Here is a 54,293-nt window from a genome sequence, read left to right as displayed (position 1 = left end):
CCGTGAGGCATGGGGAAACCCGGCGGCGTGTTCGTGAAAGAACGTCCGGGTAGTGTGTCGCCCGTCTTTCGAGAGCAGGACAGGTAGGAAAAACGTCGAAATGTGCGGGTACGCCTCCAACCACGGGGCTTCCTCGTGGAGTTGAGCGAGTAGTTCACGCTCGGCCCATGGGGCAATCGGGGCAGCCACTTCGGCGAAGGTGTACTTCTCGGTCTCCCACAGCGCCCGGGGAGTCTCCGTGTTGCCCATCCAGTACCCACGGTCGTCGTCCCAGGCGAACAGCGCGACGTCGCCGTTGTCCATGTCGAACCGGCGTGCGTCGTAGCCCTCCGGCTGGCGGTACCACGGGCTGTCCATCGTCGCGCCGATATTCGCCTCCAGCGCGGCGTAGAGATCCGAGCGCACACGGCCGGCCGTCCAGCGTTCGTCCGAACGCCGGAATCGGAGGGGAGTCGCCACATCGAGTGATCGACCGGCGGGGAGTTACGTGTTTCGCGTCAACTGGCTGTTATCGTTCACGGCCAGTCGTGTGTTCGACCAGCCCTTCAAGCGCCGACTGAATGTGGCCGTTCGACCCAATCACCTGTGCATCCATCGGCGTCGTCTCGTGGCGGCTGACGGTCCCGCCAGCCTCCGCGACAAGCAGTTCTCCCGCGGCGAAGTCCCAGACGTTACTCGATCCCACGACGTAGCCGTCTGCGTTGCCAGTCGCGACCTGGCAGAGGTTCAGCGCCGTACTCGCCGTCCGTCGGAATTTGACCCCGCGTTCGAGCAGCGGCACGACCATCGCCAGATCACGTGCTCGACGGGCAGAACTCCGTTCGCTCAGCCGACTCTGGACGAGTGCGCCATCAAGCGTGTCGTGATCGCTGACGTGGATCGGTTCGCCATCGAGGCTGTGATCCGTGCTACAGTACGCGCCATCACCCGCGACGGCGTAGAACGTCCGGCCGAGGGCCGTCTCGGGTGAGTGAATCACGCCGATCGTGGGGTCGCCATCGACGTGGAAGGCGATCGAGACACAGTAGTAGGGAAAGCCAGTCGCGAAGTTGGCCGTCCCGTCAATCGGGTCGACGATCCACTCGCGGCCGTCACCGGTCGTGTTAGGCTGGTCGTCTTCCTCACCGATGATCCGATCGTCCGGAAACCGATCGTTAATCGTCTCGACGATGACTGCTTGACAGCCCCGATCGACGTCAGTCACGAGGTCGTTTCCGCTCTCCTTGGCGACAGTCCCCTCGGCCGACCGGAAGTCCGTCCCGACTCGATCGTCGATGATGGAACCCGCTTTCAGGGCGGACTCGTGGGCAACCGTTAGCTCCAGTGGGGCGTCCATACTTGTCGATTGGCCGGATGGGAGTTAAGCCCTGGCGCTCCGTGAGCGGTTCGACGGCAGCCACTCCGCCAGCTGTCCCATCTCCGTGTCACGCAACTCGATCGCACTCGCGACGATATTCGCTTCGAGATGTGTGATACTGCTCGCTTTTGGGATTGGCAAGGGCGCTGGCGGGGGTTCGAGCAACCGAAGCGAGGTAGCGCTTGCGCCAACGATTCGTCGATATTGCGCTCCTCTGAGGCGAGATAACACGATGCGTGATCGTTGTCTATCCCACGACGAAATTGCTGCTCGAAGAGCTTCAGACACGCTACGACGACGGGTTCCCTCACCGTCGTTAGTCGACCTCGTCACGAGTCTGCATCAGCACCATCCGGCGTTCACTCGTGATGGCGATCTCAGGACAGTCGCGCTCGAAGATTGAGCAATCTATCACTCGCCGATGGTCTTTCAGCCCAAGGCGAAGCTCTATCACGCCGGTATCCTGGCCGAACGCGGGGCTGAACCGCATCGATTGGACCCGACCGAGGATGACTGGCAACTTCGTACGCCGCTCTCAGCATACCGCTGATCGATCGGTACCACCCGTGAGAAGAGATCTCCCAGTGGAGTACCGCGCGATCCCGAACACTGAGGTAGATTCCGGTCGTTGTGGTGAGTATGACCTTCAGCATCTGCGTCCGCGAGCGATACACGGACGACGAGGGCGAGGAACACACGCGGTTCGGCGTCGCCGTGACGACGCGACTGGCGGGTGTCGGCACGCTGTGCCCCTTTGCCAGCGAGAACGGTGCCGTCGCCACTCAAAGCGTCGTCAACGTCGAACTCGGCCGAAAGGGAATCGACTATCTCGACGACGGGCTGGCCGTCGAAGACGCACTGGAAGCGCTCTTGAATGCCGACGACGAGGCGCCACAGCGACAACTCCACGGCGTCGATGCGGACGGGGAATTTGCCTTCTCCGGTGAGGACTGCAAGCCGTGGTACGGCGACGTCGTCGGGGAGAACTACACCGTCGCCGGAAATCTGCTCACCGGCGAGTCGGTGATCGAAGCGGTGGCAGCGACCTACGAGTCGACTGCCCCGTCGATCGACCCAGCAGCGGACGCCGAGGGGCCGTTGGCGAGTCGATTGATCGACGCACTGGCAGCGGGCCACGCCGAGGGTGGTGACAAACGCGAGGAGTTGCCCGTCCAGAGCGCGGCCTTGCTCGTCAGGTCGACCGAAGAGAAACCGAACGATCCATACTACAACGACCTGCGAGTCGACGCGGCCGAGACGCCGATCGAAGACCTGCGGGAGACGTTCGAGCAGGCCCAGCGTGGGTACGAAATGGCGATGGAACGATATAGCGAAGGCGAAGAGGGCGAGACGAACGAGTGAGGGAGTTAGTCAGCTTCGAATGAGCCGATTCACTTGCAGTGATCCGTAGCTATTTTCTGCGGGCGCAAACGAGCTTAAACCACGTCAAGACGGTCTTTCTCACCCCGTTGTGCGGCCGATGACTTGTCTACTTCAAACCCCGTCGAGGGCACATTCGCCGCTCACGGATTTGTTCGCGACAGCAAGCGGGCGCTGAGGGCGCTCGTTCGGCTGTCGAACGGATACGCTTTCAGGGTGTGAAGCGCCCGAATTCGGGAAGTCTGAAAATCCGGAATTGATAGGAATACAATACATTTTGCGGACCGTGATGAACACAGGGCGCGAGTCTTGCACGACGGTCTGCCCGAATAGCGGGCGAGGAGAATCGGTCGATATAGGGCAAAGAATGAGCGCGCTGTGCGCCGAGAGATGGATCACTCGCGGCGTCCCCCGATGATCTCGTAGATATCGGGCTGTTGGACGCTCGATCTCCGGTATCTGTCTCGTTAGTCCCGCTCGTCCAACGCTCTATGACCCACCATCTATATCTCGTCTAAAAATAGAACCGCTGTGCTGACTACAGAGAGACGATTCAGCCGCTTGCTGGCGGTTCTCTGAGCCGAACCAGTTAATTACCCTGTCGACAGTGCCGTCTGGTGTGCCCTCTCCCACGATGTCTGCCGACGGGCCGAAGACGGTCGAGTGTCGACTTCCCGATGACCGGACGCTGGCCTACACGGTCGCTGGCGAGACGGCTGGCCCGACTGTCGTCGCCAATCACGGCATCCCAGGTTCGCGACTGTTCGCTCGGTTGCTCGACGACGCTGCCAGCAATGCAGGGGTTCGGCTGCTCGTTCCCGACAGACCGGGATACGGCCGCTCGGACGCACCACCGGGGGATCGAGGACTGATGGACTGGCGACGCGACTACGAAACGCTGCTTGCTCACGAGTCGGTGGAAACGGCGACAGTCTTAGGATTTTCCGGCGGTGGACCGTTTGCACTCGCCGCCGCAACCAGCGACCGGACGGGCCGGATCGCACTCCTCAGCGCGACGGTCCCTGGGAGCGGCGGTGCGCTCACAACGCTGGCTCGCGTACCGTTCTTGCTCCGCGGGTTCTTCCGACTCGGGGGCTGGCGAGCCCGCCGATCTGGTCCTGAGGTCATCGTCGACCAACTCACCGACCGTGACCTGTCACCCGAAACTGTCGAGACAATCGCGGCCGACTACCACGAGGCACTCCGAGAAAGTGCCCGTGCTCCGGTCCGGGAACTGCGATCGGCGGCGACGACACAGACGCCTGACCTGCCCGACACCGAACTCCGTGTCTGGCACGGAACGGCCGACGAAAACGCGCCATTCGACCCGGTTCGTACTCTCGTTACCGAAGTCGGCGGCGAATGTACTGCAGTTGATGCCGACCACCTCGGGACGCTACTCGAATGCCGGCGTGACGCCCTCGCGTGGCTCTCCCAGGAGTCGTAAGTGATACTGCCAGACAGCATTGGCTGGGGCAGGTCGGTCTGAGTCGATCACGCGATTACTAACAGCAAATTGGTATGGCGATAGTATCTGTGCAAGATAGAGGGCGCGAGTCTTGCACTGATAGATGGATCAGATCGCGGTCGCCAAATCACTCAGTACAGGAGATGCCTGATAGAAATCGAATCGGGTGTTACAAACCGCCTGTGACGAGGATGACCCCGAGAATGAGGAGTGCGGGTCCACCAACATATCGAGTCAGTTTGACCAGCCCAGGAGTGGGATCAGCATTCACTGCCCCACTATTTCTCCAGCGTGCAACAGTCTCAGGCCAGACGACCATCGTGATCCCAAATAGAAGGGCAAATACGCCAACTACAACGTACTGTAGTCGCATACCCGAGTTCACTTTTCGAAACGATATGAAGTTACCGCAGATACATAAGCACCAATCTATCCAATATGCAGACCTACCTAACGGATATTTCACCCCAGATAGCGGGAAATAAATGATGGCGGTTTGCTGAACTCACACCCGATATTCAGCACGCCAGTTATAACAGAAAACAACAATATAGGAGCGGAGACGTTCCGGCAACTGTGAGAGATTCCCTTCAATCATCGATTGATGTTCGGCCACAGGACCAGTATGGCTAGACGCGAGGTCCCGTGCCAGCCACTCGCCCGTCGAACGAAGGCCTGGGCAGTTCGTTCACACGGCACCCAAACCCGTCGCTATCATACGATTAGATCCGCAAAAATCGGCCACGGGCGCTAAGGGATGTGAACCACGCGACCACGGTCGTCTCGCTACGCTTGACGCTGCGTGTTCTCTACTCAAATCCCTCAGAATCTCGAATTCGTCGCTCGCGATTTGCGAGCGACAGAAGTACGGGCGCGGCATACTTCTCATTTTTCCGGCGTGGACTGTGTGACCATCCTCTCTGAAGTGTCAGACCACTAGACAGACCCGACAAACTAGACCATTAGCTATGAATAGATGAGTGGTGATAATCCACTATATGGTTGCAAACGCAATTCTTGTCATCGGCAGCGGGTTGTTCATCGGCGTCCTCGGTATTCTAATCCGGTACGCTGGAATGATGCACCTGATCGCAGGCCATGATCCTGACCAAGTCACCGACGAGGAGGGGTTAGCGAACTTTATCGGGATATATACGCTGATCGTTGCGGTGCTCACAGTCTGTGTAGGCATCTTGGAACTCTGGGAGCCGACCGCCGATTCGGCGTGGTACTGGCTGGTATTCGTGATCGCCGTTTTCGCCATTACAGTCCGAATGATTCGCGGAGCCCCCGGCTACGAGTCTGCTTGGGAACACAACCAGATAAACTAATAGCTCTGCTCCACGGTTCGTCACACACGGTTCAAGATCAGAATACCCCCACAGGTATATTTCCGTCCCGGAACATTGCCCGAGATAGATGTTTGACGTCTCCGACGACACGGTGAGCGAACGGATTGCCTTCGCAATGCTGCTCGGAGTCATGTTCGGCGCGGCACTCGGAACGACGGTTTTACCAGAATTGAGGCGAGAATATCCCTTTCCACACAGAGCGAGCAGGGAGGGGGATACAAACAATTAAGCAGATATGTAAGAAATATATAATTACCAATGGAGTATAGTCACCGCTATCCCATACATCCGACACAAGACTATCGAGAGGCGACAGCGTACGTATTGAGCGTGTTAGCGACGCTACCAGCGCTCGCTGTAATCGGCCTCGTTGACGTGCATTACCTGTACTGGTTGGTTCGGTAGTGGTTGGAGGGTTCGGGGGCCGATTATAGCGTTCGTGTTCGCAACGCTGGCCTCAAACAGTATCGAGGGGATTGCGCTCAGCAAGCTGGTGAACCGAATCGTGCTCGGACCTGCTGTAGTGGTGGCGTTGGTGCCAGAACCCCTCCAATTTGCTGATGGAATCCCCCCAACCTACTGGCCGGTGAAGGCTGTTGAGGCTGGCATCATTGGCGATCCATTTTGGGCATTGTTTCTCCTCGGTGGACTCATTGTGCACCTTCTCGGGATCGCTGTTCTCGGTCGGTGGTTTGCCAGCCGGGCCGACTAATACAGAAACAACTCACTGATACCAATTAGCAGAGTAGACCTCGTGAGTGAAATCTCGCATCAATCAGCGATTGATTTTCTCTCTACCAACTAGTTTGGTTGTACGCGAATCTAGGTGATAACCACTCCCTCGTTCGCCCATCGAACGAAAGCAAAATTAGCTCCGCTCGACCGATTATCGCTGCGCTGTCGGTCGATAATCGCGCGCCTCAAATGTATGGGCGCTGAGGGATTTGAAGCACGCGAAGACGGTCGTATCGCTACGCTCGACGCTGTGTCTTCTCTCCTTCAAATCCCTCAGATGGCACATTTGCTGCTCGCGGATTGCTCGCAGCAAAATGCTACGGGCGCTGAGGGCGCTCGTTCGACTGTCGAACGGATCCCATTTCAGAGCGTGAGACGGTCGAAATCGAGTGTCTCAGTGACGACAATCACTCAGAATTGTGTCATATATCTCGCGCTGCAAGATACAACGCGCGTATGCACCGGGTGGAGTGTCGGTTTACCTCGTCACCGCGTCAAGTACTTCCGAGACATAGAACGTTATGTCGTCATCTCGAAGTCGCTCGATAGACATCCAGCAAGCGAGAAGTTCGATTCCAAGTTCCGGTTCGACAAAGGTGAACGAGTCCTCCTCATAGGGCCAATCCTCGACGATAGAGCCTTCGTAGACCCGCCAGAGCTCGTGAGCCGGCTCTCTATCGTACGAGAAGACCTGTTCGAACGTCCCCAAGTCCATTGGCTCGGTGAACGTAACGCCCAGTTCTTCGTCGAACTCACGAACCACCGCATCACTGCTGTGTTCACCAAACTCGACGCCGCCCCCCAGTAATCGGTAGTACGGCTCCCCGGTGTCGGGTGACTGTTCCTCGAAGACGAGGAGCTCGTCATTCCGGCGTACCGCGCCGAGGGCTACTGCCCGAATGTCTGCGGTCATCTCAACTACATATTTTACTACCGTCAAGCGAGTAAATGTTCCGAACTTTCTCCCCGGCACGAAATACAGCCTCTATATCTTGCACTGCCGTTCTGACAGATTCTGAATGTGTATTGTCAATCGACGATTAATTTCCCGCATGAAGACCTATTTGGTTGGACGCGAATTCCCGTGACACTCTCGCGCCCGTTCGACCATCGAACGAAAGCATAGACAGTTCGTTCACACGGCATATAGACCCGTCGCTGTCTTGCGATTGGAACTGCAAAAACCGGCTACGGGCGCTGAGGGATTTGAACCCCAGTCGCTCCCGTTCGCTCGCTACGCTCGCTCACCTCCCACTCCCTGCTTCAAATCCCTCAGAATCACGAATTCGTCGCTCGCGATTTGCGAGCGACAGAAGTACGGGCGCTGAGGGATTTGAACCCACGACAGCTTGGTCCGAAGCCAAGTACTCTGTCCAGGCTGAGCTAAGCGCCCTTTCGGTTACATTCGGATGGAGGGGATCCACTGTAAAAAATGTCTCTATCTAGTTCGACGGTATGTTTTTCCATAACGCACCCCCATACTTAGGTATGCCAATCGACGACGATGGCCGACTGAGAGAACTACTCGATACCACAACCACTATCGCCGTCGTCGGGTGTTCCTCGACGCCCGGTAAAGACGCCCACGACATTCCGAAATACCTGCTCGATGCGGGCTACGACGTGATCCCGGTCAATCCCTTCGCCGAGGAGATTTTCGACCGCAAGGCCTACGATTCCCTCGCCGACGTCCCCGACAAGATCGATGTTGTGAACGTCTTCCGGCCGAGCGACGAAGTACCCGAAATCGTCGATGCCGCACTCGATCACGAGGACGAACCAGCGATCTGGCTTCAACTCGGGATTACCCACGACGACGCTGTCGCGCGGGCCGAAGACGCCGGCCGGCGCGTCGTCCAAGACCACTGTCTGAAAGTCGAACACCAGCGGCTGCTCGCCTGAGGCGACTTACTGCTCGACTGTCTCGTCGTCGCTTTCGGCTCCTCCCTCAGCGTCGGCCACCGCAGCAGTGTCCTCGATATGAGTGTCCGCGACGATCGCGTCGACATCGAGTCCTTGTTCCTCGGCTAGCGCTTCCAGCAACGCCCGCTGTTCGGCGAGGTCACGTTCCATCTCGTTAACCTGTTCGCTCGTGGTTTCGAGTTCCTCCCGGAGTGACTGGATCTGTCCGCGGAGATCGTTCATCTTCTCGTAGAGATCTTCTGCCATGCCGGTGACTTTCTGAAGCTTCTTTGCGGTATCGCCAAATCCCATGACCATGCGTTGTGACTCCCAGGTTGTGCGCTTTTCGGTCCGCGGAACGTCGCCATTAAGGTCACGTCGGTCCCAGGCACTCCCATGGATCGAACCCGTCTGGCCCCGCTCGTGGGTGTGTTGGCCTGTTTGGCCTTCCTTTCGGCACTGGCAATCCCGTTCCAGTCTTCGGGGGCCGGCCTCTATTACGATACGGGGGTAGTGAACCCATTGCTCGGCGGGTTACTTGTCCTGATCGCCGTGATCGTCTTTGCTGCGGGCCACGAAGAACGAACCGATCCCGCCCTCGCCGCTGGTATCACGCTGGCAATTGGGCTGTTGGCCTCCGGGATGGCGATTGCCTGGGCGCTGACAGCAAGAACTGACGTGCTGTCGATCACACGCTTTCACCGTCACGCCCTCGTCGCGACGGCTGGCGCGATTCCGATCGTCGCGGCCTGGTACGCACGAGAACTTCGGATCTGGTGACGATCCCTGTCGTGGTCGAGGCAGAATCACGAGCCGAAAGGCCCTTATGGGCAACCGAAGTACGTTCAAACCGGACTAGGCCGGGCGGTTAGGCCCCGCTCGTCACCCGCGCTATGGTCTTTAGCGGGGGCCGAACCCCGGGGGCGTCCGGACAGACGGACGCGGGCCCCGTTAGCCAACGTCGAAGCCTCGTCCTACGGGGGTAGCGGTCGACACCAAATCGCCTGCAGGGGCGTGCCGGTGTCGGTAACCGAGGGCACTCCGCCAGGCGCGGAAGCGAGCAGCGGACCCTCGGACACCTGCCGCTCGCAGGGTCGCGGGGTGGAGGAGGCACGCGGGATTCCCCACGTCCGAACGCCGGGCCATCTCGGCTGTCCGATTCCATTCATATACCACTTTTTACGGGGAGGGGTATCCTCGTTCGCAGCCTCGCTGCTCACTGCGGGTACCCCTCCCCGCAAAAACGTGGGGCAAAACGACCCGGCGACTCGTCGCTTCGCGTCTCGTCGCCGGTGAACCGCGCCTCACTTCGTTCAGCGCGGATGCTCTGTAGCCGGTTGTACCAATACTAGTGCAGCAGGTGGTTGGCACAAATGCAAGTGGACTGTTCGCGCAAGATAGTACCGTAGCCGTCCGCGAACTCGTCTGGCGTTCAGTCGTCGACCGGCTCGACGATTCCGTCGGCGTTTTCGAGTTCCAGTCCGCCACCGATCGTGCGATTCGGGTACGGGATATTGATCCCTACGTCGTCGAATCGCTCTTTGACAGATTGGACGTATTCCCCGCGGGTCTTGACGAAGTCGCCGCGGCTCGGATTCGCGATCCAGATCCGCGACTGCAGGCCGACCGAGGAGTCTCCAAGTTCGATGAGACGCACCGACGGCGCGGGATCGTCGAGGATTTCGTCGTGGGCCTCGGCTTCCTCGACGATGATCTCCGTCGCTTTGTCGATATCGTCGTCGTATCCGATGCCGAACGTGAACTTCAGGCGGAGTTGCTCTTTGGCGACCGGATTCTTGATGACGCCGTCGGTCAGGTGAGAGTTGGGCACCGTCAGGAGTTCATTGTCGAAGGTCCGAACGCGAGTCACGCGGAGGCTGATGTCCTCGACGACGCCGCTACGATCGTCCCACTCGATCCAGTCGCCGATGCGGAACGGTTGATCCGTGAAGATGAACACGCCGGCGACGAAGTTCGCGATCACGTCCTGCATAGCGAACCCGATAGCAAGCGTCGCGGCCGCGGCGATGGTCGCCAGCGCAGTGAGGATATTCCCGAAACCCGCAAAGGCAAAGGCGACCGCGATGGCGACGAACACGACGATAGCACCGGTGAGCTTCTTGATCGGCGTTCGCGCGTGAGCGTCGAGATCCCGAGCTTTCAGCACGCGATTGACCAGCGGGACGATAGTCATTCGGCCGAGGAAATACACACCGACTGAGACCAGGATAAACGTGATTACAGCCCCGGTCACATCCGCGTAGGGCACGTTTGCGTTCTCCAGCAACCGCGCGATGAATCCGGACTCGACCTGGAGTGGTACGGGCCCGGGAGGAATCATCCCCTGATCACCGCCGTGTGGCCACGTGTCTCGACGACGGACCCACCACCCTGTTCAGTTAGCTCTGTCGCCAGTGCTTCGACGTCACCGTCCGCGCGTGCAGCCCGGAGAAACTTGACTTTCACCAACTCACGGTCTGTGAGTTGATCGGCGAGTTCGTCGGCGACGGCATCGACGCCGTGTTTACCGACCCAGAGAGTCACGTCGAGTTTGTGCATTGCGTCGCTCGGATTCAGATCACTCATATCAAATGGGTTTGGACCGGACGCGCTTCAAGGTTAGCCACTACGAGCACTGTCGCCCGTTCACTGGCCCCTGTCACTCGTCGGCGTATGGGTACCGAGTCTGGCCACCGCAGTCACACGTCACGACAACATGGCCAGATTGTGTTCGAACCCGTGCGTTCCGTCCGGGACGCAGATAGGTATCACAGCGATCACAGACAAACCGCTCGAACGATGGGGGCAGGGAAAGCCGGTGGCGTTCCGCGACCCGACGTGCCCGACGAACGCACTCCTGTGCGCGGTCGGAGTGGCCTGCTCGTGCCGCCTCGCGGGCCTGCTCGGCGAGAACCTCGATCCGCTCGGCAGCGATAGTCCCGTCGTCGCTCATCACCCTCACGTAGCCCAGTCGCCGGGTTAGGGGTGTCGGTCGACGCTGGGCGTATCACAACGCATTAATCGGTCCTCGGCCAAGTCAACTCCAGCATGGCACTGCCGTCTGTCGGCGCGTTCACGGACACCTATTTGCCGACGGTCAACGGCGTCAGCTACACTGTCCAGGCCTGGCGGGACCGCTGGCAAACCCGCGGTGGCGACATGGCGATCGTTTACCCGGACGCCGAGGACTACGAGCCGGAGGATCGAGAGTATCCCGTCCGGAGCCTTCCGTTTCCGTTTTACGAGGGGTTTCGTATGGGCGTCCCGCGCGTCCCGGAGGCGATCGGGGACGTGGACCTCGTTCATGCCCACACCCCGTTCGGGCTTGGTGTGAGCGCGATGCGGGTCGCTCGCTCGCGGGACCTCCCGCTGATCGCGTCCTATCACACACCGACCAGTGAGTACGCAGCGTACGTCTCGCTGGGCGAACGCGTCGAGCAGACGGTCCGACGGACGGCGACAAGTTACGAGCGGTGGTTCTTCAATCGTGCCGACATCGCGGTCGCACCGAGCGAGCGCGCCCGTGATCACATCGTCGAGACGGTCGATGTCTCGACACCGGTCGAGGTTGTGCCGAACGGTATCGACGTAGAGCGATTCCAGCCGGTCGCCGGCGATGACTTTCGTGCACAGTACGATCTGCCGACTGACCGCCCCCTCGTCGGGTACACAGGTCGTCACGGGTACGAAAAGTGTCTCTCGGACATCGTCGCGGCCACCGACGGGATGGACGTGACCGTCGTCTTTGGCGGTGACGGCCCTGCTCGTGAGGATGTCGAAGCACGGGCACAGGCAGCCGACGTCGACGTTCGCTTTCTTGGCTTTCTGCCGCGTGAGGAGTTGCCAGCCTTCTACTCCGCATTGGATGTTTTCGCGTTCCCGAGTCCCGTCGAGACGCAGGGACTTGTCGCGCTGGAAGCCAACGCCTGTGGGACACCAGTCGCCGGCGTCGACAGCGGTGCCCTGGCGGATACCATCGAAGACGGCGTCAACGGCTACTCTTACCCCCAGGGTGACACCACGGGCTTTCAGGCGGCGATAAATCGCGTGCTCGCCGAACGGGATACGCTCGCCGAGCAATGTCTCGGTCGACGCGAGACGATCAGCATCGATCACGCCGTGGATCGACTCACGGACGTCTACGAACGCATCCTCGCGGAATACTAGGGACCGCAACGAGATTTTTCGTTCTCAGGCCAGCGCACTCCCGGCCCGGATGATCGTCCGCTCGCCAAATGCCGGACCGACCAACTGGAGTCCGACTGGTAGTCCGTCGTCGGTCTCGCCGGCTGGCACGGATATCGCCGGGAGGTTCGCGAGGTTGACCGGCGTCGTGTTGGCGTCTGCGAGGTACATCTTGAGGGGATCGTCCAGACTCTCGCCGCGCTCCATCGGGGGGACTGGCATGGTCGGACTGGCCAGGACGTCGGCGTCTTCGAGTGCCGAATCGAAGTCCTGTTTCACCCAGGCGCGAGCGTCCTGGGCCTTCTTGTAGTACTTGTCGTGATAGCCCGCCGAAAGTGCATACGTCCCAAGGAGGATGCGCCGCTTGACCTCTTCGCCGAAGCCTTCCTCGCGGGCCCTGGCGAAGGTCTCGTTCCAGTTGCCGTCGTAGCCACCCGAACGGCCGTAGCGAACGCCGTCGAACCGGGCGAGGTTCGACGAGGCCTCGCTCATCGCGATCACGTAGTAGGCCTCGACAGCGTGCTCGACCGACGGGAGGTCGACCTCGTGATAGCTCGCGCCCTTCGATTCCAGTTCGTCGATCCCATCCCAGAACGTCTCGACGACGTCTTCGTCGGCACCGGCAAGCAGTTCCGTGGGGATCCCGATCTCTAGCCCATCGACATCGCCGTCGGCTGCGTCGGCGAAGGTGTACGCCCGGATATCGTCGTCTGGCGTCCGACCACTGATCTCGTCGGTCGCGTCACGGGTCGTCGCGTCATTGGGGTCCTGACCGGCGATCACTTCGAGGAGTTCGGCCGCGTCTTCGACTGTTGGCGCGATCGGGCCGATCTGTTCTAAGGAGTTGGCGTAGGCGATCAGTCCGTACCGGGAGACCAGTCCGTAGGTCGGCTTGATCCCGACGACGCCACAGAAGGCGGCTGGACACCGGACCGACCCGCCGGTGTCGCTTCCCAGCGCGAGATCAGCCTCGCCCGCGGCGACCGCCGCCGCCGAGCCACCCGAAGAGCCACCGGGGACGTGCCCTTCGGCAGCGGGGTTCTCCGTCGGCCCGAAGTTCGACGTCTCCGTTGTCGTCCCCATCCCGAACTCGTCCATGTTGGTCTTGCCGGGGATCGTCGCGCCGGCCGCCTTGAGGCGCTCGACGACCGTTGCATCGTAGGGCGGCACATAGTCTTCGAGCATCGCAGAGCCCGCCGTCGTCCGGACGCCGTCCGTCGAGATATTGTCCTTGACGGCGACGGTACGACCGGCCAGCGGGCCGTCGTCGGCTCCGTCGATCGGCTCCTTGGTGATATAGGCGTTGTAGCTCATGAGACGTTTGGCCCCTTGAAGAACCCGTCTTCGCTGTCAGGAGCGTTTTCCAGGGCTTGTTCGCGGTCGAGACTCTCGGTGACCTCGTCGGGGCGCATGACGTTGGTCAGTTCCGCGTCCGGTTCCACTTCGGGCACCTCATCGAGCGTCTCGAAATACGAGAGAATGTCCGCGAACTGCTCAGTGAACCGCTCGCGTTCCTCGGGATCTAGATTCACCCGCGCGAGATCCGCGATGTGTTCGACCTCGTCGGGATCGACGGCCGATTCGCTCATATCCTCGCCTGGGTGGGACCGCCACTAAGGGTTTCGAAACATCGGGTCCCGAATAGGACGCCGTATTTCCGGTGATGGCTGCCGGTTTTGGTCGACCAAAGAATTTAAGTTCTCCCAAAGAAAACACAAAGACGAGCGAAACAGTTCTTCGGGCCTCCGGCCCGTGACGTACTCGACCAATGTCAGATACGACCCTCAGAAGTTACGAGCGAGCGAGTCAGCAAGAGACTAGTGAGGACGAACAGGAAACCGAACACGTCTGTCCAGAGTGTGGCGGCAGCCTCCGGTCGGACTCCGAACGCGGAGAGACGGTTTGCAGTGAGTGTGGACTGGTGGTAGAGGAAGACGAGATCGATCCGGGGCCTGAGTGGCGGGCCTTCGACTCCAAAGAGAAAGACGAAAAGAGCCGGGTCGGTGCGCCCACCACCAACATGATGCACGACAAGGGCCTCTCGACCAACATCGGCTGGCAGGACAAAGACGCCTACGGCAACTCCCTCTCTTCGCGCCAGCGCGAGAAAATGCAGCGCCTCCGGACCTGGAACGAGCGCTTCCGCACGCGAGATAGCAAAGAGCGAAATCTCAAGCAGGCCTTAGGCGAGATCGATCGTATGGCTTCGGCACTGGGTCTGCCCGAAAACGTCCGTGAGACCGCTTCGGTGATCTATCGCCGCGCACTCGACGAGGATCTCCTTCCCGGCCGCTCGATCGAGGGCGTTGCCACCTCCTCGCTGTACGCTGCCGCGCGCCAGGCGGGCAATCCGCGGAGCCTCGACGAAATCAACAACGTCTCCCGAGTCGAGAAAGACGAAACGGCCCGAACCTATCGGTACGTCGTCCGCGAACTCGGGTTGGAAGTCAAGCCGGCTGACCCGACGAGTTACGTCCCTCGATTCGCCTCGGACCTCGATCTCACCGAAGAGGCCGAGCGACACGCCCGTGACCTGCTGGAGAACGCAAAGCAGGAAGGCGTCCACTCCGGGAAGAGTCCGGTCGGCCTGGCCGCCGCGGCCATCTACGCCGCCTCGCTGCTGGCAAACGAGAAGGTGACCCAGAACGAAGTCAGTGAGGTCGCAAACATTTCCGAAGTCACCATCCGCAACCGCTATCACGAGTTGCTCGAAGCCAAAGAAGGCATCAAGGCGAGTTAATCGCGCCCTCTATTTCACGCTCTTCTGGCGTCCGTTTCGGCAGGTTCAACTCGATTGCCCTCTCGGCCGTGCGTATGGAGACAACCCGCCATTTCGTCGCGACAGTCTACGTCGTCCACGACGGCCAGACAGCCCTCCACGAACACGACAAACTCGACATGTGGCTCCCACCGGGTGGCCACATCGATCGCGACGAATTGCCACATGTCGCCGCGCGCCGGGAAGTCAGGGAGGAACTCGGCCTCGACCCGGAGCTGATCGCGCCCCAAGGTGACCTCGACTCAGCGACGGCCGAGAGTATCCCTCAGCCACAGCACTTCCTGCTCGAAGACATCAATGTCCACGACGGCGAGGTCGGCCACCAGCACATCGACTTCATCTTCTATGGCGCCGTCGATAGTCGTGCCATCGATCCCGCAGATGGCGAAGCACCGGCCGAGGCCTGGGAATGGTTTTCGGCGACTGACCTGGAGGCAGCAAGCGACAGGCTGGCGAATGACGTCGTCGAGATCGGAAAGCGGGCGATCGAAGCGGTCGAAAATCGGTAGGAAACGCAATAGCGATCAGTTCTCGGCTGCGGGCACGTCAATCTCACCGGCGTCCAGTTCGGCTTCCACTTCACGGGCGGCCTCGGCGAGGTTCGCCATCTTCTCGTAGGCGACCTCGCGGGGGAGGAGCTTCACGCCACAGTCCGGCGAGACCGTCAGGCGCTCGGGCGGCACGATCTCCAGGCCTTTCTTGATGTTTTCCTTGATCTCCGCCACGGACTCGACCTCGGTGTCGTGGACATCGAGCACGCCCAGCGCGAGGTCTTTCGTGAATTCGGGGTCTTTGAACACGTCGATCTGCTCGAAGTCGCCGTTGGCGAGTTCGAGATCGAACTCTTCGACGGGGTACTCCAGCATTTCGGGGTAGATCCGGGAGTAATCGCCATAACAGACGTGCAGACCGAGTCGGACATCCTCGGGCACGTCTTTGGCGATCCGTTCGAGGGCCTCCCCGACGATGGCGTGATCGTCGGGTGTCGTCGCCAGGGCGGGCTCGTCGATCTGGATGTAGCGCGCGCCAGCATCGACCAGCGCCTCGATCTCCTCGTTGACGAGATCAGCCAGCGCGTAGGTCAACGCTTCTTCGGAGTCATAGACTTCGTTGAAACTCCAGGAAGCCAGTGTGTAGGGTCCCGTGATAGGAACCTTGACGGGGGCGTCGGCGACGTCTGCGGTGAACTCGTATTCATCAACGAGCCAGGACTCGGTGTACTCGACGTCGTCGACGACGCTAGGTTTATCGAAGTAGTTGTGCCCCCAGACCTTCACGCGGCCGTTAAAGTCGTACCCCTCGATGCGCTTGGCGAAGAACTCCACCATCTCGTTGCGCCGCATCTCGCCGTCGGTGATCACGTCGAGATCCGCCCGTTCGTGTTCGTCGGTGATGATCCGGGCGGCGTCGTCTTTCGACTCTTCCCACTCATCCGCATCGAAGTCGGCGTCCTCGTCTTCGAAGAGTTCGCGGGCGCGGTCGTGCCACTTTGGCTTCGGGTACGAACCGACGACGGTCGTCAGCAGGAAGTGGTCGTTCTCGTGATCGGCCGGCCGGAATTGCTCGCGTGTGTTGCTCATAGGGACACCTCCTCGGTTGCCGCCGAGGCAAGCGCATCGAGTTTGGCCTCGGCCTTGTTGACTGGCAGGTAGAACAGTTCGGTGTTGGGCGTCGCGTAGACGGTCTCGAAGTCGTTGACCGTCTCCTCACTGAACCACTCGATACGCTCTCGGATCTCCGCGGGCGTCTCCAACAGCGTGTTCTGGCCGTCGACGAGGCCGAGTGCCACATCGTCTTTTGTCCCGTACTCGTTGACGTTGTAGATCGTCTGTTCGTGATCGCTGACCAGGTCGTACCCCAGGGCGTCGACGTCGGCATCGAGTAGATGCGCGTGTACCTTCTCTTCGAGTGCGCCCCAGTAGGTGTGGACGACGACCTCGGCGTCGATTGCGTCCGCGACAGTGTCGATGGCCTTGCTCGCACGCTCGTCGTCGCCATCACCCGGCGCGTCGGTCACGAGCGACGGTTCGAGCAGGAACAGCGTCTCGACGTCGGGGAACTGCTCGAGTTCCCCCGCGAGGAATTGCGCGACGCCGTCGAGCAGCGCCGCGTCGTCACCGTAGTGCTCGTCGGAGGCAAGGTCCGCAAGCGAGTACGGACCAGGCAGGACCGCTTGGAGTCCCGAATCGACGAGTTCGGCCGCCGCATCGAGTTCGCTCGCGACATCGCCGTCCGGCGTCAATTCGCCCTCGATCACCGGATCGCGATAGAAGTTGTTGTTGTCGTAATACCGCACGATTCCGCGGGTATCGACGTTGTCGTGGACCGCGAGCGGGTGGGCAAGCATGTCGTCCCACCGTAACTGCCCCTCGACGACCCGGTCGAGACCAGCTGTCTGCTGGCGCTCGATCACTTCCTCGCGGGCGTGATCGTATGCCTCGGTGATCGCGTTGCCTTCGTTGCCGCTGATAAGGTCGCTCTTCTGGTGGCCTTTGCGATCTGCTAGGTCGTCTTTTGCCCGGTCCGGCAAGGGATACAACCCTGGTGTGGTCGCAACTATCTCTGTCATTATATCCGGTTACGGAATGAGGGCCTTTAATATTTCTTCTTCGGATGAATTCGCCTAGGTTATAACACCACTGGTGAGGAGTTCGTGTCGGACAAAAATAAACCGTAACTTTCATTATGGATATCGCCGAGCGTTTGTCTATCCGTGGTAAACGCGACCGTCGATCAATCGTATCAGACGTACTGTCCGAAGTGTGGGGCTGAGGGGACGCATGCCGAAGGTGTTGACAGCTACGCGTACGAGTGTACCAACCAAGCGTGTGGGCACACCTGGGCGGTGAGTTCGAACTCACGCATCGTCGCGGGGGACGTAAACGATTAAGTCGGGACAGTGTCGCTACCAGCCCCTCGCCGGTAGACGATTCCCAGTCCGTGAGCATGGGGGACACGTTCGTCACTCACCATACGACCAAAGTGACTAAGGCGGTCTGGAAGCCATCTGAGTGCATGCATCGTGCCCTCTCGTGGACGTTTTCGGCAGTAATCGGTAGTGCCGTCGGGGGCGCAACGTACGCGTGGTTGGTCGCCGATCCGATGTTCGCAGTCATGCTCGGACTCTTCTGGGCACTCGGGATTGCTCTCTCACTCCGATATCTCGCCCGCTATACGTCACCGGGTGACGACTGGCAGACGGCTCGCTGGTCGGGCGCGGCGGGCGGATTGATGGCGGGGGCTGCGACCCTCGGTATCAGTCCGACCCTCCCGATCACATCGGATATTCGGCTCGCGCTGGGGCTGTTCGTGCTTGGCGTCTTCCTGACAGCGCTCAACATTGGGCTCGCGCTGGGGCTCGAACCGACGACGAGACAGAGTTAAACGTCCATCGGGCAGTCGGTGTGAGGGGCGACCAACTTTAGCGGACCCGTGAGTATTTCATTGGTTGGGCATTACACGAAACTATCATGAGCCACCACGGCAGTTCGGCCGTCAGCGAGAGCGTCGAGATGTATCTCAAGGAGATATATCTGCTCTCCAGGGACGGCCAGCCGGCTCGGACCGGTGCAATCGCTGACCGACTAGCTGTCTCCCCGCCCAGCGTTACACAGATGCTCTCGCGCCTCCAGGACGACGGACTCCTCGAATACGAAAAGCGACGCGGAGCCACCCTTACCGACGCAGGTGAGCGTCAAGCAGCGGACTTACTAGCCAAACACTGCCTCATCGAGCGATTCCTCGTCGATGGACTGGACGTGACTGAGGGGTTTCACGAGGAAGCGTGCGAACTCGAACACGCACTAAGTGACGATGTTGCCGCTCGGTTGACCCGGTACGTCGACCGCCGTGAGGAATGCCCGGACTGTTATGATGCCGAGGCAAAGCACTGTACGCATCTGGACGCCAGTTCAGACTGATCGACTTCGAGTATACACCTATATGTCCGGCTTCGAGACTTATTCGACGCCAACGATAGCTCCTCAGATCAACAACTGCTATCAGAGTGAGCCCGACGACGACGCATCTTATCGAATGGTATGCCACGCCATCTCCACGCAGTTGGTCGATCGTACATACGAGAATCAGTTATGATAATGCGGCCAACAACCTTTTTACCATGATGCACTGTGTTGTTCGTGTGGCACCATATGGTGCCCACTCTCCCCCACCCCCCCACCCCACCCACTTTACTTTCGATCCGTTCACTCAATAATAGCAGCGTCCCCATAGAAGTACAGACACAAATCAGTCAGTAGTGGCAAACCAACACCGTCAGCAGACGGTATTCGCGTCAATAACTGCGGTCGACCGGTTCGTACGTTTTGCTCTCACCGTCGAGGATGACCGGGACGTAATAGAGGTCGAGATCGCCGTTGTTCCAGGCGATCATCGTATGCTTGAGCCACTCGTCGTCCTTACGGGTCTGGTGTTCAGCCCGCCAGTGGGCCCCACGGAATTCAGTCCGGGCGAGTGCACCCAGCGCGATCGTCTCGGCGAGATCGATGATATTTCGCGTCTCCAAGGTGTGGATGAGGTCAGTGTTGAACGTCCGGGATGGATCCTCGACTGCCACGTCTTGGTAGTCCCGCCGGGCATCCTGCAAGTCTTCGAGTGCCGTCTCGATCCCCTCCTCGGTCCGGAAGACGTTGACGTATTCGGTCATCGTCTGCTGGACGTCCGCGCGGATGTCGGCGTGGTTCGTCCCGTCGTCTTCGAGAAGGCGCTCGATGCGTTCCCGTTCAGCTTCGACCTCCTGATCGACGATAGCCGTCGGGTCAGCCGTTTGGCCGCCATCGGCGACCGCGTCCTCGTCCGTGGCAGGTTCGATCGCCCCAGGTTCGACCGCCGGGCTCACGTCACCGGCCTCACTGCGGGCCGATGGCCCAGTCGGGATCTCTGCCGTCTTCATATCCCGGCCGGCGGCGTGATAGCCCGCGCGCTTGCCAAAGACGAACAGTTCCGGCAGGGCGTTCCCACCGAGACGATTGGCGCCGTGAACTGAGACACAGGCGCACTCACCGGCCGCATAGAGCCCCTCGATACAGGTCTCGCCGTTCTCGTCGGTCTCGATACCACCCATCTGGTAGTGCTGGCCGGGTTTGACCGGCATGGGCTCCTCTAAGCCGTCGACGCCCTCGAAGTCCGCTGCGAGATGGAGAATGTTCTCCAATCGGTCCATGATGCGCTCTTCACCGAGGTGGCGCATATCGAGGTGGACGTATTCGTCTTCGATTCCCCGCCCTTCGTTGATCTCAGTGAGTTCCGCCCGAGAGACCACGTCACGGGAGGCGAGTTCGCCCTCGTTGTTGGCGTACCCGCGCTCGAACATGAATCGCTCACCCTCGGCATTGTAGAGGATGCCACCCTCGCCACGGACAGCCTCGGAGATGAGGACGCCGGTCGAGGGAAGCGACGTGGGATGGAACTGGACGAACTCCATGTCTTCTAAGGGCACGCCAGCCCGGTAGGCCATCGCCTGGCCGTCGCCGGTGTTGGCGACCGCGTTGGTCGTATGATCGAACACCTGGCCGAGTCCGCCGGTCGCCAGGATGACACTGTCCCGAGCACGGAATCCCTCGACTGCGCCGTTCTTGATGTCGTAGGCGGCGACGCCGTGACAGGTCCGGTCTTCGGGATCGTCCTCGTCGGTGACCGCGAGGTCAGTGACGTACCACTCCTCGTAGACCTCGATCCCGCGCTTGACCACCTGTTCGTACATCGTGTGCAGCAGGTGGTGGCCCGTCTCCGCACCGGCGTAGGTCGTCCGCGGATAGGAAAGCCCGCCGAAGGGGCGCTGAGAGACCGTCCCGTCTTCTTCGCGGGAAAAGGGCATCCCCCAGTGTTCGAGTTGGATGACGTCCTCCCGGGCGTCCTTTGTCAGGGTCTCGATCGCCGGGGCATCCCCCAGGAAGTCCGAGCCCTTCATCGTGTCATAGGCGTGGTCTTCCCAGGAGTCTTCCTCCTGAAGGGCCGCGTTGATCCCGCCCTCGGCCGCGCCCGTGTGGCTGCGGACTGGATGAAGCTTCGTCACGATAGCTACGTCGGCCCCCTCCTCTTTGGCCGCGATCGCTGCTCGTAACCCCGCGCCGCCCGCACCGACGACGATGACGTCGTGTTCGTGCATTGTAATCACCAGAATTTGATGTCTTCCTTGATCGCTTCGCGCTTCAGTTCCTGAATGTGCTCGGTCAGCGGGATGTCCTTCGGACAGACCTCCGTACAGGAGAATTGGGTCTGACACCGCCAGACGCCGTGTTCCTGTTTGACAGTCTCCAGACGTTGCTTCCGACGATCTTCGCCTTCGCGTTTGTCCATGACGAACCGATAGGCCTTGTTGATCGCCGCTGGACCGAGATACTGGTTGTCACCAGCAGCGACGTTACACGAGGACGTACACGCCCCACACTGGATACACCGCGTCGAGAGCTTGATCTTCTCGCGGTTCTCTCGGGTCTGGCGTTGTTCCTCTAGATCCTCTTCAGGTTCCTCGTCCGGATCGAAGTACGGCTCGACGGCGTCCATCTGCTCGTAGAAATGCTGCATGTCCACGACGAGATCCTTGACGACCTCCTGGTGGGGCAACGGTTCGATCTGGACCGGGGCCTCGAGATCGGAAATCTGGGTCTGACACCCGAGCCGCTGGGCGCCGTTGACGAACAGCGCGTCCGACCCACAGACACCCTGCCGGCAGGAGTGACGGAAGGTCAGACTCGAATCGAACTCGTCGCGCGCATAGATCAACGCGTCAAGTACCGTCATTCCCTCTTCGATGGGGACATGGAAGGCGTCGAACCGTGGCGTCGTCTTGCCCTCGACCTCGGGATCGTACCGGTAGACCCGGATCTCGACGGTTTCGATCTCTTCGGCCGCCGCGTCCGCGGCTGCCTCCTCGCGGGCGATCGCCTGTTCGCCCTTTTCGCGCATCCGCCTGTCCTGGTGGGATTCCGTGCCGGGTTCAGGCACGGACGGTTCCGGCTCGGTGTCAGCGGGAGGCGGCGTCTCTGTCTCGGCTTCGACCTCCGCTTCTGTGTCCGTCTCTGGGTCAGTGTCGGCACTCATAGGCTAATCCCCGCCATTGCGATTGCCACGCGGACTCCCTGGACGATCAATAGCAGACCGGCCAGCGAGAGACCAAACTTGGCGACGCGCTTTTGGGTCCCCGAGATGCCCTGGTTGAGCAGTGCGTTGTACACTCCGTTGACGCCGTGGAACGTCGCGGTGACGAGGAAGACAATCATCGTCAGGAAATACCCGACCTGACTCATCCGGGCTTGGGTCCCCGCAAGCGTGATCTCGGCGGCGTGGTTGACGAAGTGCAGCAGGAAGAAATGAAAGGCAAGCGTTCCGATCAAGACGACGGCTGTAATCCGCTGGAGGAACCAGCCCCAGCCGCCCGATTCGAACGAAGAGTAGTATTCTGCCATCGATCACACCCCCGCGAGGAACGTTGGGACGCTGGCGACCGCGATTGCGCCCGTGATGATCAGCGATGCGTAGAAGCTCTGGTCCTGGCGCTCTAGTCCGAGGCCCAGATCGATAAACAGGAGTCGAATGCCGTTGAGCATGTGAAAGACTGCGACGGCAAGCAACCCGACTTCGAGCAGTCGCACGACCAGCAAGTCTTCCAGTCCCACAAGCGTCGTCGTGTACAGATCCTGGGGTGCGGCGGCCGGATCAGCGCCGATAGCGGTACTCAACACAGCGATATGCGTAAACAGATAGCCGACGAGCACCCAGCCGGTGAACTTGTGGAGCACCCACGCCCACATCCCGGCGGAGAACTCTCGCCAGCGGCCGACGTCCTCGACGGCCCCGCGGTCGTACGTTTGTGCCATACGCACAAGCGACGGACCGGACCATGATAGTTGTTGTCCCCAGGAAACGCTTCGCCGGTTCTGAGACACAGACGGCGTTCGGGTTCGGTCAGTTCTTCACTGAAGATCAGCCATCGCGTCGAAAACAGATACTCCTGAAATCGATTATTCGACGACCGTCAAGTCCTCGACGGAAACCGTGTCAGTGTCGACGATGTCCCGCGAGGAGCGGCCGACTGACACCGTATAGTCGCCGTCCTCAACCGTCCAGGCCGACTCCTCGGTGTCGTAATAGGCGAAGTCACGCTCCTCGATTTCGAGCGTGACCGTCTTGGACTCGCCGGCGGCGAGTTCGACCGATTCGAAGGCAGCCAGCTCTTTGGGCGGGCGTTCGACCGACGGGTCGTCCTGGCCGAGATACGCCTGAACGACCTCGTGACCGTCGCGATCGCCGACGTTCTCGACGGTTACCTCCACCGTCGCTTCGGGGCCGTCACCTGCCTCGACGGTCACGTCGTCGTACTCGAAGTCGGTGTAGCTCAGGCCATGCCCGAACGGGAACAGCGGTTCGATGTCCTCAGCGTCGAAGTGCCGATAGCCCACGAACACACCCTCGGAGTACTCCGCCTCCAGTTCGATGCCAGGGTACTGGCCCTCCGTGCTTGCGGGGTAATGATCGGTCCGGCGGGCGAAGGTGACCGGCAGGCGGCCGCTCGGGTCGACATCGCCGAAGAGGACCGAGGCGGTGACGTGGCCGTCTTCCTGACCGGGATACCAGGTCTCGACGATCGCGTCGACGTCACCGGCCCAGGGCATCCGGACCGGTCCGGCCGTCCGCGCGACGACGACCGTCTTCTCGGCTGCATCGGCGACAGCAGCGACCAGTTGATCCTGTTCGTTGGGCAGCCATAGCGAGCGGTCCTCGCTCTCTGAAGCGTTGTCCTGAACCACGACGACAGCGACGTCCGCAGACTCGGCAACGCGAGCCGCCGCGTCGATCGATGGGCCCTCGTCGTCGCCCGACAGTGCGTCGTCGATCGCATCCGGAACGGGGAGACCGAAGGGACCCTCATCCTCGTCGTGGGGGTCCTCGATCCGTTCGACGCCGCGCTCGAAGGAGACGGTTGTCTCGCCATCTGTGCGTTCACGGATGCCATCGAGCGGGCTGATGGCATCGGTGGGATCGACTTCAGAACTCCCGCCGCCACCGATCTTGGCCTTGTCGGCGTTCGGCCCGATGACAGCAATGGATGCAGGCTCTTCATCCAGCGGGAGGACGCCGTCGTTCTGGAGGAGGACCGTCCCACGCTCGGCGACGCGACGAGCAACCGTCTCGTGGGCAGGGTCGTTAACCGACCCCTCGGGTTGTTCGTCGTCAAACATGCCAAAGCGTTCCATCTGGGAGAGCGTGCGAGCGATCTTCTCATCGAGGGCAGTTTCGGGGACTTTGCCACCCTTGACGGCTTCCCGGAGTGGGTCCTCGAAAACGCTCCCCTCGAAGAGGTTCGGATTCGCCCCGTCAGGCAGCCACGGTTTGGCCGCGAGTGCAGCGAGTTTGTCTTTCGGCGCGGCATCAGGCAACGCACCGATCGCCCGGTGGATGCGACTCTCGTTCTCCTGCCATTCGTGGACCGGGACGCCGGGCATATCGAGGTCGAGCCCGCCACGGGCAGCACCGACGGCGTCGGTCGTTGCCCACCAGTCCGAGACGACGAAGCCATCGAAGCCCCACTCGTCTTTGAGGACATCCGTGAGAAGCCGCTCGTGTTCGGTCGCATAGGTGCCGTTGATTCGGTTGTACGACGCCATCACCGACGCCACGTCGGCTTCTTTCACGGCCGCCTCGAAGGCCGGAAGATAGATCTCTCGGAGCGTTCGCTCGTCGACCTCGGCGCTGACGGCGTGTCGCTGGTGTTCCTGATTGTTGGCCACGTAGTGTTTCGCCGTCGCCATCGCGCCGGCCGACTGGACGCTCTCGATGGTCCCAACGGCGAGTCGACTCGACAGGTGTGGATCCTCGCTGTAGTATTCGAAAGAGCGACCGCACTGCGGGGCCCGGATGATATTGAACCCGGGAGCCAGCAGGACGTCCTGATCGGCGCCCAAGACTTCCGTCCCGAGGGCCTCGCCCTGCTCGCGTGCGAGGTCACTGTCCCAGGCGGCTGCCAGCGCGATCGAGGCGGGGAACGCCGTCGCGGTGACTGCCCGAACACCCATCGGGCCGTCGACCAGCGACAGCGACGGAACCCCAACGCGGTCGTTGCCCGGCAGATACCCTGTCGCCAGTTCGGCCGGGTCGTGATCGCCGTGAACGAGGTCGATCTTCTCCTGAAGGGTGAGTTTCTCGATCAGTGCATCGATTCGGTCGTTGGAAGAATCTGGGTTAGTCATGGATTAGCTATGGGTAGACGTCAGGCTGGATCACGTGAATCGCGTGACCGTCCTCGAAACGCGACAGTCACCTGGTGCTCGGGCTGACATCCTGTTGTACATTCACCTACGACCCCCAGGCATTTAGTAATTAGTGAAATCGTTCTTCCGAGATTTACACCAGTGCGCAGCCACCCACTACGGTGGGAACGGCTGTCTGTAGATGACTTCGAAGCCGGTAGTGCAGTCGCTATCGGGTTGTATGCTGTGAGTAATTTTGCGAGGGAAGACCGCTCCAGCTCACGGCGCGGCGCGCCGTTCGCATCGAGGTCGCTTCGCGACCTCGCCGATCTTCCTGCACTGGTTGCGAGGGGCCGCGTGGGCCCAGCAGTGCGAGGGATGCAACCGAACGCATGGACCACCGGAAGACTCACTCTGCTCGCGGTTACACCGCTCGCTCCGAGGACTCACTGTCGTTCGTCCTCGCTGCTCACGGCTCGCTATGCTCTCCGTTCGCTCTGGTCGAGGACTCACTGTCGTTCGTCCTCGCTACTCACGAGGACCCTACGGGAGCGGATCTTGCGTCCGCCGCCGTTTCCAGGCGTGGCTTCCCAGTCAACTTCAGCAGTAATTTTGCGAGGGAAGATGGCCCCCGAGAGGGACGATCTTCCTGCACTGTTGCGAGGGGCCGCATGGGCCCAGCAGTGCGAGGGATGCGATTTGAACGCATGGACCCCTACGGGAGCGGATCTTGAGTCCGCCGCCGTTTCCAGGCTTGGCTACCCTCGCACGCATTCGGGAACACTTCGTTCGGGCGGTTAAATCACGCGGTTTCGATCTGTCCGACACGTCCGAACGGTCGCACTTCCCCGGACGCTGAACTTACCCGTTTTCGGCCCCTCCCGACAATCAATGGACCGTCATACGCGCGACCCATCCGTGGGTCCGCCCGCGAGCGGATCGCCGACCGGCTGGCACCCGGCGGAGGGCCAGTGGGAGCACGCGACGCTCCGGCGTGCGGTCGTCCACGGCGTTGCCCTCTACAACGACGGGGGCTATCACGATTCACACGACTGTTTCGAGGACGAATGGTACAACTACGGGAGCGGGACGACCGAGAGTGCCTTCCTCCACGGGATGGTCCAGGTCGCGGCGGGCGCGTACAAGCACTACGACTTCGAGAACGATGCAGGAATGTGCAGTCTCTTCGAGACGGCACTCCAGTACCTTCGGGACATCCCCCACGACTACTACGGCGTCGACGTACTCGACGTCAGGACCGTCGTCACGAACGCGATCGACGACCCCGCGGAACTCGACGGCTGGCGGATCGGCCTCGACGGCGGCTACCCAAAAGGCGGCGAGGCGGCCTACGCGTTCGCGGCCGGACTGGACTGACCGCCGACGATCCGCTCTTCGCCCGGGTCCGGAAGCTCTTTGGCCCACACCTCGCCAGTCCCGACCATGCCGATCTACGATCGCGGCGAGGCGACCGATCCCCGGATCGTCGATCGCTTCGACGCCGGTGTCGGCTGGATCGCCCACCCTGACGAACGGGGGGAGCGAGCGAGTCACGCCGTCAGAGGCGACGACGGCGTCTGGCTGTTCGATCCACTGGATGCACCTGGAGTGGACGACCTGATCGCGGATCTCGGCGAGGTGGTCGGCGTCGCCGTCCTCTCGAACTGGCACACCCGCGACGCCGACGTCTTCGCCGATCGCTACGATGTGTCCGTGTTCCTCCCGGAGTGGATGGATCGCGTCCCCGGGACCGTCAACGCGCCGATCGAACGCTACGAACGCGAACCCGGAAAGTCGGGGTTCATCGTCGAGCGCGTCGATCCGCTTCCGGGTTGGCGCGAGGGGGTCGCCTACCGGGAGTCTGACGGGACGCTGTACACGCCGGACCTACTCTCGACTCACTGGACGGTCGGGGGCGAGCGGGTCACACTGACGTTACCCTGTCGGGCGTTTCCCCCGCGGGAGCTCCTCGGTGAGATGGAGCCTGACCGGATCTTGGTCGGCCACGGCGAAGGGGTTCTCGACGGGGCGACAGGCGCCCTCACCGATACGCTCGACGGTGCCCGCCAGCGACTGCCGCGAGCGATCGTTACGCAGGGGCCGGCGCTCGCCGTCGGGGTCGCAGCCGCGATGTGGTGAGTCACCGCCTGCATCGGAAACACTGCAAGACGTGCCGGAAGTTCGATTCTCGCGGAAAGCGGCAGGCCTTTGTGGACCACGAGCGAGGGTCGGAACATGGCTGACAGTTACGACACCGTTTCAGTCCCCGAGGAGGGACAGCCCATCGACGTCATCGACGAGGAAGCGGACGAACTCGACATTCCGGAGAATCCGATCATCCCGATCATCCACGGCGATGGGATCGGGAAGGACGTCGGCCCGGCCGCCCAGAAAGTGTTGAATGCCGCCGCTGAAGCGACCGGGCGCGACATCGCCTGGATGCGCGTCTTTGCTGGCGAATCCGGCCGTGAGAAGTACGACGAGAACCTGCCCGACGATACCGTCAATGCGATCGACGAGTTCCGCGTCGCGATCAAGGGCCCGCTGACGACGCCCGTCGGCGCCGGCTTCCGCTCGCTGAACGTCGCGTTGCGCCAGACGCTTGATTTCTATGCGAACGTCCGCCCGACCTACTACCTCGACGGCGTTCCCTCACCGATGAAAGCGCCCGAAGAGATGGACATGGTGACCTTCCGGGAAAACACCGAGGACGTCTACGCCGGCATCGAGTGGGAAGCCGGCACCGAGGAGGTCGAGCAGGTCCGGGAGTTCGTCGAAGACGAAATGGGCTACGACGACATGATGCACGACGGCCCGATCGGCATCGGCGTCAAGCCGATCACCGAGTTCGGGAGCAAGCGCCTCGTGCGGAAGGCCATCGACTACGCCATCGAGCACGACCGCGAGAAGGTAACGCTGGTCCACAAGGGCAACATCATGAAGTTCACCGAAGGGCAGTTCGGCGAGTGGGGCATGGAAGTCGCCGAGGAGGAGTACCCCGACGAGGAAGTCTTCGCCGCGCCCGACTCGCTGTGGGAGACCCAAGAGGAGGTCGACATCCCAGACGAGGCCGTCATGGTCGAAGAGCGACTGGCCGACGCGATGCTCCAGTGGATGCAACTGCGCACCGACGAGTTCGACGTGCTCGCGATGCCGAACCTCAACGGTGACTACCTGAGCGACGCCGCGGGTGCCCAGATCGGCGGGCTCGGGATCGCACCCGGTGCAAACTTCGGCGACGCTCGCGTCCTGGCTGAGCCGGTCCACGGCAGTGCACCGAAACGCGCCGGCCAGAACATGGCCAACCCGACCGCGATGATCCTCTCCGGCCGTCTGATGTTCGATTACATGGGCTGGGACGAGGCCGCCGACCTCGTGCGTGACGCCGTCGAGGAAACCATCTCGTCGGGCAAGGTCACCTACGACCTCGAACGCCAGCTCGAGGACGCCAAGAAGCTCGGTACCGAGGAGTACGCCGAGGAAATCATCGACAATATCGAGAAACTCGCATAGCGAGCTTTCGCGCAGTCGGAACGCGCGTTCCGACGACATCGAGCGTCGGACCTAAACAAACCGTTCGAATCCGTTTGCTGTGACCGTTTGAGGGCCGGTGATTCGATATGTGAGCGTTGATGGGAGGTCATGTCATCAAGAAATATATTGTTGGCGACGCCATGACAGGTGAATTCGCGGTGCTTGAGTACTGGGTTGGCTCCCCCAGACGGTAGTCTATGACGAAGTAGCACCCAGTCGTGACTGTTGTCAGCGGTGAGTATGGTCAGCTTGTCGAGATTACGACGAATATCTGACAATAGATTCAGGACACCTCGACACGAACGAGTTCATATGTGTCCCCAATCGAGTGCTACGGCCGATGCAGTCGGCAACGATCGGAGAGTAGAATGCGATTCTCGACGCCGTTTGAGTGCCGAAATCATCGTTGAAGGGTCTGACTGTGCCTGTCTCGTGGCACACGGTGGTGACGGCACCTCGCCGATAGAGCATCACGTGATAGACGATACCTGTCACGTCACGTCTCGTTGCACCACCGAGGACTCCGCAGTCCACTACCGTCAGAGGGCGATCGACGGGGAGTGTATCTGCCGAATCGTCGCTAGTCACGGCTGTAACCCTTCGTTGCAAGCAATAACCGACCATGGGGTACTCGTTAGGACGAATCCACCCGATAGAGAGACATTACGAGATGTCGTTACGGACCTTCGGGAGATCGCGGAGAGTGTCCGCCTCCAGCAACTCGTCATCGATAGCGGGGCAGACGAACGTCGGTCGGAACTCGTCAACCTCGAGAATATGACTGATATCGAGCGTGAGACGATCCAGTGGGCGATCGTCGCTGGCTACTATGATCGCCCGCGGACGATCGAATTCGAGGAGCTAGCCCACGAGATCGGTATCTCGAAATCAGCTCTCTCGAAGCGACTTTCCTCGGCTGAGGCAAAGGTCATGCAGGATCTGTTCAGCGATGAAATATAGCCTGTATCCGCGATAAGTTGCGAGAACTCGCGGTGGTATTTAAAGACCGCAATAGTGTCTGGATAGCGAGTTGGTAAGAGGGGGCGTAGATAGAGCCACGGTGGCTCAAAGTGACTAATACTACCGACACACACGACGAGATGGCGCGTCGGTTAGACGACGAGGACTGGGAGCAGTCGGTCGAGGAAATCCTCGACGAAAGTACCCACAGCACGGAGTTGGGCAAACAGATGGGTCGGGATGCAGTTCGGGTCAGTATCGGTGAGATGTCCGAGACTGACTTCCACAAAAAGTATCACGATGCCGTCCTCGATGAGTTCGGCGTCGATGATCGACCGACGAAACCGGAGGAGTACGATGAGTAAGCGCGATGGAGTTACCCGCAGGAGTGTGCTGCTCAGTGCCGGGGCGGCCGCAGGTGTCCTGGGTATCGGCGGTTCGAACGTGCTCCAGTCGTTGAGTGACGATTCAGAGATCAACGACGTCGAGCGCTTTCTGCAGGAGAACACGGTTGTCCATGGCTACTGTTCGCCTAATTGTCGGGGCCACTGTCCGCTCGATATCCACGTTCGGGACGGACAGATCCGGAAGGTCGAGCCGGCGATTCCTGATCGGGAAGAGTTTCGACGGGCCTGTACGCTAGGACAGACCCACTTACACCGGACATACAACCCGAACCGGCTGAAGTATCCGATGAAGCGAAGCGACTGGTCGCCCGAGAATCCGAACCCGCAGGGACGGGGACCGGACGCCGAGTTCGAGCGCATCGAGTGGTCCGAGGCCCTCGATTACGTCGCAGGCGAGATGGACCGTATTCGGGAGGAGTACAGCCCCGAGAGCGTCTACTTCGAACTTGGTTCTGGCGGTAGCGGGATCAATGGCACGGTGTACAGCCGGCTAGCGAACCTTTTCGGCGGAACGATGATGTCTTGGTCGATCGACATTAATGTTGGCCTCGGCTTCCGACGGATCACGGGGGCAGGGTACTTCAACACACCCACCAACATGCGGACGGACATTAAGAACGCCGACACGATCCTCATCTGGGGCGGCAACGTCTTCAGAAGCCGTCTCAATCCTGACGCGCGGTTCCTGTTGGATGCCATCGAGGGTGGGACGAAAATCGTCGGGATCGACCCGGTGTACAACCAGACGACGGCCAAGTCCGATCTCTGGTTGCCTGTCAAGCCAGGTAAGGACATCCACCTCGTGATGGGGATGATCCACACCGTGCTGGAAGAAGACCTCGAGGACACTGAATTCCTCCGAGAACGGACACTTGCGCCAGCGCTCGTCAGAACCGATACCGGCGCTCTCCTCAAAACCGGTGACGTCTTCCCAGACGGTGACGACGAAACGCCGGTCGCCTACGATGCCGACGCCGGTCAAGCAGTCGCACTCGAACCGGAGACGTACGGCGAGTACGCGTTGCGAGGGACCTTCGAATTCGGCGGCCACGAAGTACGGACGGCACTGACGGAACTCGAGGAGACCGCTTCCGACTACGCCCCGGAGGACATAGAGGAGACCATCGGTGTCGATGCCGACAACGTTCGACAGGCGGTCCGCTGGCTCGCTACCCGCGGGCCCGGCGGCGTCATGACGGGCCTCGGCGTGGACCGATACGTCTACGGCCACGTCTTCGGCCAGGCGTACGCAATCCTCCTGGCACTTACCGGCGATTACGGTCGTAGCGGCTGTGTCACCGGTGGCCGGTTCGCTGGCTCCGGGTATCGGAGCGACTACGGGGCCGTTGAGGGCAGTCCAGGGACCAGACGAATGCAGCAGAAAGGGATTCTTTCGGCACTTCAGGGTGATGCCGACCCACCGCTGAAGATGATGTACACGCAGTCCTCGAACTTCGTCGCCAACCAGCTCCCGGACCGCCAACAGTGGATTGACTCGCTATCGAATCTGGACCTGGTCGCGGTGGCGGACATCCACCACACACCAACAGTCCAACACGCCGATATCGTCCTGCCCGCCTCACACTGGACCGAACGGGAAGACATCACTGGGGCCGGCGAACACCCCCACGCGATGTACCGCGAGCCGGTCCACGATCCATTGTGGGAATCCAAGTCCGACCACTGGATGATCGCCGAACTCGCCGACCGGCTGGGATACGGCGAACACTTCGAACGCGACCGGACGACGCTCCTCAGAAAGATTCTCGAAGGGGAAGACCGGTTCACGTTCGAGGAGATCCGCGAAAAGGGGACAATTCACCTCGAAACTGACGAGATCATCTTCACTGACGAGTTCAACACGCCCTCTGGCCGCCTCGAAATCTACGACGAGGACGCCCCGAGCGAGAAGGGCGTCTCTCTCGAACTTCCCGTTCCGCTAGAAGATCGAACGGCCGACGATCACGAACTGGCCGACGAATATCCGCTGTTGTTCATGCAGGGCCACTCGAAGTGGCGGATCCACTCTCAATGGGCCGAGAATCCGATGATGCGGGAGATCAATCCCGAACCGCGGATCGACATCAATCCACAAGATGCCAAAGAGCGTGGGATCGAGGACGGCGAGTACGTCCGGGTCTACAACGACCGCGGCGAGATGATCGTCAAGGCGAAGTACAACGACGCCTACCGACCCGGGCACGTCAACACTGATCAGGGGTGGTGGGGCGAGCACTACATTGCGGGCCACCATAATAACTTGACGCACACGGACGTCAGCGAGACGATCGAGAACTTCGCGTTCTACGATACGCGCGTCGAGATCGAGCCGGCCCCAGAGGACCTCGATACGAGTAAGTACGACGATCCGACCGAGACAGATTGGATCGACCAACTGCAACACGGTGGTGATACAGCATGACCAACTACGGCATGGTAATCGACCAAGAGCGGTGTATCGGCTGTCACTCGTGCGCAGTGGCGTGCAAGGACGAGAACAACGTGAGCATGGGCCAGGCTTGGAACCGAATCCTCACCACTGGTGGCGAGAACATCGATACGCCGGCTGGAGAGTACCCTGTCGATGGGGGCGACGGAACGCTGTCGATGCAATACCAGCCGACAGCGTGCCAGCACTGTGAGAACGCACCGTGCGTCAAGGTCTGTCCGGTCAACGCGACGTACACGCGTGAAGACGGGATCGTCGAGATTGACTATGACAAGTGCATGGGCTGTCGGTACTGCATGGCGGCCTGTCCGTACAACGCTCGGGTGTTCAACTACGATAAACCCGAAACGACGGCCCCCAAAGGGACCGGCAACGTCGAGCAGCGCGAACGTGGTGTCGTCGAAAAGTGTACGTTCTGTAGTCACCGACTGGACGAGGGACTTGATCCGGCGTGTACCATTGCTTGCCCGTCCAGCGCACGGATCTTCGGAGATCTCGATGATCCGGACAGTGCCGTCTCCCGGTACGTCAAGCAGTACGAAACGACGCAACTCCTTGAGGACCTAGAGACCGATCCGAACACCTACTACATTCGTGGGGAAATGTCTCCTGGCCGAAATCACCTCGGCAACGAGATGGAGTCCGAACTCGACGAGCCGCCCAAACGACGGAACGCCGAGCCCGGTGTCCCAGCGACTGACGGAGGCGAGGAACAATGAGCAACGCAGTCGCGCCACCCAACAAATTCGGGACGCGCGGGAAGGCCTGGGTCGCCGCATTGAGCGGGCTCGTCCTCGTCGGACTGGTGGCTTGGGCCTACCAGCTCAGCCAAGGCCTGATCGTCACTGGAATGGACAACGTCTTCTCCTGGGGGCTGTACATCATGCTGTTCGTCTTCTTCGTCGGGCTCTCTGCTGGCGGATTGATCATCTCGAGCGTGCCGAAGTTCTTCCATTCCGACCGGTACGACTCGATCGCGGCGCTCGGGGTGCTGGTCAGCTTCGCTTGCATCGTGGTCGCAGGCCTGCTGATCCTTCCCGACCTGGGCCGACCTACCCGAGTGGTCGGGTTTTTCCTCTCACCGGACTTCCGATCGCCGATGGTATGGGACTTCGCGATCGTCGTGCTGTACGGGCTGTTCTGTGCTGTATACTTCTGGTTGTTGACCCGGCGTGATCTGGCTGCCCGTGGGTCGCGGCTTGCCTTCGGCGTCCAGGATACGGAAGCCGGCCGCCAGCGTGATCGAAAGCTATCGTTCTGGGCCGCGGCGATCGCGATCCCACTTGCAGTCGCGTTGCACTCGGTCACTGGTTGGATCTTCGCGTTACAGATCGGTCGTGGCAGCTGGTTCAGTCCACTGGTTGCCCCCATGTTCATCATGAAGGCGCTGGTTTCGGGACTAGCGCTGATGCTCGTGACGGCGATTCTCGCCGATCGGTTCACCCGATTCAAGCTCTCAACGGAACTGGTCTCAGAGCTCGGGAAAGTGCTCGGCGTGTTCGTCGCCGTTCACATCGTCTATCTCGTCGGGGCCGAACGGCTACCCCACGCGTGGGCAGCGAACTTCGACTTCTGGACGATCACCAGTGGCTTTCTCGTAGGTGACACAGTGTCGTTCTGGCTGTGGACAGTTGTCGGTGGGGTGATCCCCCTAGCATTGCTGATCGTCCCGTCTCTCCGGACACGTGTCTGGGCTGTGTTTACTGCAAGCGTGTTCGCCATCATCGGGATCCTCTTTGAGGGCGTCAACCTCATCTTCACCGGCTACACCGAACTCAACATCGGAGCCGCACCCGGCGTCACGACCGGGACCGAGTACAGCGGTATCGGATCAAACATCTGGTCGACGGTCGGGGTCTACACGCCGACAGTGATTGAGTTGCTGGTCTCGCTCGGGCTGGTCGCATTCGGCGCGTTGATCCTCACCCTCGGCCTGCGGTATTTCCCCGCATTCCCGGGTTCGGCACTTGGAGAGGAAGCCCGACCACAATCGACTGGAGATACTACAGCCGCTGACGGTGGAGAAGTCCGAACAGACGGTGGCACCGATGAGTGACGCCGCGTCCGCCGATGCGACGGAGGTTTCCCAGGGCTACGCGGTGCTGGCGCGGTGCTGGCGGCAACCGGACGAACGGCTCCGTGCGGCCATCGAGTCGGGAGAGCTCGCAGGCGTCGTCGAGTTGGACACAGTTGACCTGACGACACTACGGACCGAACACACTCGGCTGTTTGTCGGTCCGGACGGCCCACCGTGCCCACCCTACGAGAGTATCTATCGCGACGGTGACGGCGACGCCGCCGGCAACGTTCTCGGACCGTCCACGCGGGCAGTCGTCGACTGGTATGACGAATACGGTCTCGGCCTCGATTCCGAGTGGTCGGATCTTCCCGACCATATCGCGACCGAGCTCGAATTTGCCAGCCATCTGTCGACAGTAGCTCCGCCGGAAACCTGTGAACAGTTCTTCGACGAGCATCCTCGGCAGTGGTTCGAGACGTTCTTCGATGCGGTCCGCGCAGAGACACGCGAACCGTTTTACGCTGAACTCGCCGACGCGACCGCCGCCGTCGTGCTGTGATATTGCTGTGAAGTTTACTCTCTCGCGTGTACGTGTTGCACCGATATCGATCGTCTCGAATGACTTCCAGCGCCGTCTGATCGAACGCGCGTCCTCCAGAATAAGCCGAATTATCCAACGACGAACAGCACGGGCGCACACTCGTTGTTCGCGGAACTCCGCGAGAAACACGATATCGACGACATCCGCAGAACGCGTCGCGTTCTGATGGGCCACACGAGAGCTTGCGCTCGTGAACGCCGTGTTTCCCATCGACGACTCGTTGAAAGACGCCTGTACCCGACACGCCCTCAATTTCAGAGACGAACGCCATGGAACTCAGAACAGTGTCGGGCGGGCCTTTCGCGAGGGAAAACCTAGGCCGTCTTCGGTTTCAAATTGAGGCAGCGTTACACAAGGGCGCGAAGCCCCATCTGCTCACGGGCGCTTAGCGCCCGTTCGCATGGTCCGTGAGGCAGGTCTCACGCTACTCCCAACAAGCGAAGGGCGAGTAGCCCCGTGTGCGGTAGGATATAGGCGTTCACTCACGCTACTGCAGATTCGGCCGACGGCTGGCTTAGATCGTTCGCATTCGCATGGAGCCAGCGTATCTGAACACTACCTTGCTGGAGCCGATTGCCGATCGCGAACGCAACGCCCATAGACAGCCAACGGCTAGACACTCCCAGAACCAATGACGAACCTGGAATACCGAATCGAGGTCGGTGGCACCCGCGAGGACGCCTACGAGGTTCGCTTTGCCGTCTTCGTCGAGGAACAGGGCGTCGACCCCGACATCGAGATCGACGAGCACGAAGACGAAGCGGTCCACTTCGTCGCCTACGCGGACGACGATCCTGTCGGCGCAGCACGACTGCGAGAACCTGAGGCCGGCCTCGGAAAGATCGAACGCCTCGCTGTCCTGGAATCCCACCGAGGGAACGGACTAGGCGAGGCCCTCATGGACGCCGTCGAGCGCGAGGCTCGTGATCGTGAGCTCACGACGCTAACCCTTCACGGCCAGTTGCGCGTCGCTGAATTCTACGAGTACCTCGGATACGACCGCGTCAACGAGGAGTTCATGGAGGCGGGGATCCCCCACGTCGAAATGACGAAAACCCTCGAGGAGTAGTCAGAGCGTTCAAGTCGCTCCCAGAACAGGAGCGAATATGTACGCGGTCGTCGGGTGTTCGGCATGTAGCGCGCTGTGGGTGGTCGAGGGGCGCCCGGAGACAACTCAGTGTCCGCGCTGTGGGAAGCGGCGGCAATTCGAGTTGCGCCGGAAATTTGTCGAAACGGAGGACGCCGACGCGGCCAGGGAAGTACGGGCGGCGATGCTCGCCGAACGCCAGGATCTGGGTGACGCCTTCGAGGGGCTTGATTCGTACGCGGAGATGGAGAGACGCGTCCGCGAGAACGTAATCGACAACGAGACGTATCTCGAATCGATGGGTGTCGACAGCGACGAGGCAACTGCGGCCGGCGACCGGGCGAGTGAGGGATCGACCACGACCGGGAGTCGCCGCGAGATCGTCCTGGAAGCGCTCGATCACCTCGACGACCCGGATGAAGATGCTGTACGCACGTACGCGAGCGAACACGGGGTACCCGAATCGTACGTTCGACGGGCACTCCAGTCGCTGGTCAGGTCGGGTCAGGCGACCGAGGATAACGGGACGTATCGCCTGCTGTGAAGCCGGGTTAGACGCCTCCAAGCGCCCGCAACAACGCGACCGTCGCCACGAGAATCGCCAGGTGCTATCTGAGCAGGCCCAGCCAGGGCTGTACGCGTTTTGGGAGTGCAGTCTTCGTAAGATCCAACGATGTCACCGTCTTGTCGACGCCTGTCGGTGCTCGCCGACGAGCGTCATCGTATCGTTCGCTATCAGCTAAACGTGTCGGCCAAGAGCTAGGACTGAAAGTGAAAGTCGTGGGCCACCGAGTCCGCTATACCATTCGAGTGATCGCACAGTTTGAAGAGGGACGGGAGCAAAGCGTGCAAACGTGACCCAAAGAGACCTCGACGATTCGACGCTCTCGGTGCCGATCGTCGCTGGCCTCGGTCTCGTGGCGGCTAGCATCGTCTTTGCCGGCCGAACCGCCGCCGACGTGACCGTACGGGTCAGCGGCTACGATGTGATCGCACTCGTCGCAAGTGCGCTGGCAGTCGGACTGTGTGTCTGGGGCTTACTCTCTGCGACCCGGGGAGCCTACAGACGTGGTGTCGGTGCACTGTCGGGGTCGGCGGGCATGACGATGGTCTTCCTGGCACCACAAGCCCGCTCTGGCCCCCTATTCGTCGGAACTGGCGCAGTGATCCTGGTTCTCAGCGGGCTGTTCATGATTGGGGAAGGGCTGGGGTACGAACTCGTCGCCGTCGACGATACGAACGATTCGCAAACCGGTGCGATTGAAGAAGAGACCGAAACGGACGCTTGATCAGCGACCGAGTTCTTCGTGGGCGCTGGACAAGTGTCGCGAGGCGAGTGCACCAAGCAGAGACAGTTCACCCGCCAGGGACGCGGCAGCGATGACTTCGGCGAGTTCGTCGGCGTTCGAACCGACGGGATCGCCACCGCCCGCGACGCCAAGAATTGACAGTGCCTCAGATTGGGTAGGGAGTGCCGTCCCGCCACCGACCGTCCCGACTTCGAGTGATGCCAGGGTAACGCTGGCGTAGAGCCCGTCGTCACGGGCTTCCAGACTCGTGATCGCGTTCGATCCTTCGACCACCTGGGCCTCGTCCTGGCCCAGTGCGAGGAACGCGGCCCCGACGATGTTCGCCACGTGGGCGTTGAACCCCAGACTGCCGGCTTTGGCACTCCCGACGAGATTCTTGCGCGTGTTGACCGCCGCGATATCTTCACTCGTCGCATGGAAGCGTTCCTCGACGACATCGTCCGGAATGAAGACGTCCGCCCCGACCGTGTACCCGCGGCCTTCGACGGCGTTGATCGCCGCGGGTTTCTTGTCTGAACAGAGGTTGCCCGACAGCGCGACCAGTTCTGCCGGCGTCTCGTCTTCGACGAGTTCGCTCACCGCACGACTCGCGATCGTGACCATGTTCATCCCCATCGCGTCACCCGTATCGTACCGGAATCGGAGGAACACCGAATCACCGACGACGTACGGCGTTACGTCCTCGAAGGCGATGTGTGGGTCCGTCTCCTCGGCGACAGACTCGATCTCGGCCTCGTGGTCGCGAACCCAGTCCGCGACCTCGGTGGCCTCAGCGACGTTCTCGACGGTGAAGACCGGCGCACGGGTGATTCCCGACTTCACGATGGACGTCGTCGCACCGCCGGCCTCGCGGATCGCGGTCATGCCGCGATTGACACTCGCCACGAGTGCCCCTTCGGTTGTCGCGAGGGGTACCTGATAGTCGTCTCCAGCTACGTCGCCCTCGACCGGGAGCGGCCCCGCCACGCCGAGTGGTACTTGAATCGCTCCGATCATGTTCTCGATATTGGGATCGGCATCGGCAGCATCGATCGAATACGAACCGACCGTCTCCAAGTCCGTCTCTGTCTCGGATTCGATGTACGCTCTCCGTGCACTTGCTGCCTCGTCGGCAGGCGCGTGATCGGCAAGTTCGTGGAGACGAAGTTCACCGCTCCGGAGACGTTCGAGGAGCTCAGTCACGTCAGCCATACGCGCACACTCGACGGCCGGCCCCCTAACAGTTTGCGTTCCGGACGGCAATACCGAATCGTCCCGAAACCGGATACCAGTAGCTTGAAGGACCACATCGTGCCAGTTATCGCACGGAATAATCGGTGAACCAAGGACACGCAGACGCTTGAGGACGAGTTACCGAGCACTATCAGTACGACAACGAGAGCGGTCCTGTGGCAGAAAGCACGTCAGACCGGAAAATACCCCTCATAGAGGCAGCGAGAGTTCCAGCCGATACTGGAACGATATCATCTACTAAATTTTCGACGGATATATGCCGAGAGTGTGTTAATGCGACGCGTTTTGACGGGGATACAAAATCTGATATGTGGTAATGGGATGTTCATAGATGTCGAATGAATGGCAGCCGGCTAATATATACGAGGTGATATCAGATGATCGTGCGCGTCAAATCCTGATAGCGACGAACGACGCACAGCGATCGGCCCAAGATATATCTAACATCTGCGACGGGAGTCTCTCCTCAATATATCGCCGTCTCGATATTCTGTCTGAATACAACTTGCTCGAAAAGGAGATCCGAATCGACCAGAATGGCCACCATCACAGCGTCTACGAGCCGGATTTCGAGTCGATCGAGCTCCAACTTGACGGCGACGTTATCGAAGTTACCGTCGATTTTGGCAAGGAAACGAAAACTCACGTCGAAGAGTGGCAATCGCTCGATGTTTGACGGGAAGTCGGGCCGCCGCCCAAGCAGTCGATACCGCTCAAAGCAGCCGGAGACGTCCACCGATATCAGTGGGTCAACACGAGTAGTTGCTCGTCAGTTCGGACGAGGCAGAACGGACCCGGTGGCGAGTTGAACGTGTGTGTGCGTTTCTCAGAGATGAGCAGTTTCTCGAAGGGTTTCGAACAGGCTGGACAGGCAAACCCCTCGCGGTTGGCAAGGTACATCGTTGCTCTATCCTCACTGAGAAGTTTGAGTCCGTGACGATACTCGTGGACGTCGAAGCCATCACCCACGTCCAGTTGTTCCATACGTCCAGTATGAAAAGCAGGCCCTTCAATCCAGTCGCCGGCCTCAGGCCGCGGCACCGACGTACAGTACGACAACCAGGAAGATCCAGACGGCGTCGACAAAGTGCCAGTACATCGAGACCGTACTCACAGACGTGTGGCGCTCCTGGGTGTATTGGCCGGCCAGTCCCCGGGCGTAGATAATTCCCAATAGAATCGCGCCAAGTGTTACGTGGGCACCGTGGAGGCCCGTCAACCCATAGAAGGCGCTGCCGAAGGCACCCTCAGTGATTGAAAAGCCGTCACCGATGATAAACTCGTAGTACTCATAGGCCTGGCCGGCGATGAACACGACACCAAGCGCCAGGGTCACGCCGAGTAACTGCATGAAACGTCGGTGGTTCCCTCGGCGGAGGTAGACGTGGGCAAAGTGCAGCGTTACACTGCTGGCGATCAGGATTGTGGTATTGATCAAGACGAGACTGCCAAGCAGGTGTGGGAGTTCCTGGGGTGGCCACGCGCCAGCTCTGATGAAGAAGTAATAGACGAACCCAGCGCCGAAGGTAGCGATCTCTGACCCCAGGAACAGCAACATACCAAAGCGGAGTGCACTCGATGAGCGCGTCGCGGTCCCACGCTCCCAGAAGTCAGCGACGAAGGCGTGATACAGCCACCCGTACATCCCAACCAGCAACAACAGAACGCTGCCCGCGATCGCCGCCGGCCCGACCGTCGGGCCAACCAGCGCGTCTTCACCCATGCCGAGTACCCACAGCGCGACCCCGACGTAGAAGCCGGCCCCGCCAATGGCGGTGATAAACGGCCACCAGCTGGCCTCGCCGAACCCGCGGGGCCAGTCCTCCTCGGCCGGAAGGTGATGACCGTCGTGCCCGTCCGAATCCTCTACGATGCTCATGGGAACTGCTACCCCACCGACGGCTAAAAAGCCACCTTCGGGGGACCCTTTTGCCGGCGTCCGGCCAGTCGGGCCCGTTCCGGAAGCCATCCGTCGGAACTTACAGGTCCCCGACCGCCGTACGCCCTGGCAATGGTCTGGCGTCCCGGTCGTGCGCTCGGTCGGTCACTCTCGATGGTGAGATGGCTCGTCGCACTCTTCGTCCTCACCGGGCCCGTGCGTGCCCATGGCGGCAGCCTAGGTGCAGCCGCCCGGGAGACAGTCACCGTCCCCACGTGGCTGTTCTTGCTCACGGGCGGGGCCGCCGTCGGGGCGTCCTTTCTGCTTGCCTCGTTCGTCACTGACCGCCGCCTGATCGATTCGCTGCACGACTGGCGGGCGACGATCCCGTTTCCCCGCTCGGGCCACCCCATGGCGCTCGTCCGCATCGTTGGAGTTCTGGGTCTGTTTGGCATCGTCGCAATTGGCTACCTGGGACCGATCCAAGGCCTTGGTAATCTCGCTGTGCTTGCCGTCTGGGTCGGCTGGTGGGCGGGATACACGGCCACCACATACCTGCTGGGTGGCACCTGGCACGTCCTCAATCCCTGGCGAACGATCGCCACCTGGCTGCCGTCCCTCGATCGACCGCTTCCGGACGTGGGTGCCTGGCCGAGCGCCGTGGGCCTGCTCGCACTCATCTGGATCGAAGTGGTGAGTCCGCTGGCCGACGCGCCGGCGCTGCTCTCGACGGTCGTCCTGGGTTACTCCGCCATAACGCTCGGCGGAGCTGTCGTCTTCGGCACTACCGCGTGGTTCGAGCGCGTCGACCCAGTGACCCGCGTGTTCTACTACTACGGCCACGTCGCGCCGATCGCGACCGATAGGACGGCGACAGACACCGATCGAGCGACACTGGGGACGAACCAACTCTCGATCAGGGGCCCAGGCATCGGACTGACGCGACCCGATCTAGTCAGTGATGCCAGCGAGGTCGCGTTCGTCGTCGCACTGTTGTGGTCGACGACCTACGACGGGTTCGTGACAACGCCAGCCTGGCGGGCAATAGCCCGGCCGCTGGTCGAAGTGGGTATCCCGGTCCACCTCTTGTATCCGCTCGTCCTCGCCGGCGGGTTCGGTCTTTTTCTTGCAATCTACCGACTCGCCTCGCGATACGCCCGGAGGACTGGAGAGACCTACATGGCCGCCCAAACCCTCGCCAGGCGCTTCGCCCCGCCACTGGTAGCGATCGCTGCCGGCTACCATCTCGCCCACTATCTGGGTTACTTCCTCTCACTCGTGCCGGTGCTGGTGACAGTCCTCGGTTCGCCGCTGTCGCCTCCGGCGACCGTCCCCGTCCTCTCGCTGCCGGGCTGGTTCGGGGCCGTTCCCGTCGCGAGCGTTCTCGCAGGCCACCTGCTTGCGATCTGGATCGCCCATGCGACTGCCTTCGAATTGTTCCCGGGTCGCCTGCAGGCCATCCGGAGCCAGTATCCAGTGATCGCCGTGATGGTACTGTACACGATGACCAGCCTCTGGATCGTCACGCAACCGACCATTCAGCCGCCGTTCCTCTAACTATGACCACCGAACCACTCGACGACACAGCGTTCGACGTACCCGAAGACGCGGCCCCCTCACGCTGCCCGGAGTGTGGCCGCCCGTTCGTCCGCGAGGAGTTGCTGGCACTGCATCGGGGGTACGACCACGCCGATACCCTGGGAGAAACAGCCATAGCGGCCTTCGAGGACGCCTACGAGGCCGAAAGCGATCGGCTCAACGTCTTCCGACTCAAAGCACTGCTCGCACTGATTGTGTTGTACTTCTTGTTGTTGATGACCTACGCACTGGTTTGACTGGACAGTACGCCAGTTATTCCCGCTCGCCGATGGACAGGCCGGCCACGCGCTCGAAGAACTTCACGACCGCAGCCATGTCTTCCTCGCCGTGACCCATTCCGCTGGCGGCGCTGAACGTCTCTCTGGCGGCGGCGGTCTGGGGCAACGGGACGCCCGCCTCGTTGGCCGCCTCGACCGCGTACCGGAGGTCCTTGAACTGGAGGTCGATCGGGAACCGTGGTTCGAAGTCGCCCGCGGCGATGTTCTCGCCCTTGATCGAGAACAGTGGCGAATCGACCGCGCCCGCTTCGACGACTGTCAGCATGTCGTCGTCGTCCAGCCCTTGGGCAGTCCCGAAGGCAAGTGCTTCCGCGAACGCGCTCATCATGTCCCCAAGCAGAAGGTTGACGAACAGTTTCATGCGAGTCCCGTCGCCGACAGCCCCGCAGTCGACGATCGGTTCGCCGATGGCCGAAAGAATACGATCGACCTCGTCGAGCAGATCGTCCGGGCCAGCGGCCAGCACGGTAAGTGTCCCGTCCTCGGCCGGGCCGACCGTCCCCGAAACCGGTGCGTCGACGTAGCGTCCGCCGGCGTCTTGGACAGCTTCGGCCGCAGCTGCGGTCGCCGCCGGGGTGACCGTACTCATCTGGAGGAAGATCGTGCCGTCCGTGATCCCATCGAGAACGCCGTCGTCACCCTCCAAAACGGCTTCGAGGGCCTCGTCGTCGGTAACCATCACGATCACGATGCCGGCTCGCTCGGCGACTTCGGCGGGCGAATCCGCCACATCGTGGCCAGCGTCAGCGAACGGCTCTGTTCGTTCAGATGTCCGATTGTACACGATCAGCGGATAACCAGCAGCGCTGACATTCTCTGCCATTGGCGCGCCCATCGCGCCGAGACCGATAACTCCGACTGTCTGGGTCATGGTACTGGCAGTTCACGTCCCGGGGATAGAAACGTAACGAACGAGCCGTTGAGCGACAACGCTGATAGTGGTCGGGTGAGAACAGGGCCCCATGAGCGAGAACTCCTGGGTCGACCAGATGGCCGCCGAGCGGATGCAAACAGATCAGGAATTCACGGACGAAGTCGCGACATCGCCGCTATCCAGCCAGCAGTGGGGCCTCGTCATGACCGCAGTCGAGTTCCAGATTGAAGGGGCGGCACAACCAGAGACAGCCCACCTGGTTGCCGACACGAGTAAACTATCGAGCGTGATGCCGGAACTCCGTCGAATGGACGACGGAGGGAGTGGCGGGATCGCCCCCGACAGTACTGGCACATCGGCCAGCAGCGGCGGGCTACTCGACGGTATCAAAGGCGCTCTCGGGTTCGGAAACGAGCAGTCCGACGCACTCCGCGAAGCGGCCGAAAATCTAGCTCAAAGATACACGGACCGATTACAGTCGCGTCTCGAAGACCGCGGTCGGTGGGCAGATATCTGCGAGCAGACCCACGAGCCATAGCTCGTCTCCGGCGTGATACAGAGTCACCTCCTCGGACTCGTAGATGTTGATAGCACCACGAGTTCATCGTCGGCCTTCTCGTCCACCCGAAGCCCGTCGAGACGTGCGATGCTCTCCTCGTCGAGTTCAACGGGTGATATACAGTTAGCACTTTGACAGCAACTGTCTTAAGCGACGGGGCGGTACAACGTTGAAAGATGATACTCATCGACGAGACACGAGCGGGACATCACAAGACGAACCAGGGTGACTGCTAGTGACCGGCCCACACCAGGGACAGCCACTCGAAACCGCCGGCCAGTCCGTCGACTCGGCTGCCGCCGCGGTCGTGCTCGTCCACGGACGGGGCGCGACGGCCAACAGCATCCTGCAGATGGCCACTGAGTTCCCGACGAAAGACATCGCGTATCTCGCTCCACAGGCAGCGAGAAACACCTGGTACCCGAACCCGTTCACGGCACCAGTCGACTCCAACGAACCTGGACGTACCTCTGGTCTGGAAGCGATTCGAGCGGCCATCGAAACAGCCACAGACGCCGGGATTTCGAGAGAGGCGATTGCCCTCGTGGGCTTCTCACAGGGTGCGTGTCTCGCCAGCGAATTCGTCGCCCGGAACCCGAATCGTTACGGGGGTCTGGCTGCCCTGAGCGGTGGCCTCATCGGCGAATCAATTGACCAGGCCGAGTACGACGGTGATCTCGACGGAACGCCCGTCTTCTTGGGGTGTAGCGATGTCGACCCGCACATCCCTGCCGAACGCGTCCACGAGACGGCAACGGTCTTCGAACAGTTGAACGCTGACGTGACGAAACGGCTCTATGAGGGCATGGGCCACGGCGTCAATGAGGACGAACGGGCGTTCGTCGCTGACATGATTGCCAGACTGTCCGAGAGAGACGAACCACGGGAGTGACACAACGTTGAAGTGATCGCTCGGAGTACAGGACTGGCGTGCTCTATCGACCATCGACGCTTTCGGGCGACGAACGTCGCGAATTCGAGACGTATGCCGAGGACTGTCGGGAAGAGATGCTCGATCACGTCGCCACGATCGTCCAGGAGTTGCCGCCCGATGTCGTCGAAATTGTCTACGAGCTTGCGTTTTCGACGAGCGACGCGTTACCGAAGCGGGAACGGCGACCGAAACTCGATACAGTACTGGTGATTGATTCGGTGGCCGAGGCACTCTCGATGCCGGCACCGGATCGGGATGCCCTCTGCAAACTGACGATCGTTACCCAGGAATACTTCGACATCGTCGACGACCTTCTCGACGGTGACGTCGCCAGTGACCGAGAAACCGAAGCCCTGCTGGTCTCGCAACTACTGGTCCCGACGCTGATGGGACTGCTCAGTAGATTCAAAGCGGACGCTTCGACTTACTGGGCCACCCAGGCACAGGAAGTGATGTGTGTCCCGATGGTCGAATCGACGGCAACGCCGGACGCTGAGACCTACCGATCTCTCCTCGATCGACAGGCGTCCCTGTACGGAATGCTCACGGGTCTAGCTGCAGTCGTCAATGACGAAAGCGACGATACCATCGAGCGATACGAGCGACTCGGGGAAACCATTTACAGACACCGGCAAGTCGTCCTCGATTACGAGCAGTATCAGGATGGCGAGGACGACCCCTGGAATGCCCGCCAACTGATGGACGAGTCAGCGGTCCTGTCCCTGCTCGCAACGCACGAACAGACCGTCGATGACCTGACAGCCGACCTGCCGGGACCGCCCCGAGGGCGACTCCGGGCACTGGTGGCACTCGATACGTCGGCCTGGCAAGCATCAGTCAGTCGACCCGCTGAGAAAAGCAGCTGAAAACCCGGTGTGCCGTCGTTACCAGGGAGCTAGCTTCGCGTACTCCTCGTCACGCTGTTTTCGGCGCGCAATGTCTTCGATAACGTCCAGTTCAACTTCCGCCACCGCCTGCGTTGCTGACATAGGATTGACACCCCGGAGGACGCTACATATGGCCGCTACATAATAGTTGCGGGGACTACAGCAAGAAAAATCACGACAGGGCCGGGCAGAGGATCGTTACTTATAGAGGCTGTTACCGGCGCTTCCGGAGACTTCGGCCAAACCGGCGTAGACCTCGGCGATGCGCTCGCGAACGTCACGGCCGCCGACGCGCGGATCGAAGCGGTCCTTGTTGGGCGACCAGTCGACGTCGTTGAAGAACGAGTCGCGCTGATCCTCGACGCCCTCCGGCGGGACGATGTCGTTCGATTCCTCGCGGTAGAGGTCGAACAGCGTTCGCGTGTACTCGTACTGATAGCGCGTGTCCTTGTTCACTTTACAGATGCCACGGTTCATGAAGTCCGACAGCTGATCGGGCTGCAGTCCCGAGGAACCGTGGAGGACAAGTGGCGTGTCCAGCCCGTGATCGGACAGGGTCTCGTGAATCTCGGTTGCCAGGTCGGGACGCAAGTCGAGGTCCTTGCCCTTGGCGACGCCGTGCTGAGTGCCGACCGAGATCGCCAGCAGGTCGGCACCGGTCCGGTCGATGAATTCGACGGCCTGCTCGGGGTCGGTATAGAACGCCTCTTCGGCGACGATTTCGTCCTCGACGCCCTTGATCTGGCCGAGTTCGGCCTCGACGAGAATCTCCTCGTCTGCCTGTTCGGTCTTCTGGACGACTTCTTTCGAGCGGGCGACGTTCTCTTCGAAGTCCTCGTGGGAGGCGTCGATCATGATCGAGGACGGAATGGCCGTCTCGACCTGCATGTCGATGAAGTCCATGTCCGTCTGGTGGTCCATGTTGAGGAACACGCCGATGTCGTAGGCCTCGGCGATGGTGTCGATGTAGTTGCCCATCGCGCGCAGGCCTGCCTCGGCGTCGCCGTTCCCGGCGAACCGACACGCGCCGGCACTCATCTGGATGAGGAGATCAGAGTCGGCCTGATCGGCCCCCTCCATGAGCCCCATCATCGTGTTCGGTTCCGCGATGTTGCTCGCGACGAGTCCGAACCCTTCGTCGAGGGCCTCGTCGTACACCTTCGAAAGTTCGTCTCCGCCGTAAAACGCCATTAGTAAGTCACCACCGAGACCTTCCGGTGCCGACGTTAAAACATATGCGAAAATCGCCGCGACCGACTGTTCGATACGGGACGATCTGGCCCAAGCTAGCTGCGCATCGACCACACGCGGACGTCGTCCATCAGCGATTCCGGATCGAGTTCTCGGATGCTCGGTCCCTTGACCTGCACAAGATGGGCAGAGGTTGCCACGCCCGAACGCAGGGCGTCCTCGTCGTCCCAGCCCTGTTCGTAGGCCCAGAGTGCGCCAGCGAACATCGAGTCGCCCGCGCCGACAGTATCGATGACATCGACGTCAAGGGACGGGGCAAACAGTGTTTCCTCGGGCGTGATGAGCACAGCGCCTTCGGCCCCCATCGATGCAAGCACGCGTTCGTACCCCCACGACTGGAGTTCCTGGGCGGCTTCCGCACAGTCGTCGATCGTCTCTATCTCGATTCCCGTTGCGTTCGCGAGTTCTTCGCGGTTGGGTTTGCAATACTCGTAGGTGTGTTCGAGATCGGGCATCAACTCGCCGTGGACGTCCAGCGCTGTATCCCAGTCGCCGGCTTCAGCGAGTCGGTCGACGTCTTGGGCATCCATACCCGGCGGGAGACTCCCGCCGATGTTGATCACCGACGGGTCATGTTCTTTGAGTGTCTCGATCAGTTCGTCGACTTTCGCTTCTGGGACTTCCGGCCCGGACTGATTGAGCTTGTACTCATTCTCGGGCGGGAGAATCGTCGTGTTCATTCTGGTCGGATCGCCGACATCGACGAAGTCTGTCGGGACATCGTAGGTCTCGAGATCCTGTTCGATGAAGTAGCCGGTGAACCCACCGATAATCCCCGTCGCAACCGTCTCGGAGTCCAATGCCCGGAGGAATTGCGAGACGTTGATCCCGTTGCCCCCTGAGTCAAACTGTGCGTCAGTCGAACGCTGTACGGTGCCTGCTTCGAGTGCTTCGTCGATAACGATCGTCTGGTCGACCGCCGGATTCGGTGTGACTGTGAGTATCATGGTTCGTCTGCCTCCGGAACGTCGGTCTCGGACCGACGTCTCCTGTCCTTCGAAGGGTCACACTACTGTGCCTTAAGACAGTCGGTCTTTCCGAGTGCCTCAGAACCGTTCGATGAATGCGGGACGAAAAGCTGACCGGGACAGCCTACAGTCGATCGAGCACAGCCTCGGTGAACTTCGTCGTCGAGGCGTCGCCGCCGAGATCGGGCGTCCGTGGCCCGTCTTCCAGCGTCTTCAGGACTGCCTGCCGGACGCGGGCCGCGTCGTCCTCGAACTCGAAGTACTCGAGCAGCATGGCCCCAGAGAGGATCATCGCCGAGGGATTGGCGACGCCCTGGCCGGCGATGTCGGGTGCCGAGCCGTGGACTGGTTCGAACAGCGCATTGTCGTCGCCGATGTTGGCGCTGGGCAGCATGCCCAGGCCGCCGACAAGTCCGGCGGCGAGATCGGAGAGCACGTCGCCGGCGAGGTTCGGCGTAATGATCACGTCGTAGTCCTCTGGGTGCATCACGAGGTGCATCGCCAGGGCGTCGATGAGGGTCTCGTCGTAGTCGGCGTCCATCTCGTCGGCGACCTCGGCGGCCGTATCCACGAACAGGCCGTCCGTCTTGCGCATGACGTTGGCTTTGTGGGCGACCGTCACGCGATCGGCGTCGTGTTCCTCGGCGTACTCGAAGCCGTATTCGGCGATCTTCTCGGAGGCGTCTTCGGTGATGAGGCGAGTCAACGTCGCCACGTCGTCAGTGAGATCCGATTCGATGCCGGCGTAGACACCCTGGGTGTTCTCGCGGATGAACACGAGGTCCGTTTCGGGCTTGACAGCGTCGACGCCAGGGTAGGCTCGCGCGGGGCGAACATTCGCGAACGACCCAACGTCCTCGCGCAACGGGAGGATGATGTCGGCGGCGAGTTCGCCTGCCGCGCCGAACAGCGTCGCGTCGGCCTCGCGGGCCAGTTCCCGCGTCTCCTCGGGCAGGGGCGTCCCCTCTCGTTCGTAGACTGCGTTGCCGGCCCGCCCCTCCACGAACTCGAAATCCCGATCGAGCGCTTCCAGCACGTCGATGGCTGCGGGCAGCACTTCCTGGCCGATACCGTCGCCCGGGATGGCGGCGATTTCCTTCGTCATGGCGATACCTCTCAGTGGGGTGGAAAAGAGGGTGTCGATCCGTCGCACGATCTACACGGGAGCGGTTCGATCGGCCTGAAACCGGGCACAACGATTGCAGGACGCTCGTTGGGCGATACGCCGCCACAGGCTCTGGCAGTCAGGTGTGGTCGGCCAGTTCTGCGCCCAGCCCTGTATAGGAGGCTGGCGTCAGCGCAGCCAGTTCCTCCTGCACATCGGGATCGACGTCCAACTCCGCGAACAAGGCCCGGAAGTCCGCGAGCGTGACGTCCTCGCCGCGAGTGAGGGCTTTCACCTGCTCGTAGGCGTCGCCGTGACCCTCCCGGCGGAGGATCATCTGGACGGCCTCGCCGATGACTTCCGGCGTCGCTTCGAGATCGTCACCCATCACCTGCTCGTTGGGAACGACCTTGCCCAGCCCGGTTTCGAGTTTGCGATAGCCGATCAGGCAGTGGGCCAGGGCCCCACCCATGTTCCGCTTGACCGTCGAGTCCGAGAGGTCCCGCTGGAGCCGGGAGTTGGTGACGTACCCGGCCAAAAAGTCGAGGTCGCTGTTGGCCTTCGAGAGGTTGCCCTCACTGTTCTCGAAGTCGATCGGGTTCACCTTGTGGGGCATCGTCGAGGACCCCGTCTCACCGTCGGCCGTTTGCTGGCCGAGATACCGATCGGCGACGTACAGCCAGACGTCCATATCCAGATCGAGCAGGACGCGATTGGCCCCCTGGAGGGCGTCGAACAGCGCCGCGAGGTCGTCACAGGGATTGACCTGCGTCGTGAGTGGTTCATGTTCGAGGCCCAGCGAGCGGACGAACGACTCGGCGAAGGTCGGCCAGTCGACGTCTGGATAGGCGACGTGATGGGCCGCATAGGTGCCAGACGCGCCGGCGAGTTTACCAGCGAGGTCGCCACTTGCTCGGTCGACCCGCCCGATCGCGCGCCCGAGACGGGAGGCATAGACGGCCATCTCCTTGCCGAAGGTGGTCGGCGTCGCCGGTTGGCCATGCGTGCGAGACAGCATCGGCGTATCGCGATAGTCGTGAGCGAGATCGATCAGTGCGTCCCGGACGTCCCGCAACGCGGGCAGAATGACGTCTTCGACGGCCGGTTTGAGCAGCAGTCGGTGGGCGAGATTGTTGACGTCCTCGCTGGTGAGGCCGAAGTGCAGCCACTGATCAGCCTCGAGGCCCGCTGGCTGGCGTTCCCGAAGGAAATACTCGACGGCCTTGACGTCGTGGTTGGTGGCATCGTAGGTTTCGGTTCCGGTGGTTTCGATTTGCTTGACGAGCGCAGCGTCCGCCTCGTCGAAATCTTCGTAGATGGCCCGAAGGTGCTGGCGTTGAGCGGCGTCGATTTCGAGTGGTGTTTTCTCAAGGTCCGCGAGGGCGATCAGGTACTCTACTTCGACGCGGACGCGGGCGCGGATGAGCGCCGACTCGCTGGTGTAGGGAACCAGTGGTTCCGTGTAGCGTGCATACCGGCCATCGAGTGGTGAGACGGCCGAGAGCGGATCACGATCGGACATAGCTCAGGGTGTGGCCAGGGGGCGATTAAGGTTGCCGGTCCGGAGTTTCGATCGACAGGATTTACTTCGGCCATTTAGAATTGGATGATGCTGGTGGGGTGGCAGAGCGGCCCATTGCGCCTGCCTTGAAAGCAGGTATCCTCACGGATTCCTGGGTTCAAATCCCAGCCCCACCGCTTCTGCGAGGAACGGACGTGACGAGCGAAGCGGAAACCTGGGATTCGAACTCCTGGAAGTCGCAGCGCGCGAACGAAGTGAGCGCGATCGTCTTCCTCTGGTTCAAATCCCAGCCCCACCGTATTTTTCTCGCGAGCAAAACCGCGAGCGACGAATTCGTCAACTGGGATTTGAAGCCTGCCAGTCGCAGTCCCGGAACGACCGAACGAAGAGAGGCCGCATGCCCGGAACGTCTGGCTTCGGTTCAAATCCCGATCGACTCTCTCCGTTCGTCGATCGACGTTCGCCTCGTGATACCCGGCGAACTCCCAGCCCCACCGTTTTGCTCCGAGCAAACATGCGAGGAGCAAATGGTACACCTGGATTTGAGCCCTACCAGTCGCAGCGCGAACGAAGTGAGCGACCGTCTGGGTCCGGTTCAAATCCCGATCGACTCTCTCCGTTCGTCGATCGACGTTCGCCTCGTTATCAGTTGTTGTGCACACGGTTTCTTTATTCACCTAACTGGCTGAAACAGTCGGTCAGTGGCTGTGAGAATGTAACTCTGTTGGGAGAAACGCGGCGACGGCCGTACCCCGGCTACGAGGACTCGTTTGTCGAATTTGTCTCGACGTCACAAGCCATACGCGTCGAGACGGTTTTCGCCGTGAGTTTTCCTGCAGCGTCGATCTTCGCTCGGGTCGAGGATTCGTTACAGTTGAAGTTTTCGGGAGTGATCTGCTCAGTCACCGTGGCCTCGGTTTTGAGTACGCTCATCGAGAGCGTGTACGTATCACTCTCAGTGAAGGTCAGCAACACAGTTCCCTCGGGCTCGACCGTGTAGACGCCGTCGAATTGCGCTGTCGAGTCGTTCTCGACGAGAATTCGGGCCGTCCACGTTTCCTCCAACGGGTTCTGAAGCATGAGCGTGTGGCTAAATTCCCCCGTATCCGCAGGACTCGGGTCGTCGCCGAGTGTATACGACGCTAGCCCATCGGCGGGTACTGTCTTGGTGACGACACCGGGACATGCCATTCGCGTCGAAACAGCCATCGAATCGAGCGTATTGTCGTCTTGTACGCTGACTGTCGTCCTGGTCACATTACAGGTAAATTGGCTGGGTTCGACGGAGATCGTCTCCTCCGCGTCCAATTCGGGAATCGAGACGCCTACGCTGTATCTCCCGAGATCGGTCAGTGACCCAATGATGCTCGCGTTCGGTTCGAGTTCCACGGATTCCTCGAACACCGGCTCGCTAGCCTTCGAAATCGTAATTGTTCCCTTGTGGGTCCTTTCTGTCGGATTCGTGAATGCCACGTGGTGCGTGTTTCGGAGGCCACGCTCTTCGAGCGATGCAGTCCCGATAGTTCGTTCGGCGGTTGCATCAGTTTCGATGTGCGTTGCATCCTCCATCGGGTCTGTCTCAGTCTGTGTACCCGTGGACGTGCTCGTCTCCCCTGAGTCCGTTTCCGTTGAGTCACTCGATGCTGCTTGGGATGTGCAGCCAGCGACTGCGGTTGTGAGGCCAATTCCAGCACTTGCCAGAAACGTTCTACGTTCCATATACTTCCATTGGAAGGGGTCAAGTATCGTCCTATCCCAGATTCAAAGACGTCTTTGAGTCCCGGAAACCACTCACATCGATTGAGTGTGGCTCCGTGCTGGACGATACGTTCGCCAGTACCACGCCACGAAGAAGAACAGGATCAGGAAGACGCCGACCCCTAGAACGAACCCACCGGGGCCGGTCCCGAACGTAACGAGCATCTCCCACATGGTTGGGTCAGGTTGCTGAATGGGGAGTTCAACACTCCGGGACGATGGTGAGGGTGTCAGTACTGACCAGCGTACATGGACAATTGCACTGACAACCCCCACAATACCGACTGCGCTGAAGACGCGACGCAACGCAGTCGTGAGTGACGGAGTTGTTCGTTCTGCTCCCGCAAAGAGGACAAGAGCGCTATTGGTCGGGGCATATACATCCATTTCGCGCCCTTGTTCCGAATACCACGTCTCGATGACTTCCACTAACTCCGCGTCTCGAAGTCGGTCGAGATGATAGCTGACATTCTGTACTGAGGAGTCAATCTCAGTAGCGATATCCGATACTGTCATTGGTTCGGTATAGATTTGGTTGAGGATGCGGCGTGCTGTTGTTGAGGTGACCGCCGATAGAATCTGTTCCGCGGATTCATCTTCGAATCCAACGAGCCTCGGTTCCAAATCACGATCTGAAGCTGTTCTGGGGGTGGGTTTCAAGGGTAGTAGTGAAGACATAGTTGTGTTATCTGTTTGGGGTAGAATGTCCCTATGGCAGACTCAAAGAGATGTTTGAATCCTATTCAGACATTTACGAGTCATGAACAGAGGCTGTCATAGACTTGTTCGTATATTTTTCTGTCATTTTCCGAGATAATAAGTATAGAGGATGTATTGACCAGCTGCTTGTTACAAATCCCGTGAATGAAATTGCCGTATTCACGACGACTGTTATACTCGGCGAACTCCCAGCCCCACCGTCAGACTCCTATCGTCGTCTGACGAGCCCTGGCTCACTTCCTTCGCCAGGACACCGTCGGATTCCATTCGTCATCCGACGAGTGCTGGCTCACTTCCTTCGCCAGGACACCGCTTCTGTGCGAACGGTAGTGAGCGCTGAGCGTGGCAACCGGCGTTGCAGTATAGTGAGAGAGCACGAACGATCACAAACAGCTATGTAGGTTGTGATCGAATATCACGGTTGAGCATGTCTCCCGAAACTTGTGCCGTCTGTGGCGGGACGGTCCCATTCGACAGCACGGTGCATCTGCTCGTCCACACCCACGACGAGGCAGGGGCACTCGATTACTACGTCTGTGAGTCGTGTTACGACGAAGATCTCGCGCCCCTGGTAGCCTGAATTTCCTGATTGGACATCTAGTGCCCGTGGTAGCGCGACTCTCGGAAGGGTTATCCACGGAACGGGCCTACAATTGTTTGTAATGGCAGACGGAAAGGTGGATTTCTTCCACGAGACTGGCGGTTACGGTTTCATCACGACTGAGGACGCGGACGATGACGTTTTCTTCCACATGGAGGACGTTGGCGGCCCGGACCTCGAAGAAGGACAATCGATCGAATTCGACATCGAACAGGCCCCCAAAGGGCCCCGCGCGACGAACGTCGTTCGCGCATAAGGCAATCAGCTGCTGCCTGACAGCAGCACTCTGATTTTCTCAATTACTCTCAAACGGCCTTGTTTAGATGCTTAATTTCCACGGGTAGAGGCGTCAAGCGCTAGTTCGACGTTTCTGACGGCACATTTCAGCACG

Annotated in this window: 59 protein-coding genes, 3 tRNA genes, 1 other RNA gene and 2 pseudogenes (1 of these 65 running past the window's edge); 35 read left to right on the top strand and 30 right to left on the bottom strand. The window is 60.7% G+C overall.

Annotated elements, in window-relative coordinates; all coding sequences use genetic code 11:
• The 3 genes from HZR20_RS08300 to HZR20_RS08290 all read right to left on the bottom strand — a co-directional run.
• Positions 1 to 459 carry the start of a DUF5784 family protein gene (locus tag HZR20_RS08300; protein WP_181686126.1) on the bottom strand. Its footprint begins 543 nt before the window's first position, so the window shows 459 of its 1,002 coding nt (coding positions 1–459); it begins with the start codon at positions 457 to 459; the stop codon falls past the left edge of the window.
• A gap of 49 nt (positions 460 to 508) precedes the next feature.
• The gene (locus HZR20_RS08295; protein WP_181686125.1) at positions 509 to 1,336 is read right to left on the bottom strand and encodes an inositol monophosphatase family protein; all 828 of its coding nucleotides are present in this window, start codon (positions 1,334 to 1,336) and stop codon (positions 509 to 511) included.
• A gap of 337 nt (positions 1,337 to 1,673) precedes the next feature.
• Positions 1,674 to 1,847, bottom strand: coding sequence for a hypothetical protein (locus tag HZR20_RS08290; protein WP_181686124.1), 174 nt, complete (start codon positions 1,845 to 1,847; stop codon positions 1,674 to 1,676).
• A gap of 149 nt (positions 1,848 to 1,996) precedes the next feature.
• Here HZR20_RS08290 and HZR20_RS08285 point away from each other — a divergent pair, with 149 nt between their 5' ends.
• The 3 genes from HZR20_RS08285 to HZR20_RS08275 all read left to right on the top strand — a co-directional run bounded on the left by HZR20_RS08285 (position 1,997) and on the right by HZR20_RS08275 (position 5,536).
• Positions 1,997 to 2,719, top strand: a complete 723-nt coding sequence (locus tag HZR20_RS08285) for a DUF1028 domain-containing protein (RefSeq protein WP_181686123.1) — start codon at positions 1,997 to 1,999, stop codon at positions 2,717 to 2,719.
• A 652-nt stretch (positions 2,720 to 3,371) separates the two neighbouring features.
• Complete coding sequence (locus HZR20_RS08280; protein ID WP_181686122.1) at positions 3,372 to 4,184, top strand: alpha/beta fold hydrolase; 813 nt, start codon at positions 3,372 to 3,374, stop codon at positions 4,182 to 4,184.
• 1,019 nt (positions 4,185 to 5,203) lie between these two features.
• Entirely contained in the window at positions 5,204 to 5,536 is a 333-nt protein-coding gene (locus HZR20_RS08275; RefSeq protein ID WP_181686121.1) for a DUF3784 domain-containing protein, read from the top strand.
• A gap of 1,234 nt (positions 5,537 to 6,770) precedes the next feature.
• On the opposite strand, the gene HZR20_RS08270 is transcribed toward HZR20_RS08275, so the two are convergent.
• A complete protein-coding gene (locus HZR20_RS08270; protein ID WP_181686301.1) occupies positions 6,771 to 7,205 on the bottom strand; it encodes an NUDIX hydrolase in 435 nt (144 codons plus the stop codon).
• Between the two features lie 405 nt (positions 7,206 to 7,610).
• Positions 7,611 to 7,685: transfer RNA gene (locus HZR20_RS08265), tRNA-Arg, on the bottom strand.
• Positions 7,686 to 7,780: 95 nt separating this feature from the next.
• On the opposite strand from HZR20_RS08265, the gene HZR20_RS08260 reads away from it, so the two are divergent.
• Positions 7,781 to 8,194, top strand: coding sequence for a CoA-binding protein (locus tag HZR20_RS08260; protein WP_181686120.1), 414 nt, complete (start codon positions 7,781 to 7,783; stop codon positions 8,192 to 8,194).
• A 6-nt stretch (positions 8,195 to 8,200) separates the two neighbouring features.
• On the opposite strand, the gene HZR20_RS08255 is transcribed toward HZR20_RS08260, so the two are convergent.
• Positions 8,201 to 8,506 carry a DUF5798 family protein gene (locus HZR20_RS08255; protein WP_181686300.1) on the bottom strand — a complete coding sequence of 102 codons (306 nt, stop codon included), beginning with the start codon at positions 8,504 to 8,506 and terminating at the stop codon, positions 8,201 to 8,203.
• Between the two features lie 84 nt (positions 8,507 to 8,590).
• Between HZR20_RS08255 and HZR20_RS08250 the strand changes: the two genes are divergently transcribed.
• Both HZR20_RS08250 and ffs read left to right on the top strand, forming a co-directional pair.
• Positions 8,591 to 8,974, top strand: a complete 384-nt coding sequence (locus HZR20_RS08250) for a DUF7548 family protein (protein ID WP_181686119.1) — start codon at positions 8,591 to 8,593, stop codon at positions 8,972 to 8,974.
• A 68-nt stretch (positions 8,975 to 9,042) separates the two neighbouring features.
• An RNA gene (gene ffs, locus HZR20_RS08245) (signal recognition particle sRNA) lies at positions 9,043 to 9,355 on the top strand.
• Positions 9,356 to 9,626: 271 nt separating this feature from the next.
• Here the strand turns inward: ffs and HZR20_RS08240 are convergent.
• The 3 genes from HZR20_RS08240 to HZR20_RS08230 form a co-directional block, all read right to left on the bottom strand.
• Positions 9,627 to 10,535, bottom strand: coding sequence for a mechanosensitive ion channel family protein (locus HZR20_RS08240; protein WP_181686118.1), 909 nt, complete (start codon positions 10,533 to 10,535; stop codon positions 9,627 to 9,629).
• On the bottom strand, positions 10,532 to 10,780 hold the full coding sequence (locus HZR20_RS08235; RefSeq protein WP_181686117.1) for a YhbY family RNA-binding protein: 249 nt from the start codon (positions 10,778 to 10,780) through the stop codon (positions 10,532 to 10,534). The genes HZR20_RS08240 and HZR20_RS08235 overlap by 4 nt, the downstream gene beginning before the upstream one ends.
• 73 nt (positions 10,781 to 10,853) lie before the next feature.
• Entirely contained in the window at positions 10,854 to 11,147 is a 294-nt protein-coding gene (locus HZR20_RS08230; RefSeq protein WP_181686116.1) for a ribonuclease P protein component 4, read from the bottom strand.
• 95 nt (positions 11,148 to 11,242) lie between these two features.
• Between HZR20_RS08230 and HZR20_RS08225 the strand changes: the two genes are divergently transcribed.
• On the top strand, positions 11,243 to 12,361 hold the full coding sequence (locus HZR20_RS08225) for a glycosyltransferase (protein WP_181686115.1): 1,119 nt from the start codon (positions 11,243 to 11,245) through the stop codon (positions 12,359 to 12,361).
• A gap of 24 nt (positions 12,362 to 12,385) precedes the next feature.
• Here HZR20_RS08225 and gatA read toward each other — a convergent pair whose 3' ends face one another.
• Positions 12,386 to 13,693, bottom strand: coding sequence for an Asp-tRNA(Asn)/Glu-tRNA(Gln) amidotransferase subunit GatA (gene gatA, locus HZR20_RS08220; protein ID WP_181686114.1), 1,308 nt, complete (start codon positions 13,691 to 13,693; stop codon positions 12,386 to 12,388).
• On the bottom strand, positions 13,690 to 13,968 hold the full coding sequence (gatC, locus tag HZR20_RS08215; RefSeq protein WP_181686113.1) for an Asp-tRNA(Asn)/Glu-tRNA(Gln) amidotransferase subunit GatC: 279 nt from the start codon (positions 13,966 to 13,968) through the stop codon (positions 13,690 to 13,692). The genes gatA and gatC overlap by 4 nt, the downstream gene beginning before the upstream one ends.
• 179 nt (positions 13,969 to 14,147) lie before the next feature.
• Between gatC and HZR20_RS08210 the strand changes: the two genes are divergently transcribed.
• Together HZR20_RS08210 and HZR20_RS08205 are read left to right on the top strand one after the other, a co-directional pair.
• Positions 14,148 to 15,119: a transcription initiation factor IIB gene (locus tag HZR20_RS08210; RefSeq protein ID WP_181686112.1), complete on the top strand. Its 972-nt coding sequence runs from the start codon at positions 14,148 to 14,150 to the stop codon at positions 15,117 to 15,119.
• Between the two features lie 74 nt (positions 15,120 to 15,193).
• Positions 15,194 to 15,667 (top strand): NUDIX hydrolase, encoded by a 474-nt coding sequence (locus HZR20_RS08205; protein ID WP_181686111.1) that lies wholly within the window; start codon positions 15,194 to 15,196, stop codon positions 15,665 to 15,667.
• A 15-nt stretch (positions 15,668 to 15,682) separates the two neighbouring features.
• Here HZR20_RS08205 and HZR20_RS08200 read toward each other — a convergent pair whose 3' ends face one another.
• Positions 15,683 to 16,738 (bottom strand): methionine synthase, encoded by a 1,056-nt coding sequence (locus HZR20_RS08200; protein ID WP_181686110.1) that lies wholly within the window; start codon positions 16,736 to 16,738, stop codon positions 15,683 to 15,685.
• Positions 16,735 to 17,727, bottom strand: a complete 993-nt coding sequence (locus tag HZR20_RS08195; RefSeq protein ID WP_181686109.1) for a 5-methyltetrahydropteroyltriglutamate--homocysteine methyltransferase — start codon at positions 17,725 to 17,727, stop codon at positions 16,735 to 16,737. The genes HZR20_RS08200 and HZR20_RS08195 overlap by 4 nt, the downstream gene beginning before the upstream one ends.
• Before the next feature lie 144 nt (positions 17,728 to 17,871).
• Between HZR20_RS08195 and HZR20_RS08190 the strand changes: the two genes are divergently transcribed.
• From HZR20_RS08190 to HZR20_RS08180, 3 genes are all read left to right on the top strand, one after another.
• The gene (locus HZR20_RS08190; protein ID WP_181686108.1) at positions 17,872 to 18,048 is read left to right on the top strand and encodes a hypothetical protein; all 177 of its coding nucleotides are present in this window, start codon (positions 17,872 to 17,874) and stop codon (positions 18,046 to 18,048) included.
• A 125-nt stretch (positions 18,049 to 18,173) separates the two neighbouring features.
• Positions 18,174 to 18,542: a hypothetical protein gene (locus tag HZR20_RS08185; RefSeq protein ID WP_181686107.1), complete on the top strand. Its 369-nt coding sequence runs from the start codon at positions 18,174 to 18,176 to the stop codon at positions 18,540 to 18,542.
• An 86-nt stretch (positions 18,543 to 18,628) separates the two neighbouring features.
• Positions 18,629 to 19,078, top strand: coding sequence for a metal-dependent transcriptional regulator (locus HZR20_RS08180; protein ID WP_181686106.1), 450 nt, complete (start codon positions 18,629 to 18,631; stop codon positions 19,076 to 19,078).
• Between the two features lie 374 nt (positions 19,079 to 19,452).
• Here the strand turns inward: HZR20_RS08180 and HZR20_RS08175 are convergent, their stop codons facing one another.
• The 6 genes from HZR20_RS08175 to HZR20_RS08150 all read right to left on the bottom strand — a co-directional run bounded on the left by HZR20_RS08175 (position 19,453) and on the right by HZR20_RS08150 (position 26,134).
• Complete coding sequence (locus HZR20_RS08175) at positions 19,453 to 21,285, bottom strand: FAD-binding protein (RefSeq protein WP_181686105.1); 1,833 nt, start codon at positions 21,283 to 21,285, stop codon at positions 19,453 to 19,455.
• Positions 21,286 to 21,290: 5 nt separating this feature from the next.
• The gene (locus HZR20_RS08170) at positions 21,291 to 22,220 is read right to left on the bottom strand and encodes a succinate dehydrogenase/fumarate reductase iron-sulfur subunit (RefSeq protein WP_181686104.1); all 930 of its coding nucleotides are present in this window, start codon (positions 22,218 to 22,220) and stop codon (positions 21,291 to 21,293) included.
• Entirely contained in the window at positions 22,217 to 22,585 is a 369-nt protein-coding gene (locus tag HZR20_RS08165; protein ID WP_181686103.1) for a succinate dehydrogenase hydrophobic membrane anchor subunit, read from the bottom strand. The genes HZR20_RS08170 and HZR20_RS08165 overlap by 4 nt, the downstream gene beginning before the upstream one ends.
• Before the next feature lie 3 nt (positions 22,586 to 22,588).
• Positions 22,589 to 22,996, bottom strand: a complete 408-nt coding sequence (gene sdhC / locus HZR20_RS08160; RefSeq protein WP_181686102.1) for a succinate dehydrogenase, cytochrome b556 subunit — start codon at positions 22,994 to 22,996, stop codon at positions 22,589 to 22,591.
• Positions 22,997 to 23,140: 144 nt separating this feature from the next.
• Positions 23,141 to 25,366, bottom strand: a complete 2,226-nt coding sequence (locus HZR20_RS08155) for a beta-glucosidase (protein WP_181686101.1) — start codon at positions 25,364 to 25,366, stop codon at positions 23,141 to 23,143.
• A gap of 684 nt (positions 25,367 to 26,050) precedes the next feature.
• Positions 26,051 to 26,134: transfer RNA gene (locus HZR20_RS08150), tRNA-Leu, on the bottom strand.
• A gap of 123 nt (positions 26,135 to 26,257) precedes the next feature.
• Between HZR20_RS08150 and HZR20_RS08145 the strand changes: the two genes are divergently transcribed.
• The 3 genes from HZR20_RS08145 (at position 26,258) to icd (ending at position 28,879) form a co-directional block, all read left to right on the top strand.
• Positions 26,258 to 26,743, top strand: coding sequence for a DUF309 domain-containing protein (locus HZR20_RS08145; protein ID WP_181686100.1), 486 nt, complete (start codon positions 26,258 to 26,260; stop codon positions 26,741 to 26,743).
• 66 nt (positions 26,744 to 26,809) lie between these two features.
• Complete coding sequence (locus HZR20_RS08140) at positions 26,810 to 27,505, top strand: hypothetical protein (RefSeq protein WP_181686099.1); 696 nt, start codon at positions 26,810 to 26,812, stop codon at positions 27,503 to 27,505.
• 96 nt (positions 27,506 to 27,601) lie between these two features.
• A complete protein-coding gene (gene icd, locus HZR20_RS08135; protein ID WP_181686098.1) occupies positions 27,602 to 28,879 on the top strand; it encodes an NADP-dependent isocitrate dehydrogenase in 1,278 nt (425 codons plus the stop codon).
• An 83-nt stretch (positions 28,880 to 28,962) separates the two neighbouring features.
• On the opposite strand, the pseudogene HZR20_RS14540 reads toward icd, so the two are convergent.
• A pseudogene (locus HZR20_RS14540) lies at positions 28,963 to 29,169 on the bottom strand (IS5/IS1182 family transposase); the annotation flags it as partial.
• Here HZR20_RS14540 and HZR20_RS14875 point away from each other — a divergent pair.
• The 10 genes and pseudogenes from HZR20_RS14875 to HZR20_RS08090 all read left to right on the top strand — a co-directional run bounded on the left by HZR20_RS14875 (position 29,141) and on the right by HZR20_RS08090 (position 37,713).
• Positions 29,141 to 29,860: a helix-turn-helix domain-containing protein gene (locus HZR20_RS14875; protein ID WP_449272331.1), complete on the top strand. Its 720-nt coding sequence runs from the start codon at positions 29,141 to 29,143 to the stop codon at positions 29,858 to 29,860. The pseudogene HZR20_RS14540 and the gene HZR20_RS14875 overlap by 29 nt on opposite strands.
• A 110-nt stretch (positions 29,861 to 29,970) precedes the next feature.
• Positions 29,971 to 30,225 carry a 4Fe-4S ferredoxin N-terminal domain-containing protein gene (locus HZR20_RS08125; protein WP_309484913.1) on the top strand — a complete coding sequence of 85 codons (255 nt, stop codon included), beginning with the start codon at positions 29,971 to 29,973 and terminating at the stop codon, positions 30,223 to 30,225.
• A complete protein-coding gene (locus HZR20_RS08120; protein ID WP_181686096.1) occupies positions 30,218 to 32,689 on the top strand; it encodes a molybdopterin-containing oxidoreductase family protein in 2,472 nt (823 codons plus the stop codon). Before HZR20_RS08125 ends, HZR20_RS08120 begins: the two co-directional genes overlap by 8 nt.
• A complete protein-coding gene (gene dsrO / locus HZR20_RS08115) occupies positions 32,686 to 33,435 on the top strand; it encodes a sulfate reduction electron transfer complex DsrMKJOP subunit DsrO (protein ID WP_181686095.1) in 750 nt (249 codons plus the stop codon). Before HZR20_RS08120 ends, dsrO begins: the two co-directional genes overlap by 4 nt.
• Positions 33,432 to 34,772 (top strand): NrfD/PsrC family molybdoenzyme membrane anchor subunit, encoded by a 1,341-nt coding sequence (nrfD, locus tag HZR20_RS08110; RefSeq protein ID WP_181686094.1) that lies wholly within the window; start codon positions 33,432 to 33,434, stop codon positions 34,770 to 34,772. Before dsrO ends, nrfD begins: the two co-directional genes overlap by 4 nt.
• On the top strand, positions 34,765 to 35,295 hold the full coding sequence (locus HZR20_RS08105; RefSeq protein ID WP_181686093.1) for a TorD/DmsD family molecular chaperone: 531 nt from the start codon (positions 34,765 to 34,767) through the stop codon (positions 35,293 to 35,295). The genes nrfD and HZR20_RS08105 overlap by 8 nt, the downstream gene beginning before the upstream one ends.
• A gap of 114 nt (positions 35,296 to 35,409) precedes the next feature.
• Positions 35,410 to 35,674: pseudogene (locus tag HZR20_RS14535) on the top strand (hypothetical protein); the annotation flags it as partial.
• A gap of 294 nt (positions 35,675 to 35,968) precedes the next feature.
• On the top strand, positions 35,969 to 36,406 hold the full coding sequence (locus HZR20_RS08100) for a GNAT family N-acetyltransferase (RefSeq protein ID WP_181686092.1): 438 nt from the start codon (positions 35,969 to 35,971) through the stop codon (positions 36,404 to 36,406).
• A gap of 37 nt (positions 36,407 to 36,443) precedes the next feature.
• A complete protein-coding gene (locus HZR20_RS08095) occupies positions 36,444 to 36,968 on the top strand; it encodes a DUF5817 domain-containing protein (protein WP_181686091.1) in 525 nt (174 codons plus the stop codon).
• A 310-nt stretch (positions 36,969 to 37,278) separates the two neighbouring features.
• Complete coding sequence (locus HZR20_RS08090; protein WP_181686090.1) at positions 37,279 to 37,713, top strand: hypothetical protein; 435 nt, start codon at positions 37,279 to 37,281, stop codon at positions 37,711 to 37,713.
• On the opposite strand, the gene hmgA is transcribed toward HZR20_RS08090, so the two are convergent.
• Positions 37,714 to 38,925: a hydroxymethylglutaryl-CoA reductase (NADPH) gene (gene hmgA, locus HZR20_RS08085; protein WP_181686089.1), complete on the bottom strand. Its 1,212-nt coding sequence runs from the start codon at positions 38,923 to 38,925 to the stop codon at positions 37,714 to 37,716.
• A 547-nt stretch (positions 38,926 to 39,472) separates the two neighbouring features.
• On the opposite strand from hmgA, the gene HZR20_RS08080 reads away from it, so the two are divergent.
• Entirely contained in the window at positions 39,473 to 39,643 is a 171-nt protein-coding gene (locus HZR20_RS08080; protein WP_181686088.1) for a hypothetical protein, read from the top strand.
• 65 nt (positions 39,644 to 39,708) lie between these two features.
• On the opposite strand, the gene HZR20_RS08075 is transcribed toward HZR20_RS08080, so the two are convergent.
• Positions 39,709 to 39,951, bottom strand: coding sequence for a DUF7385 family protein (locus HZR20_RS08075; protein WP_181686087.1), 243 nt, complete (start codon positions 39,949 to 39,951; stop codon positions 39,709 to 39,711).
• Between the two features lie 43 nt (positions 39,952 to 39,994).
• Positions 39,995 to 40,846 (bottom strand): cytochrome c oxidase subunit 3, encoded by an 852-nt coding sequence (locus HZR20_RS08070; protein ID WP_181686086.1) that lies wholly within the window; start codon positions 40,844 to 40,846, stop codon positions 39,995 to 39,997.
• Positions 40,847 to 40,978: 132 nt separating this feature from the next.
• Here HZR20_RS08070 and HZR20_RS08065 point away from each other — a divergent pair, with 132 nt between their 5' ends.
• Complete coding sequence (locus HZR20_RS08065) at positions 40,979 to 42,403, top strand: hypothetical protein (protein ID WP_374057593.1); 1,425 nt, start codon at positions 40,979 to 40,981, stop codon at positions 42,401 to 42,403.
• Between the two features lie 2 nt (positions 42,404 to 42,405).
• A complete protein-coding gene (locus HZR20_RS08060) occupies positions 42,406 to 42,681 on the top strand; it encodes a DUF7410 domain-containing protein (protein ID WP_181686085.1) in 276 nt (91 codons plus the stop codon).
• Between the two features lie 16 nt (positions 42,682 to 42,697).
• Here the strand turns inward: HZR20_RS08060 and HZR20_RS08055 are convergent, their stop codons facing one another.
• The gene (locus HZR20_RS08055) at positions 42,698 to 43,594 is read right to left on the bottom strand and encodes an NAD(P)-dependent oxidoreductase (protein ID WP_181686084.1); all 897 of its coding nucleotides are present in this window, start codon (positions 43,592 to 43,594) and stop codon (positions 42,698 to 42,700) included.
• A 91-nt stretch (positions 43,595 to 43,685) separates the two neighbouring features.
• Between HZR20_RS08055 and HZR20_RS08050 the strand changes: the two genes are divergently transcribed.
• The 3 genes from HZR20_RS08050 to HZR20_RS08040 all read left to right on the top strand — a co-directional run bounded on the left by HZR20_RS08050 (position 43,686) and on the right by HZR20_RS08040 (position 45,956).
• Positions 43,686 to 44,135 carry a DUF5799 family protein gene (locus tag HZR20_RS08050; RefSeq protein WP_181686083.1) on the top strand — a complete coding sequence of 150 codons (450 nt, stop codon included), beginning with the start codon at positions 43,686 to 43,688 and terminating at the stop codon, positions 44,133 to 44,135.
• Between the two features lie 256 nt (positions 44,136 to 44,391).
• A complete protein-coding gene (locus HZR20_RS08045; protein ID WP_181686082.1) occupies positions 44,392 to 45,048 on the top strand; it encodes an alpha/beta hydrolase in 657 nt (218 codons plus the stop codon).
• Positions 45,049 to 45,086: 38 nt separating this feature from the next.
• The gene (locus tag HZR20_RS08040; RefSeq protein WP_181686081.1) at positions 45,087 to 45,956 is read left to right on the top strand and encodes a hypothetical protein; all 870 of its coding nucleotides are present in this window, start codon (positions 45,087 to 45,089) and stop codon (positions 45,954 to 45,956) included.
• A 219-nt stretch (positions 45,957 to 46,175) separates the two neighbouring features.
• Here HZR20_RS08040 and fba read toward each other — a convergent pair whose 3' ends face one another.
• The 4 genes from fba to purB all read right to left on the bottom strand — a co-directional run bounded on the left by fba (position 46,176) and on the right by purB (position 50,823).
• Positions 46,176 to 47,168 (bottom strand): class II fructose-bisphosphate aldolase, encoded by a 993-nt coding sequence (gene fba / locus HZR20_RS08035; RefSeq protein ID WP_181686080.1) that lies wholly within the window; start codon positions 47,166 to 47,168, stop codon positions 46,176 to 46,178.
• A gap of 95 nt (positions 47,169 to 47,263) precedes the next feature.
• Positions 47,264 to 48,175, bottom strand: a complete 912-nt coding sequence (gene pfkB / locus HZR20_RS08030; protein ID WP_181686079.1) for a 1-phosphofructokinase — start codon at positions 48,173 to 48,175, stop codon at positions 47,264 to 47,266.
• Positions 48,176 to 48,320: 145 nt separating this feature from the next.
• Positions 48,321 to 49,301 carry an isocitrate/isopropylmalate dehydrogenase family protein gene (locus tag HZR20_RS08025; protein ID WP_181686078.1) on the bottom strand — a complete coding sequence of 327 codons (981 nt, stop codon included), beginning with the start codon at positions 49,299 to 49,301 and terminating at the stop codon, positions 48,321 to 48,323.
• A 139-nt stretch (positions 49,302 to 49,440) separates the two neighbouring features.
• On the bottom strand, positions 49,441 to 50,823 hold the full coding sequence (purB, locus tag HZR20_RS08020; RefSeq protein WP_181686077.1) for an adenylosuccinate lyase: 1,383 nt from the start codon (positions 50,821 to 50,823) through the stop codon (positions 49,441 to 49,443).
• A gap of 92 nt (positions 50,824 to 50,915) precedes the next feature.
• On the opposite strand from purB, the gene HZR20_RS08015 reads away from it, so the two are divergent.
• Together HZR20_RS08015 and HZR20_RS08010 are read left to right on the top strand one after the other, a co-directional pair.
• A tRNA-Ser gene (locus HZR20_RS08015) sits at positions 50,916 to 50,999 on the top strand.
• 18 nt (positions 51,000 to 51,017) lie between these two features.
• Positions 51,018 to 51,512, top strand: a complete 495-nt coding sequence (locus HZR20_RS08010) for a hypothetical protein (RefSeq protein ID WP_181686076.1) — start codon at positions 51,018 to 51,020, stop codon at positions 51,510 to 51,512.
• 67 nt (positions 51,513 to 51,579) lie between these two features.
• On the opposite strand, the gene HZR20_RS08005 is transcribed toward HZR20_RS08010, so the two are convergent.
• Both HZR20_RS08005 and HZR20_RS08000 read right to left on the bottom strand, forming a co-directional pair.
• Positions 51,580 to 52,392 carry a hypothetical protein gene (locus HZR20_RS08005; RefSeq protein ID WP_258560400.1) on the bottom strand — a complete coding sequence of 271 codons (813 nt, stop codon included), beginning with the start codon at positions 52,390 to 52,392 and terminating at the stop codon, positions 51,580 to 51,582.
• Between the two features lie 222 nt (positions 52,393 to 52,614).
• Positions 52,615 to 53,259, bottom strand: coding sequence for an ArsR/SmtB family transcription factor (locus HZR20_RS08000; protein WP_181686074.1), 645 nt, complete (start codon positions 53,257 to 53,259; stop codon positions 52,615 to 52,617).
• A gap of 469 nt (positions 53,260 to 53,728) precedes the next feature.
• Between HZR20_RS08000 and HZR20_RS07995 the strand changes: the two genes are divergently transcribed.
• Both HZR20_RS07995 and HZR20_RS07990 read left to right on the top strand, forming a co-directional pair.
• Positions 53,729 to 53,881: a hypothetical protein gene (locus HZR20_RS07995; protein ID WP_181686073.1), complete on the top strand. Its 153-nt coding sequence runs from the start codon at positions 53,729 to 53,731 to the stop codon at positions 53,879 to 53,881.
• Positions 53,882 to 53,963: 82 nt separating this feature from the next.
• Positions 53,964 to 54,158, top strand: coding sequence for a cold-shock protein (locus tag HZR20_RS07990; RefSeq protein ID WP_181686072.1), 195 nt, complete (start codon positions 53,964 to 53,966; stop codon positions 54,156 to 54,158).
• Positions 54,159 to 54,293 lie beyond the last annotated feature (135 nt).

This window comes from Halorhabdus salina (assembly GCF_013839425.1).
GTDB lineage: Archaea > Halobacteriota > Halobacteria > Halobacteriales > Haloarculaceae > Halorhabdus > Halorhabdus salina.
Note: the sequence above shows the minus strand (reverse complement) of the source record. Positions and strands in the feature narration are given on the sequence as shown.

What these genes read in the sequence shown, in the direction of transcription:
- HZR20_RS08185 (WP_181686107.1), top strand. Translation starts at nt 18,174, where the DNA reads ATGCATCGTGCCCTCTCGTGGACGTTTTCGGCAGTAATCGGTAGTGCC.
- icd (WP_181686098.1), top strand. Translation starts at nt 27,602, where the DNA reads ATGGCTGACAGTTACGACACCGTTTCAGTCCCCGAGGAGGGACAGCCC.
- HZR20_RS08060 (WP_181686085.1), top strand. Translation starts at nt 42,406, where the DNA reads ATGACCACCGAACCACTCGACGACACAGCGTTCGACGTACCCGAAGAC.
- HZR20_RS08005 (WP_258560400.1), bottom strand. Translation starts at nt 52,392, where the DNA reads ATGGAGGATGCAACGCACATCGAAACTGATGCAACCGCCGAACGAACT.
- HZR20_RS08145 (WP_181686100.1), top strand. Translation starts at nt 26,258, where the DNA reads ATGGACCGTCATACGCGCGACCCATCCGTGGGTCCGCCCGCGAGCGGA.
- HZR20_RS08285 (WP_181686123.1), top strand. Translation starts at nt 1,997, where the DNA reads ATGACCTTCAGCATCTGCGTCCGCGAGCGATACACGGACGACGAGGGC.
- HZR20_RS08095 (WP_181686091.1), top strand. Translation starts at nt 36,444, where the DNA reads ATGTACGCGGTCGTCGGGTGTTCGGCATGTAGCGCGCTGTGGGTGGTC.
- HZR20_RS08105 (WP_181686093.1), top strand. Translation starts at nt 34,765, where the DNA reads ATGAGTGACGCCGCGTCCGCCGATGCGACGGAGGTTTCCCAGGGCTAC.
- HZR20_RS08050 (WP_181686083.1), top strand. Translation starts at nt 43,686, where the DNA reads ATGAGCGAGAACTCCTGGGTCGACCAGATGGCCGCCGAGCGGATGCAA.
- HZR20_RS08270 (WP_181686301.1), bottom strand. Translation starts at nt 7,205, where the DNA reads ATGACCGCAGACATTCGGGCAGTAGCCCTCGGCGCGGTACGCCGGAAT.
- hmgA (WP_181686089.1), bottom strand. Translation starts at nt 38,925, where the DNA reads ATGGCTGACGTGACTGAGCTCCTCGAACGTCTCCGGAGCGGTGAACTT.
- HZR20_RS08075 (WP_181686087.1), bottom strand. Translation starts at nt 39,951, where the DNA reads ATGGAACAACTGGACGTGGGTGATGGCTTCGACGTCCACGAGTATCGT.
- HZR20_RS08065 (WP_374057593.1), top strand. Translation starts at nt 40,979, where the DNA reads ATGGTCTGGCGTCCCGGTCGTGCGCTCGGTCGGTCACTCTCGATGGTG.
- gatC (WP_181686113.1), bottom strand. Translation starts at nt 13,968, where the DNA reads ATGAGCGAATCGGCCGTCGATCCCGACGAGGTCGAACACATCGCGGAT.
- HZR20_RS08195 (WP_181686109.1), bottom strand. Translation starts at nt 17,727, where the DNA reads ATGACAGAGATAGTTGCGACCACACCAGGGTTGTATCCCTTGCCGGAC.
- HZR20_RS08230 (WP_181686116.1), bottom strand. Translation starts at nt 11,147, where the DNA reads ATGAGCGACGACGGGACTATCGCTGCCGAGCGGATCGAGGTTCTCGCC.
- HZR20_RS08240 (WP_181686118.1), bottom strand. Translation starts at nt 10,535, where the DNA reads ATGATTCCTCCCGGGCCCGTACCACTCCAGGTCGAGTCCGGATTCATC.
- HZR20_RS08295 (WP_181686125.1), bottom strand. Translation starts at nt 1,336, where the DNA reads ATGGACGCCCCACTGGAGCTAACGGTTGCCCACGAGTCCGCCCTGAAA.
- HZR20_RS08165 (WP_181686103.1), bottom strand. Translation starts at nt 22,585, where the DNA reads ATGGCAGAATACTACTCTTCGTTCGAATCGGGCGGCTGGGGCTGGTTC.
- HZR20_RS08000 (WP_181686074.1), bottom strand. Translation starts at nt 53,259, where the DNA reads ATGTCTTCACTACTACCCTTGAAACCCACCCCCAGAACAGCTTCAGAT.
- HZR20_RS08055 (WP_181686084.1), bottom strand. Translation starts at nt 43,594, where the DNA reads ATGACCCAGACAGTCGGAGTTATCGGTCTCGGCGCGATGGGCGCGCCA.
- purB (WP_181686077.1), bottom strand. Translation starts at nt 50,823, where the DNA reads ATGTCCGATCGTGATCCGCTCTCGGCCGTCTCACCACTCGATGGCCGG.
- HZR20_RS08275 (WP_181686121.1), top strand. Translation starts at nt 5,204, where the DNA reads ATGGTTGCAAACGCAATTCTTGTCATCGGCAGCGGGTTGTTCATCGGC.
- HZR20_RS08280 (WP_181686122.1), top strand. Translation starts at nt 3,372, where the DNA reads ATGTCTGCCGACGGGCCGAAGACGGTCGAGTGTCGACTTCCCGATGAC.
- gatA (WP_181686114.1), bottom strand. Translation starts at nt 13,693, where the DNA reads ATGAGCTACAACGCCTATATCACCAAGGAGCCGATCGACGGAGCCGAC.
- HZR20_RS08120 (WP_181686096.1), top strand. Translation starts at nt 30,218, where the DNA reads ATGAGTAAGCGCGATGGAGTTACCCGCAGGAGTGTGCTGCTCAGTGCC.
- HZR20_RS14875 (WP_449272331.1), top strand. Translation starts at nt 29,141, where the DNA reads ATGGTCAGCTTGTCGAGATTACGACGAATATCTGACAATAGATTCAGG.
- HZR20_RS07995 (WP_181686073.1), top strand. Translation starts at nt 53,729, where the DNA reads ATGTCTCCCGAAACTTGTGCCGTCTGTGGCGGGACGGTCCCATTCGAC.
- HZR20_RS08170 (WP_181686104.1), bottom strand. Translation starts at nt 22,220, where the DNA reads ATGAGTGCCGACACTGACCCAGAGACGGACACAGAAGCGGAGGTCGAA.
- HZR20_RS08180 (WP_181686106.1), top strand. Translation starts at nt 18,629, where the DNA reads ATGAGCCACCACGGCAGTTCGGCCGTCAGCGAGAGCGTCGAGATGTAT.
- HZR20_RS08025 (WP_181686078.1), bottom strand. Translation starts at nt 49,301, where the DNA reads ATGACGAAGGAAATCGCCGCCATCCCGGGCGACGGTATCGGCCAGGAA.
- nrfD (WP_181686094.1), top strand. Translation starts at nt 33,432, where the DNA reads ATGAGCAACGCAGTCGCGCCACCCAACAAATTCGGGACGCGCGGGAAG.
- HZR20_RS08225 (WP_181686115.1), top strand. Translation starts at nt 11,243, where the DNA reads ATGGCACTGCCGTCTGTCGGCGCGTTCACGGACACCTATTTGCCGACG.
- HZR20_RS08255 (WP_181686300.1), bottom strand. Translation starts at nt 8,506, where the DNA reads ATGGGATTTGGCGATACCGCAAAGAAGCTTCAGAAAGTCACCGGCATG.
- HZR20_RS08250 (WP_181686119.1), top strand. Translation starts at nt 8,591, where the DNA reads ATGGATCGAACCCGTCTGGCCCCGCTCGTGGGTGTGTTGGCCTGTTTG.
- HZR20_RS08100 (WP_181686092.1), top strand. Translation starts at nt 35,969, where the DNA reads ATGACGAACCTGGAATACCGAATCGAGGTCGGTGGCACCCGCGAGGAC.
- dsrO (WP_181686095.1), top strand. Translation starts at nt 32,686, where the DNA reads ATGACCAACTACGGCATGGTAATCGACCAAGAGCGGTGTATCGGCTGT.
- pfkB (WP_181686079.1), bottom strand. Translation starts at nt 48,175, where the DNA reads ATGATACTCACAGTCACACCGAATCCGGCGGTCGACCAGACGATCGTT.
- HZR20_RS08070 (WP_181686086.1), bottom strand. Translation starts at nt 40,846, where the DNA reads ATGAGCATCGTAGAGGATTCGGACGGGCACGACGGTCATCACCTTCCG.
- HZR20_RS08205 (WP_181686111.1), top strand. Translation starts at nt 15,194, where the DNA reads ATGGAGACAACCCGCCATTTCGTCGCGACAGTCTACGTCGTCCACGAC.
- HZR20_RS08140 (WP_181686099.1), top strand. Translation starts at nt 26,810, where the DNA reads ATGCCGATCTACGATCGCGGCGAGGCGACCGATCCCCGGATCGTCGAT.
- HZR20_RS08175 (WP_181686105.1), bottom strand. Translation starts at nt 21,285, where the DNA reads ATGCACGAACACGACGTCATCGTCGTCGGTGCGGGCGGCGCGGGGTTA.
- HZR20_RS08260 (WP_181686120.1), top strand. Translation starts at nt 7,781, where the DNA reads ATGCCAATCGACGACGATGGCCGACTGAGAGAACTACTCGATACCACA.
- HZR20_RS08210 (WP_181686112.1), top strand. Translation starts at nt 14,148, where the DNA reads ATGTCAGATACGACCCTCAGAAGTTACGAGCGAGCGAGTCAGCAAGAG.
- HZR20_RS08200 (WP_181686110.1), bottom strand. Translation starts at nt 16,738, where the DNA reads ATGAGCAACACACGCGAGCAATTCCGGCCGGCCGATCACGAGAACGAC.
- HZR20_RS08235 (WP_181686117.1), bottom strand. Translation starts at nt 10,780, where the DNA reads ATGAGTGATCTGAATCCGAGCGACGCAATGCACAAACTCGACGTGACT.
- HZR20_RS07990 (WP_181686072.1), top strand. Translation starts at nt 53,964, where the DNA reads ATGGCAGACGGAAAGGTGGATTTCTTCCACGAGACTGGCGGTTACGGT.
- HZR20_RS08155 (WP_181686101.1), bottom strand. Translation starts at nt 25,366, where the DNA reads ATGACTAACCCAGATTCTTCCAACGACCGAATCGATGCACTGATCGAG.
- fba (WP_181686080.1), bottom strand. Translation starts at nt 47,168, where the DNA reads ATGGCGTTTTACGGCGGAGACGAACTTTCGAAGGTGTACGACGAGGCC.
- sdhC (WP_181686102.1), bottom strand. Translation starts at nt 22,996, where the DNA reads ATGGCACAAACGTACGACCGCGGGGCCGTCGAGGACGTCGGCCGCTGG.
- HZR20_RS08290 (WP_181686124.1), bottom strand. Translation starts at nt 1,847, where the DNA reads ATGCGGTTCAGCCCCGCGTTCGGCCAGGATACCGGCGTGATAGAGCTT.